This is a genomic window from Eoetvoesiella sp. (assembly GCF_035555955.1).
GTDB lineage: Bacteria > Pseudomonadota > Gammaproteobacteria > Burkholderiales > Burkholderiaceae_B > Eoetvoesia.
This window is the reverse complement of record NZ_DATMGA010000019.1, coordinates 1-56,181: the sequence shown is the minus strand read 5'-3', so window position 1 is coordinate 56,181 and position 56,181 is coordinate 1. Positions and strand designations below refer to the sequence as shown.

56 protein-coding genes (1 of these 56 only partly in view) are annotated in these 56,181 nt (G+C 61.7%); 19 read left to right on the top strand and 37 right to left on the bottom strand.

The window, feature by feature from the left end:
• Positions 1-82, bottom strand: the 5' end (the start) of a protein-coding gene (locus VNT00_RS06365) for a fumarylacetoacetate hydrolase family protein (RefSeq protein WP_325585628.1). 818 nt of this gene lie to the left of the window's left edge; only the first 82 of its 900 coding nucleotides appear in the window; it begins with the start codon at positions 80-82; its stop codon lies beyond the left edge, outside the window.
• A 133-nt stretch (positions 83-215) separates the two neighbouring features.
• Here VNT00_RS06365 and VNT00_RS06360 point away from each other — a divergent pair, with 133 nt between their 5' ends.
• A complete protein-coding gene (locus VNT00_RS06360; RefSeq protein ID WP_325585626.1) occupies positions 216-941 on the top strand; it encodes an FCD domain-containing protein in 726 nt (241 codons plus the stop codon).
• A gap of 148 nt (positions 942-1,089) precedes the next feature.
• Here VNT00_RS06360 and VNT00_RS06355 read toward each other — a convergent pair whose 3' ends face one another.
• A complete protein-coding gene (locus VNT00_RS06355) occupies positions 1,090-1,311 on the bottom strand; it encodes a YgdI/YgdR family lipoprotein (RefSeq protein ID WP_325585624.1) in 222 nt (73 codons plus the stop codon).
• A gap of 284 nt (positions 1,312-1,595) precedes the next feature.
• On the opposite strand from VNT00_RS06355, the gene VNT00_RS06350 reads away from it, so the two are divergent.
• Positions 1,596-2,147: a DUF2799 domain-containing protein gene (locus VNT00_RS06350; protein WP_325585622.1), complete on the top strand. Its 552-nt coding sequence runs from the start codon at positions 1,596-1,598 to the stop codon at positions 2,145-2,147.
• 107 nt (positions 2,148-2,254) lie between these two features.
• Here VNT00_RS06350 and VNT00_RS06345 read toward each other — a convergent pair whose 3' ends face one another.
• From VNT00_RS06345 to VNT00_RS06330, 4 genes are all read right to left on the bottom strand, one after another.
• Complete coding sequence (locus VNT00_RS06345) at positions 2,255-2,680, bottom strand: PaaI family thioesterase (RefSeq protein ID WP_325585620.1); 426 nt, start codon at positions 2,678-2,680, stop codon at positions 2,255-2,257.
• A gap of 82 nt (positions 2,681-2,762) precedes the next feature.
• A complete protein-coding gene (locus VNT00_RS06340) occupies positions 2,763-3,473 on the bottom strand; it encodes a glutathione S-transferase (protein ID WP_325585618.1) in 711 nt (236 codons plus the stop codon).
• A gap of 31 nt (positions 3,474-3,504) precedes the next feature.
• Positions 3,505-4,875, bottom strand: coding sequence for a glutathione-disulfide reductase (gene gor / locus VNT00_RS06335; RefSeq protein WP_325585616.1), 1,371 nt, complete (start codon positions 4,873-4,875; stop codon positions 3,505-3,507).
• Between the two features lie 161 nt (positions 4,876-5,036).
• Positions 5,037-6,245, bottom strand: coding sequence for an MFS transporter (locus VNT00_RS06330; protein ID WP_325585614.1), 1,209 nt, complete (start codon positions 6,243-6,245; stop codon positions 5,037-5,039).
• 176 nt (positions 6,246-6,421) lie between these two features.
• Here VNT00_RS06330 and VNT00_RS06325 point away from each other — a divergent pair, with 176 nt between their 5' ends.
• Both VNT00_RS06325 and VNT00_RS06320 read left to right on the top strand, forming a co-directional pair.
• Entirely contained in the window at positions 6,422-6,997 is a 576-nt protein-coding gene (locus VNT00_RS06325; protein ID WP_325585612.1) for a TetR/AcrR family transcriptional regulator, read from the top strand.
• A gap of 82 nt (positions 6,998-7,079) precedes the next feature.
• Positions 7,080-7,556, top strand: coding sequence for a nuclear transport factor 2 family protein (locus VNT00_RS06320; RefSeq protein ID WP_325585610.1), 477 nt, complete (start codon positions 7,080-7,082; stop codon positions 7,554-7,556).
• A 57-nt stretch (positions 7,557-7,613) separates the two neighbouring features.
• Here the strand turns inward: VNT00_RS06320 and VNT00_RS06315 are convergent, their stop codons facing one another.
• Positions 7,614-8,522, bottom strand: coding sequence for a LysR family transcriptional regulator (locus VNT00_RS06315; RefSeq protein ID WP_325585608.1), 909 nt, complete (start codon positions 8,520-8,522; stop codon positions 7,614-7,616).
• Between the two features lie 119 nt (positions 8,523-8,641).
• Here VNT00_RS06315 and VNT00_RS06310 point away from each other — a divergent pair, with 119 nt between their 5' ends.
• Positions 8,642-9,403 (top strand): SDR family NAD(P)-dependent oxidoreductase, encoded by a 762-nt coding sequence (locus tag VNT00_RS06310; protein ID WP_325585606.1) that lies wholly within the window; start codon positions 8,642-8,644, stop codon positions 9,401-9,403.
• Here the strand turns inward: VNT00_RS06310 and VNT00_RS06305 are convergent.
• Genes VNT00_RS06305 through VNT00_RS06290 form a run of 4 tightly spaced genes read right to left on the bottom strand, consistent with a single transcriptional unit; the run spans position 9,396 to position 12,696 of the window.
• A complete protein-coding gene (locus VNT00_RS06305; RefSeq protein WP_325585605.1) occupies positions 9,396-9,734 on the bottom strand; it encodes a cupin domain-containing protein in 339 nt (112 codons plus the stop codon). The two genes, VNT00_RS06310 and VNT00_RS06305, sit on opposite strands and share 8 nt — an antisense overlap.
• Positions 9,735-9,761: 27 nt before the next feature.
• Positions 9,762-11,054: a TRAP transporter large permease gene (locus tag VNT00_RS06300; protein WP_325585603.1), complete on the bottom strand. Its 1,293-nt coding sequence runs from the start codon at positions 11,052-11,054 to the stop codon at positions 9,762-9,764.
• Positions 11,055-11,092: 38 nt separating this feature from the next.
• Positions 11,093-11,659, bottom strand: coding sequence for a TRAP transporter small permease (locus tag VNT00_RS06295; RefSeq protein WP_325585601.1), 567 nt, complete (start codon positions 11,657-11,659; stop codon positions 11,093-11,095).
• A complete protein-coding gene (locus tag VNT00_RS06290; protein ID WP_325585600.1) occupies positions 11,656-12,696 on the bottom strand; it encodes a TRAP transporter substrate-binding protein in 1,041 nt (346 codons plus the stop codon). The genes VNT00_RS06295 and VNT00_RS06290 overlap by 4 nt, the downstream gene beginning before the upstream one ends.
• 384 nt (positions 12,697-13,080) lie before the next feature.
• Between VNT00_RS06290 and VNT00_RS06285 the strand changes: the two genes are divergently transcribed.
• Positions 13,081-13,983: a LysR family transcriptional regulator gene (locus tag VNT00_RS06285; protein WP_325585661.1), complete on the top strand. Its 903-nt coding sequence runs from the start codon at positions 13,081-13,083 to the stop codon at positions 13,981-13,983.
• A gap of 39 nt (positions 13,984-14,022) precedes the next feature.
• On the opposite strand, the gene VNT00_RS06280 is transcribed toward VNT00_RS06285, so the two are convergent.
• Genes VNT00_RS06280 through VNT00_RS06265 form a run of 4 tightly spaced genes read right to left on the bottom strand, consistent with a single transcriptional unit; the run spans position 14,023 to position 17,435 of the window.
• Positions 14,023-14,952, bottom strand: coding sequence for a 3-hydroxyacyl-CoA dehydrogenase family protein (locus VNT00_RS06280; protein ID WP_325585598.1), 930 nt, complete (start codon positions 14,950-14,952; stop codon positions 14,023-14,025).
• 10 nt (positions 14,953-14,962) lie between these two features.
• A complete protein-coding gene (locus VNT00_RS06275) occupies positions 14,963-15,766 on the bottom strand; it encodes an SDR family NAD(P)-dependent oxidoreductase (protein WP_325585596.1) in 804 nt (267 codons plus the stop codon).
• Positions 15,767-15,820: 54 nt separating this feature from the next.
• Positions 15,821-16,609, bottom strand: coding sequence for a cyclase family protein (locus VNT00_RS06270; RefSeq protein WP_325585595.1), 789 nt, complete (start codon positions 16,607-16,609; stop codon positions 15,821-15,823).
• A gap of 16 nt (positions 16,610-16,625) precedes the next feature.
• Positions 16,626-17,435 (bottom strand): cyclase family protein, encoded by an 810-nt coding sequence (locus VNT00_RS06265; protein ID WP_325585593.1) that lies wholly within the window; start codon positions 17,433-17,435, stop codon positions 16,626-16,628.
• Positions 17,436-17,727: 292 nt separating this feature from the next.
• Between VNT00_RS06265 and VNT00_RS06260 the strand changes: the two genes are divergently transcribed.
• Both VNT00_RS06260 and alkB read left to right on the top strand, forming a co-directional pair.
• Complete coding sequence (locus tag VNT00_RS06260; RefSeq protein ID WP_325585591.1) at positions 17,728-18,153, top strand: OsmC family protein; 426 nt, start codon at positions 17,728-17,730, stop codon at positions 18,151-18,153.
• 220 nt (positions 18,154-18,373) lie between these two features.
• Positions 18,374-19,024, top strand: a complete 651-nt coding sequence (gene alkB, locus VNT00_RS06255) for a DNA oxidative demethylase AlkB (RefSeq protein WP_325585589.1) — start codon at positions 18,374-18,376, stop codon at positions 19,022-19,024.
• A gap of 44 nt (positions 19,025-19,068) precedes the next feature.
• On the opposite strand, the gene VNT00_RS06250 is transcribed toward alkB, so the two are convergent.
• Positions 19,069-19,959: a LysR family transcriptional regulator gene (locus VNT00_RS06250; RefSeq protein WP_325585587.1), complete on the bottom strand. Its 891-nt coding sequence runs from the start codon at positions 19,957-19,959 to the stop codon at positions 19,069-19,071.
• A 211-nt stretch (positions 19,960-20,170) separates the two neighbouring features.
• On the opposite strand from VNT00_RS06250, the gene VNT00_RS06245 reads away from it, so the two are divergent.
• Genes VNT00_RS06245 through VNT00_RS06220 form a run of 6 tightly spaced genes read left to right on the top strand, consistent with a single transcriptional unit; the run spans position 20,171 to position 26,060 of the window.
• The gene (locus tag VNT00_RS06245; RefSeq protein ID WP_325585586.1) at positions 20,171-21,121 is read left to right on the top strand and encodes a dioxygenase family protein; all 951 of its coding nucleotides are present in this window, start codon (positions 20,171-20,173) and stop codon (positions 21,119-21,121) included.
• 44 nt (positions 21,122-21,165) lie between these two features.
• On the top strand, positions 21,166-21,975 hold the full coding sequence (gene mhpD / locus VNT00_RS06240; RefSeq protein ID WP_325585584.1) for a 2-keto-4-pentenoate hydratase: 810 nt from the start codon (positions 21,166-21,168) through the stop codon (positions 21,973-21,975).
• On the top strand, positions 21,972-22,739 hold the full coding sequence (locus VNT00_RS06235) for a 2-keto-4-pentenoate hydratase (RefSeq protein WP_325585582.1): 768 nt from the start codon (positions 21,972-21,974) through the stop codon (positions 22,737-22,739). Before mhpD ends, VNT00_RS06235 begins: the two co-directional genes overlap by 4 nt.
• Positions 22,740-22,786: 47 nt before the next feature.
• Positions 22,787-23,746: an acetaldehyde dehydrogenase (acetylating) gene (locus tag VNT00_RS06230; protein WP_325585580.1), complete on the top strand. Its 960-nt coding sequence runs from the start codon at positions 22,787-22,789 to the stop codon at positions 23,744-23,746.
• Positions 23,746-24,789 (top strand): 4-hydroxy-2-oxovalerate aldolase, encoded by a 1,044-nt coding sequence (dmpG, locus tag VNT00_RS06225; protein WP_325585578.1) that lies wholly within the window; start codon positions 23,746-23,748, stop codon positions 24,787-24,789. The genes VNT00_RS06230 and dmpG overlap by 1 nt, the downstream gene beginning before the upstream one ends.
• Positions 24,790-24,836: 47 nt before the next feature.
• Complete coding sequence (locus VNT00_RS06220) at positions 24,837-26,060, top strand: ABC transporter substrate-binding protein (protein WP_414650896.1); 1,224 nt, start codon at positions 24,837-24,839, stop codon at positions 26,058-26,060.
• 26 nt (positions 26,061-26,086) lie between these two features.
• On the opposite strand, the gene VNT00_RS06215 is transcribed toward VNT00_RS06220, so the two are convergent.
• Both VNT00_RS06215 and VNT00_RS06210 read right to left on the bottom strand, forming a co-directional pair.
• The gene (locus VNT00_RS06215; RefSeq protein WP_325585574.1) at positions 26,087-26,623 is read right to left on the bottom strand and encodes a MarR family winged helix-turn-helix transcriptional regulator; all 537 of its coding nucleotides are present in this window, start codon (positions 26,621-26,623) and stop codon (positions 26,087-26,089) included.
• 31 nt (positions 26,624-26,654) lie between these two features.
• Entirely contained in the window at positions 26,655-27,686 is a 1,032-nt protein-coding gene (locus tag VNT00_RS06210; protein ID WP_325585572.1) for an aromatic ring-hydroxylating dioxygenase subunit alpha, read from the bottom strand.
• A 292-nt stretch (positions 27,687-27,978) separates the two neighbouring features.
• Here VNT00_RS06210 and VNT00_RS06205 point away from each other — a divergent pair, with 292 nt between their 5' ends.
• Positions 27,979-28,212 carry a putative signal transducing protein gene (locus tag VNT00_RS06205; protein WP_325585570.1) on the top strand — a complete coding sequence of 78 codons (234 nt, stop codon included), beginning with the start codon at positions 27,979-27,981 and terminating at the stop codon, positions 28,210-28,212.
• A gap of 12 nt (positions 28,213-28,224) precedes the next feature.
• On the opposite strand, the gene VNT00_RS06200 is transcribed toward VNT00_RS06205, so the two are convergent.
• From VNT00_RS06200 to VNT00_RS06155, 10 genes are all read right to left on the bottom strand, one after another.
• Positions 28,225-28,551: a hypothetical protein gene (locus tag VNT00_RS06200; protein ID WP_325585568.1), complete on the bottom strand. Its 327-nt coding sequence runs from the start codon at positions 28,549-28,551 to the stop codon at positions 28,225-28,227.
• A gap of 159 nt (positions 28,552-28,710) precedes the next feature.
• Complete coding sequence (locus VNT00_RS06195) at positions 28,711-29,613, bottom strand: helix-turn-helix domain-containing protein (protein WP_325585566.1); 903 nt, start codon at positions 29,611-29,613, stop codon at positions 28,711-28,713.
• A 47-nt stretch (positions 29,614-29,660) separates the two neighbouring features.
• On the bottom strand, positions 29,661-30,344 hold the full coding sequence (locus tag VNT00_RS06190) for an orotate phosphoribosyltransferase (RefSeq protein ID WP_325585564.1): 684 nt from the start codon (positions 30,342-30,344) through the stop codon (positions 29,661-29,663).
• A gap of 2 nt (positions 30,345-30,346) precedes the next feature.
• The gene (gene aspA, locus VNT00_RS06185; RefSeq protein WP_325585562.1) at positions 30,347-31,795 is read right to left on the bottom strand and encodes an aspartate ammonia-lyase; all 1,449 of its coding nucleotides are present in this window, start codon (positions 31,793-31,795) and stop codon (positions 30,347-30,349) included.
• A 57-nt stretch (positions 31,796-31,852) separates the two neighbouring features.
• A complete protein-coding gene (locus VNT00_RS06180) occupies positions 31,853-33,148 on the bottom strand; it encodes a hydantoinase/carbamoylase family amidase (protein ID WP_325585560.1) in 1,296 nt (431 codons plus the stop codon).
• 38 nt (positions 33,149-33,186) lie between these two features.
• A complete protein-coding gene (locus VNT00_RS06175; protein WP_325585558.1) occupies positions 33,187-34,137 on the bottom strand; it encodes a dihydroorotate dehydrogenase in 951 nt (316 codons plus the stop codon).
• Complete coding sequence (locus tag VNT00_RS06170; RefSeq protein ID WP_325585556.1) at positions 34,130-34,900, bottom strand: dihydroorotate dehydrogenase electron transfer subunit; 771 nt, start codon at positions 34,898-34,900, stop codon at positions 34,130-34,132. Before VNT00_RS06170 ends, VNT00_RS06175 begins: the two co-directional genes overlap by 8 nt.
• 164 nt (positions 34,901-35,064) lie before the next feature.
• Entirely contained in the window at positions 35,065-36,306 is a 1,242-nt protein-coding gene (locus VNT00_RS06165; RefSeq protein WP_325585554.1) for an MFS transporter, read from the bottom strand.
• A gap of 273 nt (positions 36,307-36,579) precedes the next feature.
• Entirely contained in the window at positions 36,580-37,794 is a 1,215-nt protein-coding gene (locus VNT00_RS06160) for an MFS transporter (protein ID WP_325585552.1), read from the bottom strand.
• 61 nt (positions 37,795-37,855) lie between these two features.
• Positions 37,856-38,746, bottom strand: coding sequence for an aldo/keto reductase (locus VNT00_RS06155; protein ID WP_325585550.1), 891 nt, complete (start codon positions 38,744-38,746; stop codon positions 37,856-37,858).
• Between the two features lie 197 nt (positions 38,747-38,943).
• Here VNT00_RS06155 and VNT00_RS06150 point away from each other — a divergent pair, with 197 nt between their 5' ends.
• Positions 38,944-40,395, top strand: coding sequence for an aldehyde dehydrogenase (locus tag VNT00_RS06150; RefSeq protein ID WP_325585548.1), 1,452 nt, complete (start codon positions 38,944-38,946; stop codon positions 40,393-40,395).
• 90 nt (positions 40,396-40,485) lie between these two features.
• Entirely contained in the window at positions 40,486-41,760 is a 1,275-nt protein-coding gene (locus VNT00_RS06145; RefSeq protein WP_325585546.1) for an MFS transporter, read from the top strand.
• A 9-nt stretch (positions 41,761-41,769) separates the two neighbouring features.
• On the opposite strand, the gene ilvD (VNT00_RS06140) is transcribed toward VNT00_RS06145, so the two are convergent.
• The 5 genes from ilvD (VNT00_RS06140) to VNT00_RS06120 form a co-directional block, all read right to left on the bottom strand.
• Positions 41,770-43,455: a dihydroxy-acid dehydratase gene (gene ilvD / locus VNT00_RS06140; protein ID WP_325585544.1), complete on the bottom strand. Its 1,686-nt coding sequence runs from the start codon at positions 43,453-43,455 to the stop codon at positions 41,770-41,772.
• A 155-nt stretch (positions 43,456-43,610) separates the two neighbouring features.
• A complete protein-coding gene (gene ilvD / locus VNT00_RS06135; RefSeq protein ID WP_325585542.1) occupies positions 43,611-45,479 on the bottom strand; it encodes a dihydroxy-acid dehydratase in 1,869 nt (622 codons plus the stop codon).
• A gap of 205 nt (positions 45,480-45,684) precedes the next feature.
• Positions 45,685-46,020 carry a PsiF family protein gene (locus VNT00_RS06130; protein ID WP_414650895.1) on the bottom strand — a complete coding sequence of 112 codons (336 nt, stop codon included), beginning with the start codon at positions 46,018-46,020 and terminating at the stop codon, positions 45,685-45,687.
• Positions 46,021-46,234: 214 nt separating this feature from the next.
• The gene (locus tag VNT00_RS06125) at positions 46,235-46,366 is read right to left on the bottom strand and encodes a putative transporter small subunit (protein WP_325585540.1); all 132 of its coding nucleotides are present in this window, start codon (positions 46,364-46,366) and stop codon (positions 46,235-46,237) included.
• A 19-nt stretch (positions 46,367-46,385) separates the two neighbouring features.
• The gene (locus VNT00_RS06120) at positions 46,386-48,077 is read right to left on the bottom strand and encodes a sodium:solute symporter family transporter (RefSeq protein ID WP_325585538.1); all 1,692 of its coding nucleotides are present in this window, start codon (positions 48,075-48,077) and stop codon (positions 46,386-46,388) included.
• Between the two features lie 728 nt (positions 48,078-48,805).
• On the opposite strand from VNT00_RS06120, the gene VNT00_RS06115 reads away from it, so the two are divergent.
• Entirely contained in the window at positions 48,806-50,257 is a 1,452-nt protein-coding gene (locus VNT00_RS06115) for an aldehyde dehydrogenase (RefSeq protein WP_325585536.1), read from the top strand.
• Positions 50,258-50,323: 66 nt separating this feature from the next.
• Here the strand turns inward: VNT00_RS06115 and VNT00_RS06110 are convergent, their stop codons facing one another.
• The gene (locus tag VNT00_RS06110; RefSeq protein WP_325585534.1) at positions 50,324-51,547 is read right to left on the bottom strand and encodes a GAF domain-containing protein; all 1,224 of its coding nucleotides are present in this window, start codon (positions 51,545-51,547) and stop codon (positions 50,324-50,326) included.
• A 31-nt stretch (positions 51,548-51,578) separates the two neighbouring features.
• On the bottom strand, positions 51,579-52,787 hold the full coding sequence (locus VNT00_RS06105; protein ID WP_325585532.1) for a thiolase family protein: 1,209 nt from the start codon (positions 52,785-52,787) through the stop codon (positions 51,579-51,581).
• Between the two features lie 138 nt (positions 52,788-52,925).
• On the opposite strand from VNT00_RS06105, the gene VNT00_RS06100 reads away from it, so the two are divergent.
• Positions 52,926-54,509 carry an MFS transporter gene (locus VNT00_RS06100; RefSeq protein WP_325585530.1) on the top strand — a complete coding sequence of 528 codons (1,584 nt, stop codon included), beginning with the start codon at positions 52,926-52,928 and terminating at the stop codon, positions 54,507-54,509.
• Here VNT00_RS06100 and hmgA read toward each other — a convergent pair.
• Together hmgA and VNT00_RS06090 are read right to left on the bottom strand one after the other, a co-directional pair.
• Entirely contained in the window at positions 54,506-55,879 is a 1,374-nt protein-coding gene (gene hmgA, locus VNT00_RS06095; RefSeq protein WP_325585527.1) for a homogentisate 1,2-dioxygenase, read from the bottom strand. The two genes, VNT00_RS06100 and hmgA, sit on opposite strands and share 4 nt — an antisense overlap.
• On the bottom strand, positions 55,876-56,181 hold a 306-nt coding region (locus VNT00_RS06090), incomplete at its 5' end, for an SDR family oxidoreductase (protein ID WP_325585525.1). The genes VNT00_RS06090 and hmgA, both read right to left, overlap by 4 nt.

The following is a 56,181-nucleotide window of genomic DNA, read 5'->3' as shown; positions in this document are numbered from 1 at the left end:
CCAGCGGATGAAACCGGTCGTTGATTTCGATGCAGCCAAGCACCTTGCCGGCATGTTCTACGGTGGAAAGGGCAAAAGACATAGTGTTGCTTCCTTGGGAAATCGTCATTAGATGGCTAAATTTTATAAATTCAAATTAAATTTATAAATTATAGTTTTCCCTAAGAAATTCATTAAAATTTATAAGTCGATACCCGTAGAGCTATACTTTCCCCATGACTTCCATAAGCGCCGATTCCCTCGCCAATTCTGCCGCCGCGTCGGAAAAGACGCGGGCAGAACTCGCCTATAAATTGATCAGCAAAGACTTGCTGGCGGGCCGGTTCGAACCCTCGTCGCGCCTGCGGCTCAACGAACTGAAGCTGCGCTACGACCTGGGCCTCAGCCCTTTGCGCGAGGCGCTTTTGCGCCTGGCCTCAGAAGGGCTGGTGGTTGCCGAGGGCCAGAGAGGCTTCGCCGTGGCGCCGGTTTCAGCCGTGGAGCTGATCGACCTGACCCGCACGCGACAGCAAATCGAGGCCATCGCCTTGTCCGCGGCCATCGCGCAAGGCAATGAAGAATGGGAAGCGAATATTCTTTCGGCGTTTCACCGCCTGTCGCGCACGCCGTTGCCGGACAGCATGGACGACTTCGACGCCGTCATGAACTGGGAATCGCGGCACCGTGCTTTCCACGACGCGCTGGTGGCCGCCTGCGACTCGCCGTGGCTGCTGCGATTCCACTCACAGCTTTTGGATCATTCCGAGCGCTATCGCCGGCTACGCATGATCAGCCCGCCCCCAGCGGCCGCAAATTCCGCACGCGACCGCGACACCGAGCATCGCGAGATCATGGAGGCGGTGCTGGAGCGCAATGCGCCCAAAGCCTGTGAACTTATGAACAAGCATCTGCAGCGCACGGCGGACGCCGCATTTCCCAAGGCGGCAACGAAAGCCGCCTGAATCGGCCAGGCATGGCCGCAGGCTGCGTATTCAATACAACCTGCGGTCGAACAGTGTAGAAAAACCTGTCTTTGCAGCATTGCCGGCCCCTGGTCTGCCTGGCGTCAAGCGTGACACGGGCATAAGCCCGAAAAACGCTACCTACAGCTTACTTGACCTCTTCAATGCTCTTGACGTTGTTCGAGTTCACCTTGACTTCCTTACCGTCCTTCTCGTAGGTGACGAAACCGTCTTTGCTATCGATCTCGGGCTTATCCGCCGTCATGGTCTTCTGGCCATCCTGGGTGGTCACCTCGGTTGGCGTAGAGCACGCTGCAATGCTCCCGCAACCCGCAACCATCAACGCGAACAGGAATTTCTTCAAGGTCATGATAAGACTCCTTATTGACTCGTAGCTAGAACTTTCAGAGTAACAAGGGCCTCGCCACGGTATTGTGAAGTTTTGTCAGATCAAGCCACAAAACCCTACCCTACAGCGGCAAAGCATGCATACCGCGCAGCGCCGGCAAGAGTATCCGCCGCCCCGGATTAAAAGGCCGGCAATACCAGTATGGGCGGCCGGGAGAAATGCGTAACGTTCGTCAGCGGCTCGACACCGGAACTTACTTCGATTCCTTATAATGTTTCAAAATATTATGGAACGGGGAACTCATTGTGAGCGGCAAACAACAGCTTTCAACCTTGATGCGCGTAGTGGTGGTCTGTGGCCTGGCCAGCCTGTTCGCAGGATGCGCCAGCATGTCGGCCGAGGAATGCCGTACCGCCAACTGGCGCGAACAAGGCATGCGGGACGGGCAAAACGGCCAGCCGCGCTCTTACCTGGAAGCGCATCGTGAAGCCTGCGGGAAAGTAGGTGTTGTACCCAACGCCAGCCAATATGAAGCGGGCCGCGCCATTGGCATCAAGCACTACTGCACGCCCGCCAACGGGCTGAACGAAGGACGCCAAGGACACAGCTACCGCAATGCCTGCCCGCCCGAACTGGAACCCGCATTTCTGGATCGCTACAAGGCAGGCTACCGCGTCTACCAGGCCCAGAAGCGCGTCGACTCGCTGGTATCCGAACAACGGAACAAACAGTACCAACTGGACAAGGCCAAGGACGACAACGCACGCGACTCGCTACGGCGCCAGTTGCGAGACCTGGATTACAGCCTGCGCAGCGCGCGCGACGTGCTTTCGTACGAGGAAAGCCGGCTGCGTTAGCGCCGGTTGCGCATCTATTCCCGAAACTGCGTAGGCATGGACGGAAAACGGGACTCGCCTTCCTCCGCATCCACGCCAAAGGTAAAGGCACCGAGGGATCCGTCGGATCAGGCCGGGGCGACGCCAAAGCACCCTCGCCCGACCGCCGTCAGGCGCGCCTGCTCATCGAAGACGTCCACGTCTACGACGCCGATGTTCTTGCCGACGCGACGCACCAGCGCCTTGGCCAGCAAAAAACCGCCTGTGCTGGGCCGCAAGTAATCAACCCTGAAATTGATGGTGGGTACAGTCGCCTGGGTACCCATGACCACCGTAAAAGCGCCCGCTGTATCGATCAGCGCGGCCACCGCCCCGCCATGAAACTGTCCGGAGGACTCGATGCGTTCCAACTGACTTCCCTTGGGCATCTTCAGCTCCAGTGTGCCGGCCCCCACATCCATATGCGTGCAGCTCAACCCTAAAAAGCGGATAAGCGGCGAACTGTCCATCAATTGCTGTATCTGCTCCCGAGTCATCGTTGTTGATTCACTCATGCTTCATTCCTTTCTTCTATAACTTTGCGTGAACATCGCCGTGCCGGCTCAAGCCCGGCCCAGCACTGTTTAAACAAGACGGCTACCGTCCATCCAACTCTGGATAATGGCGGAACATGCCGTCGCCGAACGGCAGGCGTCGATCGCTGGCGAAGTAATCCTGCAATTCGGGCAGATCGGCCACTCTTTGATGCAGACCCGCCAAAAGCGGATAGCTGTGCATGATGGCCGCCATGCGCTTGGGGAAGGCAAACAGCAGGCCGTCCATCAATAGATACAGCGACAGATCGGCATACGACCAGCGCGCACTGCTGGTAAGCCAGCCGTCGTAATGCGAAAGGACCTTCTCGAAATACGCCAGGTACTTCGGCAGCCGCGCCTGGCGAAAGTCCTGCGCGCGGCGCAGGGCCTCCACTTTTTGCTCTTCGTAGTACATGCCGGATGCAATGGGGTGATGAACATCGTGCGCTTCGACCACCATATCGGCGATAGTAAGCTGCAACTGGTTCACCCAAAGCCGGCCCGCCGTGTCGGACGGCGCCAAGCCATGCTTTTCCCCCAGGAACAGCAGGATATTGGCGGTCTGGGAAATGGTCATGCCGTCGGCAATCAGATACGGCGGTGCAAACGGCGGGCAGGCGCGGTCGCTCAGCATATCGTCGATCAACCGCCGGCTGTCGCCATCGCCCTCGCGGGCGCAATCCCGATAGGCAATGCCCGCCGCCTCGAGCGCCAGCCGAACGAATTCGCCGCGCCCGGGAATGCCATTCCAATACCAGAGTTCATAGATCATGACGGTTCCTTGGGAAAAATTACGCCATCAGTCAATCACCCACCTTATCCCTCATGGTCACGAACTCTTCGGCGGCGGTGGGGTGTATGCCGACGGTGCGGTCGAATTGGCGTTTGGTAGCGCCGCATTGCAAGGCTATGGCCAGGCCCTGCATGATTTCGGCGGCGTCGGGGCCGACCATGTGGCAGCCGAGCACGCGATCGCTGTCGCGGTCGACCACCAGTTTCATCAGCGTTTTTTCCTGGCGACCGCTCAAGGTGTTGCGCATGGGGCGGAATTTGCTGCGGTAGATGTCCACCTGCTTGCCCGCTTCGCGCGCTTGCTGCTCGCTCAAACCCACCGTGGCGACGGGCGGCTGGCTGAATACGGCCGTGGGGATATTGCTTGGGTCGAACGATGTGGGATTGCCGTTGTATAGGGTTTCGACCAGGGCGCGTGCCTCGGCGATGGCGACGGGGGTCAGGTTGTGCTTGTTGGTGACGTCGCCCACGGCGTAGATATTGGGCACCGAGGTCACCGACCACTCGTCGACCAGCACAGCGCCGTTCTCGTCTGTTTTGACGCCCGCTTCCGCCAGCCCCAGGGTGCTTGTATTGGGCGCGCGGCCGGTGGCGTAAAGAATTTGGTCGCAAGGCAGAACCTGGCCGTTGTTCAACCTAACCTCCAGCCCGCCCGACACTTTTTCGATACGCTCGACCAGAGTTCCGCTAAGAATATGCATGCCGCGCCCGGTCAGCTCTTCCGCCAGGTGCGCGCGGACGTCCTGGTCGAAGCCGCGCAGGGGAATATCGCGGCGCACCACCAGGGTCACATCCGCCCCCAGGGCCTGGAAGATGCCGGCAAACTCCACGGCAATATAGCCCGCGCCGACGATCACGATACGCTTGGGCAACTCGGCCAGTTCAAGCGCTTCGTTCGACGTGATGGCATGCTTGATGCCCGGCGTGTCCGGCAGGGTCGGATAGCCGCCGGTGGCGATAAGAATGCGTTCGGCGGTAACCTTGCGTCCACCGATATCCACAGTATGCGCATCGACAAGGCGGCCTCGGCCTTCGATCAAGGTAACGCCGGCATCGGCCAGCATTTTCAGGTAAATGCCGTTGAGGCGGTCGATTTCGCGGTTCTTGGCCCGGATAAGGGTTGGCCAGTCGAACGTGGCCTGCGGAATGTCCCAGCCATAGCCTTTCGCGTCGGCGATGTCGTCGGCCACATGGGCGCCGTACACCAGCAGCTTCTTAGGAACACAGCCCCGGATGACGCAAGTCCCACCCACCCGGCTGTCTTCGCAGATGCCGACTTTCGCGCCGTAAGAGGCGGCGCGCCGCGAGCCCGCAACGCCACCCGAACCGGCGCCGATGGTGAAGAGGTCGAACTCGTAGTCGCTATTCCTTGCCTGAGCCATGCTGTTGTTCCGTCCTTGTATGAAAACCCCGCCTAGTGTGCAACAAGCCCGGCCCGCATGCAAACCAGGCGGATGAAGCCCAGCGAGGCGGCGGCCGTAAACGGCACAAGCACGCCTGGCGCCGCCCGCGCCCCATCGGGTACGGCCGGGCAAGCCGCGAACTACTTTCCAATGGGGAAAAGCCTGCCGCCTATCAACGCCATGAGCGCCAGCACGATAAGCGCCGCGCCGTAGTAATCGCTGGCGGCAGCCAAGCCGATGACATTGGTGAGGACACCGGCCAGCACTGCGGGCAGGCAGAACGCCAGATAGTTCATGATGTAGAAGGCGGCCATCAGGCCCGCGCGCTCGTGGGGCTGCGCCACGGGCAGCAAGGTGCGCAACGCACCAAGAAACCCAAGCCCGAAGCCCAGGCCCGACAAAGCGGTTCCTAAAAAGAACAACCACATGGCACTGCCGTGCACGCCGCCCAAGGTGGTGGCCACGCCCAGCGCCAGAGACGAAGCGCCAACCACCAGCATACGTTGCGGCGTCCAGGCACGCAGCACGACCACGACAGCCGCGGCAGTCAACGTCAGAATAGCCACCATGACGCCGCCAACGACGGGATCGTGCACACCTGTAACCTGGGCGATCAGGGTCGGGCCCAACGAGAAATAGAAACCGCCCAGCGCCCACCCCGCCACGTCCATGGGTGCGATAAGCAACAATACACGCCAGGCATGGCGCGGCACGGCCACGGTGGGCAGCATGGCTGCCAGCACCCCCGGCCGCCTGACGACCGTCTCGGGCATGAAGCACGCGGCCAGGGCCTGCAAGACCAGCACCACAAGCAATACGACATACACGAGCTGCATGGGCGCCGGCGCAAACTGAACCAGGATACTGGCCCCGAACGCCCCCACAGCCAGGCCTATCATGGGCGCTACGCTGTTGATCATGGGACTGCGCCTGCTGTCCAGATCCATAAGACCGGCCGTCAGCGCGCTGGTGGCCGCCCCGGTGGCCACCCCTTGCACGATGCGCGCGGCAATCAACATGGGAACGGCACTGGCCGTCATGAACACCACCATGGAAACGGCGTCCAGCGCCAGCGCGCTGGCAATCACGGGCCGGCGGCCGATGTGATCGGACACCGACCCCAGCACCAGCAAAGCCAGCAACAGGAAGATGGCGTACACCCCGAAGATGATGGTCAGTGTGCTGGCCGAGAACCCCCAATGCTCACGGTAAATACTGTACAAGGGCGTAGGCGCGCTGGAAGCCGCCATGAAAGTCAGCAAGGCCAGCGCCTGCAGCCACAGGGCGGCAGGCCGCCCCATCAGCCAAGGGGGTTGCGATGCCGTCAAGGTGGTTTGCCGTGTGCCCATGTCAGTTCGTTCCAGATTGGTTTATTTGAAGAATTCCGGCCCAAGGGCCAGAGCCTCTCCGCCACAATACGAAGGTGCACGCTTTGGCATGCAGCCAATTAACGCAAAAAATTTGCATTTACGCATTCTGCGCCGATATCGCTCTTAAAGCAAATAATTTGTGTTAACGTTGCAACATGAGCATTCGAGAAGGCATTCGCCCAGGCGGCCGCAGCGCCCGCGTCCAGGAATCCGTGCACAAGGCCGTGCGCGAACTGATCGCCGAGCTGGGACGCCACAACGTTACCGTACCCTTGATCGCGGCGCGGGCGGGCGTTACGCCGTCGACCATCTACCGGCGTTGGGGTGATCTTTCCGAACTGCTGGCCGACGTAGCGCTGGAGCGCCTGCGCCCCGATGCGGAACCGGCTGATACCGGAAGCGTCGGCACCGACCTTCTTGCCTGGGGCGATCAGTTCTTCGACGAAATGACCTCCGAACCTGGCAAAGCCATGGTGCGCGCCGTGCTGGCCTGCGCCGCCAATAACAACTGGCAAGCGCAATGCTCCGAATATACGCGCTCGCAAATCGAGATTATTCTTAACCGCGCGCACCAGCGCGGCGAAGCAGCGCCGGACGCCGATACGGTCATGGATCGTTTCGTGGCGCCCATCATGTACAGGAACGTGTTCTCCGGCAGCCAAATGAGCGCCGAGCAAGCCCGGGCGCTGATGCAATCCTGCCTGGACGACACCACGACAAACAGGCCCTAGATCGACATAGGCTGTGGCCCGTTCCGCCAGCCGATCCGTGAACGCCTGCACAGGTTTTTCCCGTAACCGAACGAGGTCACACATGTCGTCTACCGAAGCCCGCCCACCCTTCCCCCCTTTCACGCGGGAAACCGCCATTCAGAAAGTACGCCAAGGCGAAGACGGCTGGAACCATCGCAACCCCGATAAGGTCGCACTGGCCTACAGCCTGGACACACGCTGGCGCAACCGCTCGGAGTTCGTCCACAACCGGGGCGAAGCCCGGGAGTTCCTCGCCCGAAAATGGGCCAAGGAACTGGATTACCGGCTCATCAAGGAAATGTGGGCCTTTACGGACAATCGCATTGCCGTGCGCTATGCCTACGAGTGGCACGACGACTCGGGCAACTGGTTTCGTTCGTACGGCAACGAAAACTGGGAATTCGACACCGACGGCCTGATGAAAATCCGCCACTCAAGCATCAACGATTTGCCGATCAAAGAATCCGAGCGCAAATTCCACTGGCCTTTGGGGCGCCGGCCCGACGATCACCCCGGGCTTTCCGATCTGGGGCTTTAGGAAAATGCGCCGAACGCTTGCCATGGGCTCCGCCATGCTGCGGCTCCCAGGCAAGGCTCAAGAATCCATCCCTGTATACGGCGCGACCCGCTCCGCCAGCCAGTCCATGAACACTTGCACCCGCGCGGGAACCTGCCTGCGGTTCTGGTACAGGATGGAAACAGGCATGGGCTCGGGCGCATAGGCCGGCAGGACTTCGATGAGTTCACCCTGCTCCAGCAAATGGCGCATACCCATGACCGGCGCCTGGATAAGTCCCAGGCCGGCTACGCAGCCGGCCTCATAGGTTTCCGTGTTGTTGACGGTCAAGGCCGCGGGCATGGGCCAATAGCGCCTGCGCTTGCCATCGAACCATTCCCAGCCCAGCGGCTTGGCGCCAAGCATCGGATCGTACTCGATCAACCAGTGGTCGGCCAGGTCTTCCAATGTTTTGGGGCAGCCATAGCGCTCGACATACGCGGGGCTGGCGCAATTGACTACCCTTACCGAGCCCAGCGAACGGGCCACCAGCGACGACTCCTGCAGCCGGCCGATGCGCAGCACACAATCGAAGCCCTCTTTCACCAGATCCACATGCCTGTCCGCACTGCCCAGATCGATTTGCAGCAAAGGATGCTTTTGCAGGAATTCCGGCAACTGCGGCACCACCACATTCCGCGCCATTCCGGCCGGCATGTCGACGCGCAAGCGACCTTCCAGGCCCTCCGCCTTGTTGCGGAACATGGTTCGCAATTCGTCGACGTCCATCAGCACGTTCTTGCTGCGTTCATAAAACTGCTGGCCGTCCGGCGTAAGCTGCACACGGCGCGTGGTGCGATGCAAAAGGCGCGTGCCCAGCATGCTCTCCAGTTCCTGCACCGCCGTCGAAACGCTGCCATTGGGCAGACCCATATGGCGGGCGGCCTGTGTAAAGCTGGAAAGCTCCGCCACCCGCAAGAAGATTCCCATGGCCTGGATTTCATTCATCGCGCCCTTCCTGATTATGCTGGAATTCTGAAAAGTTTAATCCTATTATCAGTCTTTATCTCTATTTTTCCAGACAATACACTAGCGTCCATTCACTACTCTTTTACGAGGACAGACGCATGAACACAGGAAAAATAGCAATCATCACCGGCGGCACGCGGGGGCTGGGCCTGAATACTGCCCTGAAGCTGGCGGAAAGCGGCGCCGACATCATTCTTACCTATCGATCCAACGCGGCCGACGGCGCTGCCGCCGTGGCCAAGATACAAAAACTAGGACGGCAAGCAGTGGCCCTGCCGCTGGATGTGGCCGACAGCCGCAGCTTCGCGGCCTTCGCGCAGGAAGTGAAATCGGCGCTGGCCGCGAACTGGCAACGCGACTCCTTCGACTACCTCGTCAACAACGCCGGCATCGGCATCAATGCCAGCGTGGCGGAAACCACCGAAGAGCAATTCGATACCCTGGTGAACATCCACCTGAAGGGCCCCTTCTTCCTTACCCAGAATCTGCTTGGCCTTATCGCCGACGGCGGGCGCATCGTCAATATATCCAGCGGACTCGCCCGCTTCGCCCTGCCCGGATTCGCGGCTTACGCCGCGGCCAAGGGCGGCGTGGAAGTCCTGACCCGCTATATGGCGAAAGAACTCGGCCCGCGCGGCATCGCCGTCAACACCGTGGCGCCCGGCGCCATCGAAACGGATTTCGGCGGCGGCGTGGTGCGGGACAACGCCGACATGAACAAAGCCATCGCCAGCCAGACCGCCATGGGCCGCGTCGGCCTGCCGGACGACATCGGCGACGCCATCGCCGCGCTGCTCACGCCCGGAAACCGCTGGATCACCGCCCAGCGCATCGAGGTTTCGGGGGGGATGTTTATTTGAGGGCGGCAGGAATAACGGTAATCAAGATCACGGGAAGAATGCCTTTATTCAGCAGGGCACGCTCTTCTCCTGCGGGAATGAAACAACTGTCAAATTCGCGCAAGACATGCTCACGCCCATCGACAGCAACCGTGATCTCGCCCGAAACCACCACATAGACCCGGTCAACGGCAGAGGCGCTCAATTGAGCCCCTCCGTCAGGTTCAAAAACCGATAGGCCTACCTGATCAGGAAAAGGACTTATTTCACCACCCTGCATGCGATAGCCTCGCATATTGAAGTGCTTGGGTGCATCATAAGCCGGAGCATCGTTTCTAGTAGTGATCTGCATAAGAATAAAAGTAGCGGGGAAAGTTGATTAATGATGAGCAAGGCCGTTTACCAATACCAATGACAATGCGGGCACGAAGACCAACAGCAATATGCGCACAAGATCAGAAGCAAGGAATGGCATCACTCCCTTGGCCGTTTCCAGGTAAGGCACATCTTTTGCCAGTTTCTGGATGATGAAAAGATTCATGCCTAATGGGGGATGCACCAGACCAATCTCCACCACCATCAAAGCCAGGATGCCAAACCAGATCGATTTGTCGGCCACCGACAGCCCAAAGAAGTCCAACTGCATTACCACCGGGTAGAAGATGGGAATGGTCAGAAGGATCATGGCCAGTGAGTCCATGACGCAGCCAAGAAAAACATAGATCAGAAGTATCGTGAAAAGCACCAGCAACGGCGGTTGGCCGCTACTGATAACCCACTGCACCAGCTCCACAGGCATTTGAGTAAGCGCCAGCCCCGCATTCAACAGATCAGCCCCAAGCAGCACGAAGAAGATCATGGCTGTAGCCTGTGCTGTGCCCAGGATGCTCTTCTTGATACCGTCCCAGCGCAATCCCCCCTTGCTTACAGCAAGTAAGCCGCAGGCTGCGGCGCCAATGGACGCCGCTTCAGTCGGATTGGCCCATCCGTCGTAAATACCAACGATGACCACCACGAAAACCGCCAGCACTGGGGTTACCGCAAGCAGCGCAGCTAGTCGATCACGAAATCCCAACCGTTCGCCTGCTGGGCCAGCCTTCGGATTTAGGGTCACGACCAGGCGGATCACCAGCATATAGCCAAGAGTGGCGATAAGCCCGGGAATAACTGCCGCCATGAACAGCTTGCCAATCGACTCTTGAGTAAGAACGGCATATATAACCAGAGGGACGGAAGGAGGGATAAGAATACCTAGCGTACCGCCGGCGGCGATAGTTCCGGTGGAAAGTCTTCCGGAATAACCGTGACGGCGCAACTCGGGTAGCGCAACCTGCCCCATGGTGGCGGCAGTGGCCAGGGAGGATCCGCAAATCGCCCCGAAACCCGCGCAGGCAGCCGCCGCGGCCATGGCCAAGCCACCTTTCCAATGACCGATGAAAGCCGCTGCACAGCGGAACAATGCCTGGGACAATCCCCCATGCGTGGCAAATTGCCCCATCAAGATAAACAACGGAACAACCGCCAGATCATAATTGGACAGCCGTGCATATCCCAGGTTATTGATGGTATAGAGCAAGGCGTTGGCATCACCCCCATTCATTACCAAAAATGCAACGGCGCCTGCTGCAAACATGGCCGAACCAACATGCAGCCGCATCACCAGCGTGAACATGAGTCCTGCAAAAATCCATAACCCGACAGCTAGACCGCTCATACTGTGCCTCGCTTTTGCTTATTGAGGGAATACGCAGCCCGATAAGCTCCCCCTAGGGACAGCAACGCAAAGCTTGGCACCAGCAATGCAATGGGAATCCACATGGGGAACGAAAGCAATGTCGAAATTTCGCCCGAGGAAAAGGTATCGATGGCCTGCAACGCTGTACGCCAGGCAAGCAACCCTGCCACGGTCATGATTGCAAGATGCGCCACAGCGTCAAGAACAGAACGCGCCGAAGCTGACAACCAACCGCTGAAAGCATCCACTTTGATATGGTGGTCGTGAATTTCACAATAGGGTAGAAACGCGGCCGCCCCGATAGCTGTGCCCATCTGCATCAGCTCGACATCACCCTGTATTGGGGCCGCAAAAAGCTTACGCCCAACGATGGAGACAATAGACATCACGATCAGGGCAAGAAATATTACCCCTCCCGACACGGCCAGGCCGCTGGACGCCCGCTCGAGCAGGCATCCAAATGAGCTGCTACGCCGGCCTTGACCAGCACCGGCCGCTTCGGTGATGCCCGCAAGCTGATACGCCTCATTGAGTTCGCTCATGATGCGGCCTGCTTATCTTGATCCGCCCCAATCGAACGGGCTCCATTGCTAAGCGCTGCGCCGTCCAGACCTTTGGCGGCAGCCTCCTTGATCCACTCTTGCTCGACGACTGCCACCGCCTTGCGCATGGCAGCGTAATCTATTGGCTTGATTTCAATAATCTCATTCCCTCCTGCCTTGGCTTTCGCACGCGCAGCTTCAGTGGCTTGATCCCAGGCCTTGCCGGCAGCATCCACCAAAGCCTGCCCACTATTGCGATCGATTACTGCTTTGAGGTCGGCTGGCAAGCTTTCATACTTTTTCTTGTTCATGAGCAAGGTCATGGCCTGGGAACTAAACCCAGGCTCGCCAACAGGCGACTCGGTATGGAACTTGGTGACTTCATCAAGCTTGACCGAAGGAACCAGTTCCCACGCGGCCATGGCGCCGTCGACAACTCCCTTGGTCACCGCGTCGGTGATTTGTGGTGGAGGCATATTGACGGGCGTACCGCCCAGGGCAATGAGCATGCGTGACGCCATGCGCGAGCCGCTTCTGAGCTTCTCACCCGAGAAATCGCTCAAGGTCAACATGGGCTTGTTGGCCGTATCCATGACTATGCTGCCACCTGAATGAATTGCCAATACTTTGAAATCCGTGAAATCCTTCTGGGCGAACTTTTCGTAAAACTCCCACATGGCCTTGCTCGCAGCTGAACTGCCGGCCGGCATCACGAAAGGCAACTCCACGGCTTCGATTCTGGGAAATCGGCCCGTCGAAAATGCCGGAGATGTCCAGACGATGTCGGCAATCCCATGCTTTACTTGATCAACCAGTTGCGACGGCTTACCACCTAGTTGCATGGCGGGATATATCTGGCATTTGAGGTGGCCGTCAGACTCCTTATTGATCTTCTTGCACCAGGGCTCCAGAACATGCTGCTGGAAGTTGGAGCTTGGAGGCAGGAAATGCGAAACCTTCAGCGTCACGTCTTGGGCATAAGCCGCTGCCAGCGCACACGAAAAAAACAAACCAACAAGCCAATGGGAAATTTTCATTTTGTCTCCTTATCTAATCAATTCGTAATTCTGTTATGGTTGCCAGCCTCGTGCCAATTGCCTGGCCATCGTCAATGCATCGACATCTTCGATATCCAAGGCATGCGCTTCCGAATGCCTGGTGATACAAAAAACTCCGTACTGAACAAGAAGCCAGAGGCTCCTGGCCCGCCCCCCAATAATTATTTTTTGAGATTCCAACACACGGGCGAGACGCACGTCTAATGATAAATAGCGATCTCGGCATTCCTGCGAGTTATGCCGGAAAAATCAGGGCTGAATGCAGTATCATTTGCGGGGCATAAGGACACAAAAAACGTGCCAGAAAATCTGGCGCACAACCAATGATGTGCCAACCACTGGAAGGACGGGCTAGTGAAAGACATGCTGGACTCAAATCTGCTGAAGTGTTTTCTTGCCATTCTTGAAAATGGCAAGCTAACCGCAGCAGCCGGAGAATTGTGCCTCACGCAGCCCGCTCTTTCCAAAAGCCTGAAACGCCTTGAAGACGAGCTTGGTGTTCCGCTATTCGAACGCACACCATTGGGGATGGTCCCAACGGCATACGGAATTGCCCTAGGGCGCCGGGCGCGCCATATCCAGCTGGAATCGCGCAGCGCGCGCGAAGAACTGCAGATGCTGAGCGAAGGGGGCTTTGGTTCTCTTACGATCGGAATTGGCCCGTTATGGTCGGCATACGAACTTCCGGACATACTGGCCAGCATGATACGCAAGCGATCCGACATTCACATCCGAGTCGTTTCAGGCGTCCTGGATCAGCTTTTGCCGGACTTGCTGCAGGGCAAACTGGACGCCGTGTGCACGGTTCTGGATTTTCCCGAACATCCCGACCTGCAAAAGGTATTCCTATTCGACAGCGAGCACATTATCGTCGCGCACGAAAGCCATCCCCTTGCATCCATGGCCCTGGTGCAACCCGAAGACCTGCAGAAGCATCTTTTCGTCGGCCTGGACGGCGACTATGCTGGGCTGGCCCGTATGGAAAAGTTCTTTGCCCTGCATGGCCTGCAATCGCCAAACCTCGCCATGGAATGCAGTTCTCTTGAAACACTGCTATCGGCCTTGAAAACCGGTGGCTTTCTCGCCAGCCTTTCCATACAGTTGCTGGACAGAGGCCTGGCGATGGGCTTGAAGCGCATTAATGTCAAAGAATCGTTCTGGCGATTCCGCTCGGGCCTGGTATACCGACGATCCCCTCAACGCCCGCCCTTGGTTTGCGCCCTCGAACGCGAACTGCTGGAGCGATTCGCGCAATACAAGGAATAAGGCCTGTTGTCCCAGTCCTTGCCGCGCAATCCGTAGTTTTCAGGATTGATTCCTGGCTGCCAAACGGGCCCTGGCATTAACGGCCAGACAGGTATCCAGACGCTCTTTGGTTTGTGCCGCCTCCTCGGGAGACCACGAGCGAAACCCCATCCCCGCCTTCATACCCGTTTCGCCGTTCTTCACCTTGTTCTCGAGGTAGGGATGGGGGCCTGCCGTGCGATCCAGGTCGTGAATAAGCACATTGTGTATTGCCAACGTAAGATCCAGGCCAACCAGGTCGGATTGCTCCAGTGGGCCCAATACCGCCAGCCTGGCTCCAAAGCCCTCCTTCACTACGCGATCCAATGTCTCCGCACTGCAAACTCCGTCTGCAACCAGGGCGATGGCCTCGCGCTTTAACGCATGTTGAAGGCGATTTCCGATGAATCCGGGAATATCACGCAAAACATGTACAGGCGACATGCCTACGCCCTCAAGCAAGGCCATGACTTTCTCAATACACTCCGCATCGGTGCATTGAGCTTGCACGACCTCCACTAAAGGAACCAGGTGTGGAGGATTCCAGAAGTGAGTACCCAGCACCCGGCCCGGCGCCTTCAGGTCGCGCGCAATCGAGGCAATCGGGATCGCAGAGGTATTGGTGGCAAGTATGCAGCCGGGCGGCGACAGCGCTTCCAGTTGCGCAAAGACTTTGCGCTTGAGGTCGAGGTTTTCAGGCACAGCCTCGATAACCATACAAGCCTGGGAGACGGCCTGGGCCATATCTCCGGTGCATTGCAAGCCATCCAGGCGAACAGGCTGTTGCAGCAACTCGAATATTTCCCTGATGACGAAGGGAGCTTTTGCCAGGGACTGCTCGTCAAGATCGTAAAGCGCAACCTTATAGCCAGCCGCGCAGAAAATCTGGGCGATGCCGCAACCCATGCGGCCTGCCCCCAATACAGCAACAACGCAGTTGGAATCGTTCATGATAGCGATATCATGCTGCGGTATAGCCGCCATCAACATACATGATCTGGCCCGTGCAGAACGTCGACGCGGGGCTCAACAAGTAGATGGCCATCCCGATAAGATCCTCGACTTCACCGAGGCGTCCCGTGGGAATCCTGGATAACGAACGCGCTCGAGTCTGCTGACCGATCTCGTTGTCACCGTACATCCATTCAGTGAGTTTCGAGCGAAAGACTGTAGGTGCAATGGCGTTGACGGTAATACCATATTTGGCCCATTCCACCGCCAGGACTCGCGTCAGTCCATCGGTTGCGGATTTGGAAGCGCAATAGCCGCCATAGCCCGAATAGTTGCCATGCCTGCCGCGCACGGAGGACATCAACAACACCTTACCCTTGCGCTTTTCTGCGATCCAATACGAGCCCACAGCCTTGCACAAGAACCAGGGTCCCCGCACGTTTGCGTCCATGACCGACTGCCAATCTTCGTAGCTTTGATCCTGGATGAAGCCTGGCTTGTTGAAACCAGAAGCCACCACCATCATATCGACGCTGCCAAAGACATCAATCGCCCTGTCGAGCATCGCTTGGGCATCTTCAAGCGTATCCGGACGGCGAGCAATGCAGGTAACCTTGGCGCCCAAGCTTTCCGCCTCGGCCGCCACTGCATCCAGTTCGGTCTGCGAGCCGGACGCCAGAACCAGATTGGCCCCTAACGATGCCAGTGCCAGGGCCACGCCTCGGCCAAAAGAACCTGAGGCACCTGTAATCAATGCTGTTTTTCCGGCAACGTCGAACAATTGCGCGGGATTCCTGAGTACATCCGAAATCATTTTTTTGCTTCCAAAAGGTATTGAAGAGATTGTTGACCCTGAAGATCAATCGGATTACTGGCCTGTCTCGAACCGAAATTTCTGCTCGGGGTCGATTACCGCCACAACACGAATGCCGCATCCTTCGCCTTCGAACCAACGGAATGGGAAGCACATGAACGTGCATCGTTTCCCGGTGATTTTGTCCAGATCACCGCCCACGTTTTCAATGCCGGGAATACCGGCTGTCAGCATGACCTTGTGCGCCGGTTCCCATAACGGGAAATCGTCCAGCAGCGGATGCCCCTTTTCCTTGGCGTATTCTTTTTCGAGCCAGGGATGGGAAGGGCCGGTACCGTGCGAAACAAGTTTGGTTCCTAGAGGGTGGTCGAGCGCCTGCACATCGATGCCAACCAGCTTGACCTGCTTGTCGACAAGCCACTGGGCGGCATCTTTATATAGACCGGGGGAGTAGGCAAAGTAGTCATCGTTATCTCCCCAGTAGTGATGCGCGCCAGTGTTGATCATGACGATATCGTTGGGCCGGATCTTGGGCGTAGCGGCCTCCAGATCGTCGGCCGTAATGACGCCCCACTTTTCCTTGGGAATGGAAACCGCAACACCGGTGCCAAAGAATTTATACAGTTCGAAATCGGTTATGTAGGGCGTATTTTCCAGCACATGGATTGGAGCGTCCATATGGGTGCCACGGTGCATGCTGGCTTCGATTTCCTTGACCGATACGCCGTCTTTAGCGTGGAACTGAAGCGTGCGCACATTCAGAGAGGCGGACGACGGCCACTCAGGCATGCCATGCCCCCACTGCTGGCTAAGATTGAAATACTGCAAGGTTTCGGTACTCATTTGGATGCTCCCGGCATTATTTGTTGTTTCCAGATTCGATGCGGCACTTTCCGCTATCGTCCAGCATAGCGACAAAGCGCACGACACACGCATCGCCCTCGCCCCAGTTCCAGGGCATGGCGTGGAAAGTGCAGCGTTTACCCAATACGGAATCGACGTCGCCACCAACGTTTTCTATGGTCGGGATACCCGCGCCAAGCAGTGTTTTGTGCGCGATGTTCCAGTCCGGGAAATCATCCAGCACCTGACGTCCCGTTTCCGCAAGATACTCAGGGGCTAGATACTTGATTTGCGGCCCATTGCGATGCGGGGCAAGCGAAGTAGCCAAGGGGTGGTCGACAGCCGCGGTATCAACAGCAACCAGCTTGACTTTACGATCCACAAGCCATTGCGCAGCATCCGCGGACAAGCCCGGCGCGTAGCCAAAATACTCTTTGCTGTCGGCATAATGTCGATGCCACCCGGTCACAATGACCACGATATCGTGTTCGCGCACTTTCGGCTTCGCGTTCTCCAGATCCCGTTTCGTAACGAGTTCCCACTTGCCTTTGGGAATATCCAGTACGGCGCCATTGCCAAAAAAATTGTCCAGCGGCAACTTGCCGACACCCATGCCGCCCTGAACCAGATGCAGAGGGGCGTTGACATGAGTCGAGACATGCATCGTCGCCTTGTAGATCTGTGTCATGACGCCATGTTTGGCATGGTTTACAACCTTGTGAATCTTGATGTCGTCGAAGCCGGGCCAGGTCGGAGCGTTATACCCCCAGCGATGACTGAGTTCGACAAGTTTTAATCCGCTAATGGGATCAGTTACTGCGTTCATGAAAACGGTCTCCTTGATGCACAATTGCAGCGCGTAGAACAAATAAATCCGCGGTTATGCTGTGATGTGGAGACACTATGAAGGCGCGTCATTAGTGGGTCAATTGGCCATTTTTCATGCGGGGTTTCCGTTGAGTTATACCGCCTAGGCCAATCGGAAAAGAGCCAGGCCACTCCACCTTGCCACGCCAGCCACCCTTCCAATAACATGGCTATGTACCCTGCCTACCCAAAAACAATGCTATGAATAGTGCTTCATCCCAACAACGCAGTCTCACAGTCAAGGAGCAGCCATGAGCAAGAAAGCATCGGCGGTATGGAAAGGCGGGATCAAGGATGGCGGCGGCACCATCTCTACGGAAACCGGCGTGTTGAACAACGCGCCGTACGGGTTCAAGTCGCGGTTCGAGGATGGCAAGGGGACCAACCCCGAGGAGCTGATCGCGGCCGCGCATGCGGGCTGCTTTTCGATGGCGCTTTCGTTGATGCTGGGCAATGCGGGCTTCACCCCGGACAAGATCGACACGCAAGCGGCGGTCACCCTGGTTTCGAATGCCGGCGGCTTTGAAATCACGGAAAGCCATCTGACCGTGACGGCCAGGATCCCCGGCATCGACAACGCCAAGTTCCAGGAGATCGCCGGTCAGGCCAAGGCCGGCTGCCCGGTCTCCAAGGTGCTGAACGCCAAGATCACCATGGATGCCAAGCTGGAATCCTAGACGGCAGGCTTTCGATATGCCGCTGAACGGTGTGCCGCCTCTGGGCAAGAACACCGCCGCCAAGAGCTGAAACGCGGCCCTTCCTGGGCACATAGCCAAGGCAACCTGGGTATCGGACCAACACTCCCCCGGGCCAATCCCAAGCAAGCATCCAACTCGCGTGGGGTGCCGGTTTCATCTGCCTGCGCCATATGACGGCGGCGCAGGCTATAGTTGACCCATGAACCTGGATCTCTTTCCTTGCGAAAGCCCTACTGCCCACAGCGAAGCCATCGGGCCTTGCGCCTATGTGCTGCGCGGCTTCGCGCTGCCGAACGCGGAAGTGCTGGTCGCCGCCATCGGCGAACTGGAGCGCCGCGCTCCGTTTCGGCACATGACGACGCCGGGCGGCTTTGCCATGTCGGCGGCATTGACCAACTGCGGCCGGCTGGGCTGGACGACCGACAGGCGCGGCTATCGCTACACGACCAACGACCCCGAGACGGGACTGCCCTGGCCCGCGATGCCGGAAATGTTCACCCGCCTTGCCCACGATGCGGCGACGCAGGCGGGATTCGCGGATTTCACGCCCGATGCCTGCCTGATCAACCGTTATGAGTCCGGAGCGCGCATGTCCCTGCACCAGGACAAGAACGAGCGCGACTTCGCCGCGCCCATTGTCTCGGTGTCGCTGGGCATGCCGGCTATCTTCCTGTTCGGCGGTCATGCACGCAGCGACAAGGCAGCCCGCATCCCTTTGCTGCACGGCGACGTGGTGGTCTGGGGCGGTGAAGACCGCCTGCGCTATCATGGCGTGCTGCCGCTCAAGGACAAGCCGCATCCGCTGCTGGGCAGCCGGCGCATCAATTTCACGTTCCGTAAGGCCGGATGAGATGTGCCAAGGCCCACCCGGCCCGATAGAGCCGATGGAAGCTATCAATCCTTCGCCGAAAACTGCCTGACCTGGGTCAAAAACGCCTGGAGTATGGGCGAGGTGTCGTGGCGGCGGTACATGCAGCACAGCTCGATGTCGCGCAGGGCCCGGGATTTCAGCGGCTTGTACACGAGATTGGGCAGACGCAGCGTTTCGGCCGACTGGGTGGTAATACAGACGCCGAAGTTGCTGGCCACCAGGGCGAGGCAGGTGACGATGTCCTCGCTGTCCTGCTCGACGCGGAAGCGCACGCCCTCGGCGCGAAAGGCCGCGGCGATTTCCTGGCCCAGCCCGTACAGGGGCGCGTTGGGGTAGACCACCATGGGCTCGTCGTCCAGATCCTGCAGGGAAACCGAGTCCTGAGCACAAAGCCGATGGCCTTTGTACAGCGCCACCAGAAAGGGCTCGCGCAGCACGACCTCGACCGCCAGGTCTTCTTCGTCCGGCACCAGGCGATTGAAACCGATGGAAATGCGCCGTTCGCGCAGGGCCACGATCTGCTGGGCCTTGGTCATGTTGTACAGGCCGATCTTGACCTTGGGGCTGCGCTTGTGAAAGCCGCCCAGGATGCGGGGAATGGCATTGAGCACGCCCGAACTGAAAAAGCCTACGTCGAGCCGCCCGATGAAGCCTTCCTGGGCCAGTTGGGCCCTTTCCTCGGCCCGCTGGGTCAAGGCCAGGATATTGGGGACTTCCTCCAGCAGCGCCCGGCCCGACTCGGTCAGTTCGGCGCCCTTGGGCGTGCGCACGAAAAGCGCCACGCCCAGCTCGTCCTCGAGCGCCTTGATGTGCCGGGTCAGCGGCGGCTGGGTAATGTGCAGCTTTTCCGCGGCCCGCCCGAAATTCAATTCGTGCGCCAGCATCAGGAAATAGCGCATCTGCTTGATGTCCATGCGTCCCTCGATCCCCCAAAAAGGTACTGGCTAGATAATACCGATTCGGTATCGAGTTATCAAAATTCAGTATTGGACGGCATGGCTTTGCCGATGCCATGATAGACGACGCGGTGCACTTCCCTCCCTCCAGACAAAAGCATCCGCCGGGGACACGGAACGGCGAAAATCACCGGCCGCAAACCTACTATAGATACGCGAAGAGGCAGCCATGATCATTACCCGCCAACAAGACGTTACCGAAGCCGTGCTCGGCGAACTCGAACGCGCGCCCGACGAACGCTTTCGCGAAATCATGTCGGCGGCGGTGCGCCACCTGCACGACTTTGCCCGCGAAGTGAACCTTACCGAGGCGGAATTCCACAAGGCCTGCACCTATATAGCCAAGCTGGGTCAGATGACCACCGACTCTCACAACGAAGTCGTGCTGGCCGCGGGCTCGCTGGGCCTTTCCTCGCTGGTCTGTCTGCTGAACAACGGCGACAATGGGCAAACCGACACCACGGCCAACCTCATGGGGCCGTTCTGGCGCATGGAATCGCCCCGCGCCCAGAACGGCGAGTCCATCGTGCGCGGCCCGACTCCGGGGGAACCCATTTTCGTGCGGGCCTGGGTTCACGACCGCGAAGGCCGGCCCGTGGCCGGCGCGGAAGTGGACGTCTGGCATACCTCGGCCGAAGGGTTTTATGAAAACCAGGATCCTGGGCAGGCCAATATGAACCTGCGCGGCAAGTTCACCACCGACGAAAACGGCCATATCGCGTTCCGCAGCGTCAAGCCCGCGGGCTACCCCATTCCCATCGGCGGCCCCGTCGGCGAGCTGCTGCGCGCACAGGGACGGCACAATATGCGCCCGGCCCACATCCACTTCATGATCTACAAACCAGGCTACAAAACGCAGTTCTCGCAGGTGTATTCCAGCGACGACCCCAACCTGGACACCGATGTGCAGTTCGGCGTGACCCGCGCCCTGGTGGGTGAATACGTGCTGCACGAGAACCAGCCGGCGCCCTATGGCGATATACAAGGGCCGTGGTATTCGCTGGACTACCACTTCACCATCGAACCCGGCCAGGCCACCCTGCCCAAGCCGCCCATCACCGGCAAGGCCGAAGGCCCGCGCCCCCAGCTCCAGATTCTCAAACGCACGGAACCGGCCTGAAGGCCCCAAACTGCGCCTCGTCATGGCTTACAAGGAAACCCTGCATGAATCACGATGAAATCGAAGCGGCAGCCGCCGCGCTGCGCGAAGCTGCCCGCACGCGGCAAGGCATCGCGCCGCTGCGCACCACCTACCCGAACTTGACCATCGACTCGGCCTACGCCATCCAGGCTCTTAACACCCAGCAGCGCCTCAAGGAAGAAGGCCGGCGCGTCATCGGCCGCAAGATCGGCCTGACCTCGCTGGCCGTCCAGAAGCAATTGGGCGTGAACCAGCCCGATTTCGGCGTGCTGTTCGACGACATGGGCTACGGCGACCGCGAACCCATTCCCGCCTCGGCGCTGCTGCAGCCCAAGGTCGAAGCGGAAATCGCCTTCGTCATGGGCGCCGACCTGAATGTCGCCAATCCCGGCCAGCTCGACGTACTCAACGCCATCGACTACGCCCTGCCCGCCATTGAAATCGTAGGCAGCCGCATCGCCAACTGGGACATCCGCATTACCGACACCATTGCCGACAATGCCTCGTCGGGCGCCTTCGTGCTGGGCGGCACACCGCGCAAGCTGTCGGAGTTCGACCTGCGCCTGTGCGGCATGGTCATGGAACACAACGGCGAGCCCGTATCGGTGGGCGCCGGCGCGGCCTGCCTGGGCCATCCGCTGAATGCGGTCGTCTGGCTGGCCCGCACCCTGGCCAGGCTCAATACCCCCTTGCGCAAGGGCGACCTGGTGCTGTCGGGAGCCCTGGGCCCCATGGCGGCGGTCAAGCCGGGCGACGTCTTCGAAGCCCGCATCAACGGGCTGGGCTCGGTCGCAGCCGTTTTTGAACACGATACCAACGAGGCGCAACCATGAAGGCCCTGAACGACTACGCCGTCCTGCTCGACGATGCCGCGCACCATGCTCGCGAGGTCCCGCAGTTCGACACCGAAAGCCGGCTGTCGCTGGATGACGCCTACGCCATCCAGGCCGCCTCGATCCAGCGGCGCCTGGCGCGGGGCGAACGCCGCGTCGGCGTCAAGATGGGCTTCACCAGCCGCGCCAAGATGCTGCAGATGGGGCTTTCCGACGTCATCTGGGGCCGGCTGACCGACGCCATGCAGATCGAGGAAGGCAGCTCCATCGACCTGTCGCGCTATGTCCACCCGCGCGTCGAACCGGAACTGGCTTTCTTCCTGAAAAAGCCGCTGGCCGGCAAGGTGACCGGCCCCGAAGCGCTGGCCGCCGTCGAAGCCATCGCCCCCGCGCTGGAAATCATCGACTCGCGCTACAAGGATTTCAAGTTCACCCTGCCCGAAGTCATTGCCGACAACGCCTCGTCCAGCAGCTTCGTCATCGGCGCCTGGCGCGACCCGGCCATCGACTTCGGCAATCTGGGGCTTACCTTGAACATCGATGGGCGCGCCGTCCAGGTCGGCTCCACTGCCGCCCTGCTGGGCCACCCCCTGCGCTCGCTCATTGCCGCCGCGCGCGTGGCGGAACAGGCGGGCGAGCCGCTGCAAGCCGGCTGGATAGTCATGGCCGGCGGAGCCACCCCGGCCGAATGGATCAAGCCGGGGCAATACATATCCATCGACATGGAGCAACTGGGCCGGGCCGGTTTTCACACACAAGACTGAACTGCCTGCACACACGGAACCACCGCGACCCGATTCTGGAGCATTCAATGAACGACAAAGTAAAAGTGGCCATCGTCGGCCCCGGCAATATCGGCACCGACCTCATGATCAAGGTCATGCGCAACAGCAAGCACCTGGAAATGGGCGCCATGGTGGGCGTCGACCCAGCGTCGGACGGCCTGGCGCGCGCGCAGCGGCTGGGCGTCGCCACCACCGCCGAAGGCCTGGACGGCCTGCTCAAGCTCGACGTCTTTCCGGAAATCGACATTGTGTTCGATGCCACTTCGGCGGGCGCGCATGCCCGCCACAACCAGGTGCTGCAGGAGCACGGCGTCCAGGTCATCGACCTGACCCCCGCCGCCATCGGCCCCTACGTCATCCCGGCCATCAACCTCGAAGCCGAAAACGCCGGCAATATGAACATGGTCACCTGCGGCGGGCAGGCCACCATTCCCATGGTGGCGGCCGTATCGCGCGTGGCCAAGGTGCACTACGCCGAAATCGTCGCCTCCATCGCCAGCAAGTCGGCAGGCCCCGGCACGCGCGCCAACATCGACGAATTCACCGAAACCACGCGCAGCGCCATCGAGAAGCTGGGCGGCGCCGAACGCGGCAAGGCCGTCATCATCCTCAATCCGGCCGAGCCGCCGCTCATCATGCGCGACACGGTCTTCGTGCTGTCCGAGCTTGCGGACCAGGCCCAGGTGGAGGAAAGCATAGAAAAAATGGTGGCCGCCGTGCAGGCCTACGTGCCGGGCTACCGCCTGAAGCAGCAGGTGCAATTCGACGTCATCGATCCTGCCAGGCCTCTCAATGTGCCGGGCATAGGCTTGCGCCACGGGCTGAAAACCTCGATCTACCTGGAAGTCGAAGGCGCCGCCCACTACCTGCCCTCTTACGCAGGCAACTTGGACATCATGACTTCCGCCGCCCTGGCCTGCGGCGACCTGATGGCCCGCCGGCGCCAGGAGTCCGGCCTTTCACGCGCACGCAAGGAGGCCGTGTAATGGCCGCGAATAAAAAACTCTATATTTCCGACGTCACCCTGCGCGACGGCAGCCACGCCATCCGCCACCAATACAGCGTCGAAAACGTCAAGGCCATCGCCACCGCGCTCGACCAGGCCGGCGTCGACAGCCTGGAAGTCGCCCATGGCGACGGACTCGAAGGCTCGAGCTTCAATTACGGCTTCGGCGCGCACAGCGACGTGGAGTGGATCGAGGCCGCCGCCGAATGCGTCAAGCAGGCGAAAATCGCCACCCTGCTGCTGCCCGGCATCGGCACCACGCATGACCTGCGCCGCGCCTTCGACGCGGGCGCGCGCGTCGTGCGGGTCGCCACGCACTGCACCGAAGCGGACGTCTCGCGCCAGCATCTCGAATACGCCCGCGAACTGGGCATGGACCCCGTTGGCTTCCTCATGATGAGCCACATGACCACGCCCGCCAACCTGGCCAGGCAGGCCAAGCTCATGGAAGACTACGGCGCCACCTGCGTGTACGTGGTCGATTCGGGCGGCGCGCTGGGCATGAACGACGTGCGCGACCGCTTCCGCGCCTTCAAGGATGTGCTCAAGCCCGAGACCCAGACCGGCATGCATGCCCACCACAACCTGAGCCTGGGCGTGGCCAATTCCATCGTGGCCGTCGAGGAAAGCTGCGACCGCATCGACGCCAGCCTTGCCGGCATGGGCGCCGGCGCCGGCAATGCACCGCTGGAAGTCTTTATTGCCGCGGCCGAACGCCTGGGCTGGAACCATGGCTGCGATCTTTACAAACTCATGGACGCCGCCGACGATCTGGTGCGTCCGCTGCAGGACAGGCCGGTGCGGGTCGATCGCGAAACCCTGGCCCTGGGCTATGCCGGCGTGTACTCCAGCTTCCTGCGCCACGCCGAAGTCGCCGCCGCCAAATACGGCCTGAAGACCGTGGACATCCTGGTGGAACTGGGCCGGCGCAAGATGGTGGGCGGCCAGGAAGACATGATCGTCGACGTGGCGCTCGACCTGCTTGCCGCCCAATCCCCCGAAACCCAGCTGAAATCCGCATAAGGAGGACTGCCCGCCATTCAACTTTCTTTGCGACATGCTCACGGTCGATGTATCGACTACGGCAATCCAAAAACAAACATTCCCTGGAGAAGACATTGAAAAAAGCATTATTGACGGCATTGGCCACCGCGTGCCTGGCCACGACACCCCTGGCGAGCCATGCCGCCGAACCGTTCAAGATCGGCCTGATCATTCCCATGACGGGCCCCTTCGCCTCGACCGGCAAGCAGGTCGAAGCCGCCGCCCGGCTGTATATGCAGCAGAACGGCGACAAAGTGGACGGCCGCCAGATCCAGCTCATCGTCAAGGACGATGGCGGCATCCAGCCTGAAACCACCAAGCGCCTGGCGCAAGAGCTTGTCGTGCAGGAAAAGGTCAATGTCATTGCCGGTTTCGGCCTGACGCCGCTCGCCTTTGCCGCGGCGCCCATCGCCACGCAATCCAAGACGCCCATGGTCGTGATGGCGGCGGGCACGTCGTCCATCATGCAGAAGTCGCCATATATCGTGCGCACCTCCATGACATTGCCCCAGACCACCGCGCCCCTGGCCGACTGGGCGGCCAAAAACCCTAACTCCCACATCAAGTCGGTCGTGACGCTGGTATCCGATTTCGGACCGGGCCACGATGCCGAGAAGGTCTTCACCAAACGCTTCACGGAAGGCGGCGGCAAGATCCTGGGCAATCTGCGCATCCCGCAGCAGAACCCCGACTTCTCGCCGTTTTTGCAGCGTGTCAAAGACCTGAAGCCCGATGCGGTCTTCGTCTTCGTTCCCTCCGGCCAGGGCAGTACGCTGATGAAGCAGTTCGCACAGCGCGGGCTGGCCGCCGCGGGCATCAAGCTGATCGCCACCGGCGACGTGCTGGACGACGACCTGCTGCCCAGCATGGGCGACGAGGCGCTGGGCATCATCACTTCCCAGCACTACTCGACCGCCCACGACTCGCCCGAGAACAAGGCCTATGTCGCCGCGTTCAGAAAGCTTACCAATAACAGCATGCGGCCCAACTTCATGTCGGTGGGCGGCTATGACGGCATGCATCTTATTTATGCGGCGCTGAAAAAAGCCGGCCCCAACGCCACGGGCGACCAGCTCCTGGCGGCCATGAAGGGCGCCAGCTGGACGAGCCCGCGCGGCCCCATGAGCATCGACCCGCAAACCCGCGACGTCGTGCAGAACGTGTATATCCGCAAGGCCGAGAAGGTCGACGGCCAGATCTACAACGTGGAATTCGACAAGATCGAGCACTTCAAGGATCCAGGCGTCTAAACCTGCTTCCCGCCGCGTCCCGCTGGCTATTTGTTGCCTTTCCGGGACGCGCCGAGCGCCGCCTGCGGCAGGGCGCGCCGGCCGGTCACATGCGCGGCGTCATCGTCGGGCGACGCGCCTTCGGCGTTCACGAAGTCGCGCAAAAGGCGCAGGAACAGTTCCTGTTCGTCCGGCGCAAGCCGGGCAAGCAGCTGGTTCTTCATGTTCTGGATGCCGCCCTGCATACCTTCCAGCACCTCCTGGCCGGCGCGGGTCAGGGACAAACGCCGCTGGCGGCGCTTTTCGATGTAAAGCTCGCGCACGATAAGACCCTTGGCCTCGAGCCGAACCGCAGTCTCGGCGGTAGTCGAGTTGTCCAGGGCCACCAGCTTGGCCAGCGTAACCTGGTCGATGCCGGGGTTTTCATCCAGCGCCACCAGCAAGGCGTATTGCAGAGGCGTCAGGCTGTCGCGGCCGACATTGTCGTAGAACGACGCCACCACGATCTGCTGGGCGCGGCGCAGCAAATGCCCGGGGTGGTCATTCAATTCATGGGGGATACGCTGCGCTGCGGTCATGGGCATGGAACAGCTTGCTTGTGAAATGACAACGTGGCTATGGCAAGGCGGGAGCGCGCTCGCGCTGTTCGTCGGCCATCATGGCCTGCAGCACGCGCCGCCCGCGTATGGGGCCGCTATCCACGGCGATGGCGGTCTGGACGGGATTATCGCACTCATCGGGCGTCAGCGCCGACTGCTGCAGTTCGACCACCACCTTGTCCTCGTTGTGCGTTGCGTCCACGGCCTCCTGGATATAGCGCGTAAGGAACTCGTCGTCCTGGCGGAAATTGCGCACGAACGCCCAGAAATAATGCGTGGAGCTTGCGGTTTCGGGCGTGGCCAGGTGCATGACGCAGCCCGTGATCTCGCCCAGGCCGTCGCCTTCGTGCAGCGCCCGGCAGCCGACCTCGATCACGCAGATCGACGGCGCGTGGTAATTGACCGTATGCCAGCGGTGAATGGGCTTGGCGTACTTGCCCAGGTAGGTGTAGAACGGCGGCGCCATGGCGCCCACGACATCGCGGTGCACGCGCACGACGCTGCCCTGCTGGGACACCTCGATGGGGGACTCGGCCACGGCCGCATTGCCTATGGTCCGTCCATGCACGAAAGCCACGTGCGAAAGATCGAGCAGGTTGTCGTTGAGCAGGCGATAGTCGGCGTTCAAATGGCAATAGCCCTGGCTGGGGATCCAGTCGGGGTGGTTCAGCCGGCCCATGTCCGGAACAAGGCCCGGATCGGCCAGTGAGGGATCGCCCATCCATATCCATAACAGCCGATCGCGCTCGACGACGGGAAACGACCGGACACAGGCCGAGGCGGGGATTTTTTCCTGGCCCGGAATGCGCGTGCACTGCCCTTGCCCATTGAACGCCATGCCGTGGTACCCACAGACGACCTGATCGTTTTCCACATAACCGAAAGAAAGCGGCAGCCGCCGGTGGGCGCAGCGGTCTTCCAAAGCGGCGACGGTATCGTCGCCGCGGCGATACAGCACAACGGCTTTCCCCAGGAATTTGCGGGCCAGCAGCCCGCCTTGGACTTCGGAAGAAAAAGCCGCCACATACCAAGCATTTTCAGGCCACATCGTTCAGTCTCCAGAGTGCATGACAATGGTGAATTCCATTACGTATACGTAATGGAAAGTGTAGACAAGGGCGGCTTTTTGGGCAAGCACGATTTGCCCAGCGTTTACCCTTAAGAAACGCGCGGACCAGCCGCCGTGCCCGTTTGCCACGCGGTCTGGCCGGAAACGATTGGAAGAATTACATGGCGCCTACGGGCCAAATGGGGGATGATGTGCTTGCGCAAGGACACGCAATGCGGCACGCCGACGCAGAAGGATGCGCCCGGCGCGCCCCGGCTCAAGGAAACCCGCTATGGAAATGACACCCGTCTACACGCCGCAATCGCCAAGCGAAGCAACGGTGATCGCGGCGCTCATGGATGCGCACAATATCCGGTATGTCATGCAGGGGCAGGCTTTCGGGTCGATGTATCCGGGGCCTCTGTCGGTCAGCCTGAACGAAAGCATATTGCTGGTGGCCCATGAAGATGCCGAGCTTGCGCGCGAGCTGCTGGAGCCCTTCATCCGGGACGGCGTCAGGCCCTGACCGGCGGCCTTGCTAGAACGCGTCGACCTTCCATTCGTAGTCGACGGCCACTTCGCCCAGAATGCGCAGGCGTTCGTCGGCGCTCTTTTCCAGTGCCTCTTGCAGCCGCTTGTTGAAGCCTTCCAGCGTCGACTTGGCGCGATCCGCGAAATCGGGATCGACGGCCTGGTCTTCGTACTTGATGACGTAGGTCTGAGCCGCGACGCCCACCACGAAATACAGGCCCGCATTCTGCGGATCGGACTTCATGAGGTTGAACGCCTCTTTGTAGAAGATTTTGAATGAGTCGCTACCCGACTCTGAACGCTCAAAACGTTGCGCAATTTCTTTAAACGTCATTTCGTGACAGCTCCACATCAAAACGGGATCGGAATGCCGGCAGGATCCCCCATTGGAACCTGGCTGGCGCAAGCACCGGACGGCATCGAAAAACCAAAAAAATTACAGTAACACAAGCGGCCGGCGCCACCAAACACGCAGCCCCGCCGGCCGGCGGAATCAAAGCCTAGCCAGCAACTGGCGCAAATGGGCGGCGCCCGTCTTGCCTTTGTACGCTCCTTTCCAAAGCCTGGAAATCATTCCCTCGTAGACCTTCAGAGCCTCCGGCGCCGCGGTGATCGTGGCGATGCCATTGCGCACATTGGGCAGCGCGCCCATGTGGAAAGGGCTGACCGCCAATATCTTGTGCTTGGCCCCGACGAAGATCTGGTAGGTCGAGGAAGGCATGGAATCGTCGACCAGGCCGATCTGCACGTTCAAAGGCTCGCTTTCCATGAGGTCGGCCATGCGGCTTACCTCGTGGCGCGCGGCTTTGCGGCGCTCGGTCCGCACACTCGCCGGCAGGTTGGTACGTCCGACCAGGCCTATTTGCATGAAATGCTCGAGCTCCTGCAGGCCGATCAGGCTCAGCACGTGAGGATGGCGCTCTTCGAACGAATGCTTGCGCTCGATGATGAGCCGGATGACCTCATCGACTTCTTTGGACTTGAGCACCCCGCCGACCTGGGCCGGCGTGGCTTCGAGCAGCATGGTGCGCAGATGCTCCAGATAGCTGTCGGAAGTCAGCAGCAGTGAGATGGGTTCGAAATGCGCGAAGATACGCTCTGAAGCCCGCTCGATCTGGTGCATGCGTTCGAAAAAGCCCCAGGCGTTGGCGTAGTATTCGACTTCGACGCCCAGCAGCGAGGCGATGGAGGTGCCCAACAGATGGGCCAGCCGCTCGAGCATCTCGATCTTGACGATCTCGCCTTTTTCCATGCGGTAGACTGCCGCGCGCGAAACGCCAAGGCGCTCGGCGACGTCTTCGGCCTGAAGCGAAGCGCCGATGCGGTAGGCGCGCAGGCGGTCGCCCAAAGACACATAGTCCACCGACGACTTGAATCTTTTGATACTGGCGTCCATTTTCCCTTACCTTTCTTTCTTGTTCGACCGCATAGGCGCCAGTCCGCTTATTTATCGTAATGGTAGGCCGCGATTCCACCATGGGCCTGCGACCACCCCGCCGGATCGTCCAGGAATTCGGCCAGTTCTTTCAGTGCCGCGGCATCCAGGCGGCCCTGCTCGCGCGCCACGGCAAGCACGTCGCGCCAGGTGGCCAGCGCGTGCACGCGCAGCTTCAGGGCATCCAGGATATGACGGTTGGGAAACGCCGCGTAATCGAAGACGACGAACAAGTCCTCGACCACCGCGCCGGCGGCGGCAAGCGCCTTGCAGAACGCCACCTTGGACTGGCCCGCGGCCATCAGGTCGTCCACCATCAACACCTTGTCGCCCGGCTTGACCACGCCCACGATGCGGGTCTGCCCCGCCTGCTTCTTGCGCACGTATTCCAGCGGCAGGTCGAGCGCCTCGGCCATCCAGGCCGCCAGCGCGATGCCGCTGGCCTCGCCGCCGGCTACCGAGACGACATCCTGCAACGCGCCCTGGTCGCGCAGCAATTGCAAACCCCGGGCGACCAGGTCGCGGCGCACGGCGGGAAAGGAAATGAGGCGGCGGCAGTCCATGTACACGGGACTGGCCCATCCGGACGGCAGCCGGAAGGGCTCGTCCCGGCGCGCCATGACGCAACCCGTATCGAACAGCGCCGCGGCAACCGCGCGGCCGCACTCACTCGGCGAGAAAGCGTCTGTCATGATCAGGAGTTCTCCTTGGATGCGGCGCTCGCCGCAGCACCGGCATGTTTGTCGTAAGCCCAGGGCTGGGTCAGGACTTCGTGGCGCAAAGCCTCGTCAAGCTGGACCGGCGTCATCAGCTTGCGCTCCAGCACCACTTCGCGCACGCTCGTCCCCTTGGCATAGGCCTCGGCCGCCACCGAAGTTGCCGCTTCGTAGCCGATGTAGGGGTTCAAGGCCGTGACCAGGGAAATCGAGTTTTCCATATTGGAAAGCAGCTTCTCGCGATTGGCCGTGATTCCCTTGATACACAAGTCGGCCAGGGTATAGCAGCCGCTGGTCAAGTACTTGAAACTGCGGAACAGCGCGTGGGTGATGATGGGCTCGAAGGCGTTGAGCTGCAATTGCCCGCCCTCGGCGGCGAAGGTGACGGTCAGGTCGTTGCCGAACACTTCGAAGGCTATCTGGTTGACCACTTCGGGAATAACGGGGTTGACCTTGCCCGGCATGATCGACGAGCCGGCCTGCATGGGCGGCAGGTTGATTTCGCCGAAGCCGGCGCGCGGGCCGCTGGAAAGCAGGCGCAAGTCGTTGCAGATCTTGGACAGCTTGACGGCAATGCGCTTGAGCACCCCCGACAATTGCACAAAGGCGCCGCAGTCCTGCGTGGCCTCGATCAGGTTCGGCGCCGTGATCAGCTCGATGCCCGTAATGCGCTTCAGGGCTTCCAGCGCCTTGGCCGCGTAGGCGGGGTGGGCGGTGATGCCGGTGCCGATGGCCGTTGCGCCAAGATTGATTTCGTGGATGAGCAATTCGGCTTCGCGCAGGCGGGACATGTCTTCTTCCAGCATCAGCGCGTAGGTAGAGAATTCCTGCCCCAGTGTCATGGGCACGGCGTCCTGCAGCTGCGTGCGGCCTATCTTGAGCATGTCGGCGAACTCCAGCGCCTTGGCCGCGAATTCGCCACGCAAATGCTCCATGGCTTCCAGCAGGCGATGAATGCCCAGGCAGGTGGCAATGCGTATGGCCGTGGGATACACATCGTTGGTGCTTTGCGCCATGTTCACATCCTCGTTCGGATGCAGGAACTGGTATTCGCCGCGCTGATGGCCCATGATTTCCAGCGCGCGGTTGCAAATGACCTCGTTGGCGTTCATGTTGGTGGAGGTCCCCGCCCCGCCCTGGATGACGTCGACCACGAACTGGTCTTCCAGGGCGCCCTGGCGGATTTCCTCGCAGGCCGCCACAATGGCCTTGTATTTGTCGACCGGCAGCAGTCCCAACCCGTAGTTGGCCTCGGCCGCGGCCTCTTTCACGGCGGCCAGCGCGAACACCAGTTGCGGATACGCCGATACCGGAATGCCGGAAATCTGGAAGTTCTCTTTGGCTCTTAGTGTGTGCACCCCGTAATAAACATCGGCGGGAACCTCGCGGTTTCCGAGTAAATCGTGTTCGGTACGAAACAGCTTCATATATCCTCTTGTCCGATTAGGGCCTGTCAATACTGAAAAGAGCCGTACCCACCGGCCCTATCCGTCTTTCGCACTGGAGGAGGCCACCGCCTTGGCCTGCGGCAGTTCGTCGAGCGCGTCGCTCAAAACTTGAACGCCCAGCATGAAGTCATCGATCTCCATGGCTTCCTGGGGATTATGAGACCCGTTCTGGTTGCGCACAAACAGCATGCCGCTTGGAATGCCGGCATTGGCGAACAGCGACGCATCGTGGCCGGCCCCGCTGGGAATCACCTCGAAAGGAATATTCTCTTGGGAGCAGGCGTTCGACAGCACCTTGCAGATGCCGTCGTCCATGGTCGCCGGCTCGCTGAGCAGGCGGCGGTCGAACTCGAAGCGCACGCCGCGCTCTCGGCTGATTGCCGTGCACTCGGCGCGCATCAGCTGATAGAACGCCTCCAGCGTATCGGTGCTTTTGCTACGGGCCTCAATACTGAAGTTTACTCGCCCCGGAATGCGGGAAATGGAATGCTCGGCCGGATCGGTGTTGACCACGCCGGCGGTCACCACCAGGTCGGTGCCCCGCTCGAGCAGAACGCGCCAGTGCTCGTCCAGGCGCATGATGAGGTCGGCCACCGCGAACATGGCGTCGTGGCGCAGCCAGCGCGGCACCACGCCCGAATGCTGGGCGTCGCCCAGGCAAACCACATGATTGTGGCGGATATTGCCGCGTATGCCCGAAACCACGGCCAGGGGCAGCTCGCGCGCCACCATGACCGGGCCCTGCTCGATGTGCACTTCCAGATAGGCCTTGACGCGGGCGGTGTCGAACAGCACCTCGCCAGCGCGCACCGCGGCCACGTCGGCCCCGGCCTTTTCCATGTACTCGGCCAGCGTGGCGCCCGTGGCGCGCTGGGTCAGGGCCAGGTCGGCCTCGCTAAGCTTGCCCAGCAAGGCGCTGGAGCCCATGTAGGCCTTGCCGAACCAGGCGCTTTCTTCGCCCCGGAAAGCCACGGTTTCCAATGGCAAGGGGTCGCTGCGGCCTTCGCGCTGGCGCGCAATGAGGCACAGCAGCCCCGCCACGACCCCGGCCAGGCCATCGTAATTGCCGCCCTGCGGCACCGAGTCGATATGCGAGCCCACCCATGCCACGGCGCTGGCGGCCTTGGTGCCGGGACGGCGGAACACCAGGTTGGCGGCGCGGTCGGCCTCGACCTCCAGCCCTTCGGAAAGCGCCAGATCGCGCAGGTAGTCGCCGGCGGCGGACTCGCCCTTGCCAAAGCTTTCACGCGTGACGCCCACGCCGTCGAACGTCAATTCGCGTATATCTGCGAAGATTTTTTCCGCCAGAGACCGGAACTGGAGAAGATTCATGATGGCCGCCTCCCTGGGGCCTGTTGAAACCAAAAAACCTAACCCGACTGCTGGGCGAAACGCAGCCAGCGATCCGACAACTGGCGATCCAGCTTGACCTGGCCGGTCAAGGCGTGGATGTCCTCGACGCCCATTTCCCGGCATAAATCATGCAGGCCGTCGATGATCTTCTGCATGATGCCCGGGTCGATGAACGACGCCGTGCCGACCTGAACCGCGCTGGCGCCGGCCAGCATGAATTCCACCACGTCCTCGGCCGTGCGGATGCCGCCGCAGCCGATGATGGGAATGCGCACGCTGCGATAGCACTGATGCACCATCCGCACGGCGATCGGCTTGATGGCCGGACCCGACAGGCCGCCCATGACGTTGCCCAGCTTGGGCTTGCGTGTGCGCACGTCGATCGACATGCCCAGCACGGTGTTGCCCATGACGATGGCGTCGGCGCCCGCTTCCTCGGCGGCCTTGGCCACCGCCGCCACATTCGAGGCATTGGGTGTAAGCTTGGCCCAGAACGGGTGATGGGTGTTGCGGCGGATGGCGCTGACCACCTTGTAGGTGGAATCCACGTCCATGGCGAAGGCCATGCCGTCCGCTTCGAGGTTGGGGCAGGAAATATTGGCTTCGATCACCGCCACCTCGGGCAGCGACATGGTGGCGACGGCCTCGGCGAATTCGTCGACCGTATCGGCCGAAATGGACACGACCACCGGAGTGCCGAATTTGGTATAGGGCGGCAACACCTTGCTGCGGTAGTAATCCAGCCCCTTGCTGGGAATGCCGATGGAATTGAGCATGCCGCTAGGAGTTTCCGCCACGCGCGGCGTGGGGTTGCCGGCGCGGCTCTTGGGGGAAACGCTTTTGATGACCAGGGCGCCCAGATTGCCGAAATCCAGCGCCTCGCTGTATTCGATGGCAAAACATCCCGACGCGGGCATGACGGGGTTGCGCAGGCACAAATCGCCCACCCTGACTTTAAGATTAGCCAAACTCCACCTCCCCGACCACGTCGCGTATGGAAAACACCGGACCTTCGCGGCATACGCGCAGAAACTGCTTGTCGCCCTCGATATCGAACATGCGGACACAGGACAGGCACACGCCCATGCCGCAGGCCATGCGCTGTTCCATGGCCACCTCGCCCCGCGTTTGCGGGTAGTCCTGCAGCACGCGCTGCAGCAGCATGAGCAGCCGATGCGAACCGCAGGTATAGACAACGTCGTGGGGGTTTTCGTCGAGCAGGCGGCGCACCAGCGCTTCCACGGCCTCGACCGACGACGTGCCGTCGCTGTCGTAGACGCAATGCACCTGGGCAGGCACGCCCCGCAGGAATTCGTCGCGCATCAGGTCCTTGGGCTCGCGGGCCGACATGATGGCGGTGATCTCGATGCCCGCGCCGGCCGCGTATTGCAGCAGCGGGGCCATGGTGGCCAGCCCGACGCCGCGCGCCAGCACCAGGATGCGCTTGAACTGGGGTTCCAGGACGAAGGTGTTGCCCAGCGGGCCGACGATTTCCATGAAATCGCCCACCCCAAGGGAGGACATGGCCAGGGTGCCAACACCCGTGACGTTGTACAGGAATTCGATGGTGCCGGGTTCGGGCCCGACCCCATAGACGCTCATGGGGCGCAGCAGGAACGGCTGCTGCGTATCGGTAACCGGGCACTTAAGCTGATAAAACTGGCCTGGACGGGTTGCCCCCGCCAGGTCGGACTGCGCCGAAAGGCGCAAATACTTGTATCTATCATTCACCCAGCGATGCTCGACTACCTCACACCGATGGGATGCCACGTTCTCCGCGTTCCGATGAAAACAAGCCTTATCGGTCATGGAGTTTCCTCACTCAAAAATACAGCCGCCGGAAGGCGCCGGGCCTGTTGACAGGCCCCAGCCCTCCGAGATTGGACAAGACCGCTTTACTCCAGTTCCACGCCCTTGAGTTCGGGAATCAGGAATATGGTTGCAATCATGTCGATGACATAGATGGCGGCCAGCAGGGCGATGGCCGTGTGGAACGAGTACGCCGCAGCCAGGCCGCCCACGACTACCGGTCCGAAGCCGCCGACGGCCCGGCCGATATTGAACAGCGTATTCTGCGCCGTGCCGCGCGCTTCGGTGGGATAGGCTTCGGACATCAATGCGCCGTAGCCGCCCAGCATGCCGTTCACGAACACGCCCATCAAGGCGCCGCACCACAGCATGGTGATGGGGTCGGTAAGGCGCGAGTAGACCAGCACCATGATGACCGCACCGGCCTGGAACAGCAGGAAGCTGGGCTTGCGGCCGATGCGGTCGGCCAGTTGGCCGAATACCCAGATGCCGATGGCCATGCCGATGATGGTTACCGATGTCCAGACCGCCGACTTGGTCAGGTTGAAACCCATTTGCTTGGCCAGGTAGCTGGGCATCCAGATCATGATGCCGTAGTAGCCGAAGTTCTGCACCGAGCACAGAATGGCGATGCCGATACTGACCTTGGTGGTCTTGGCATCTTTGACCAGCAGCTTGAACGCCCGGCTATTGCCTTTTTTCTGGGCGCTGCGCACGAAGACTTCGGGCTCGTGCAGGCGGCTGCGGACAAACCAGGCAACCAGCGCGGGAATGACGCCCACGATGAACATGCCGCGCCAGCCGATATGCGGCAGCAGCAGCGGGGTGGCGATGGCGGCGGCCAGCACCCCGGCCTGCCAGCCCAGGGCCACATAGGACGACACGCGGCCGCGATGCTTGGCGGGCCAGGCTTCGGCGGCCAGCGCCATGCCGATACCGAACTCGCCGCCCAGGCCTATACCGGCGATGGTGCGGTACACCAGCAGATCCCAGTAGCCCTGCGCGAACGCGCACAAGCCCGTGAATACCGCGAACAGGACGATGGTCCAGGTCAGAACCCGCACCCGGCCGTAGTAGTCGCTAAGCGCGCCGAAGATGAGGCCGCCGGCAACGGCGCCGATGAGGGTCCAGGTAACCAGCGAGCCCGCCTGGCCCGGCCCCAGATGCAGTTCGGCCGAAATGGCCGACAGCATGAAGCCGAGGATCAGCAGATCGAAACCATCCATGGCATAGCCAAGGGTGGAGCCCGCCAGTGCTTTCCAGCCGTAGCTGGTGACCTTGTCCGGGTTGGCGGACACGCTCGCCGCCGAAGTTGTTCTAGCTTCCACTTTTTATCGCTCCTGTGATAGATGCTTGTTTACCCGCCGCACGCCCGGCAGACAGAGACTTCCGGAACAGCTTTGTATATATTTCGATCTTAATCTTATTTTTGAGATTTTCGCACAAAAAAATAATAAGTGGAAACCCTAGGTTACGGATTCACCCAGCCATGCCATCCATCAAAAATCCCTTAACTTTCATCAACGCGCAATTATTTTTCACCAACACACCCTTTCTTCCGGCAATCCCATCAAGAGCGGCCGAGCGTGCGCCGAGACAGCTCATGCCGGGTTTCGCCGCGCATGGCGGCGTCCGGCCAACGCTCCCAGCAACAGCAGCAGGCAGCCGATGAGCACGGCATATACGTAAATGGCCATTTGCAGGCCCACGCGGTCGGCCAGCAAGCCTACCGCCACGATGGGCGCGGTGGCTCCGATATAGGCACACAGGAAATACGTGGACATATTGGCGGTGCGCCGGTTTTCGTCGACACTGATGCCCGCGATCACGGCCGAACTCATGAACGAAAATCCCTGGCCCACGCCTCCGGCAATCATGCCGACCGCCAGCACGGCGACATCATGCGTTGCCACGCCCACGGAAAGCAGCGTGACCGCCGCCGCAAACCCCAGCATGCCCAGCACCATGCCCTTGAACGGCGCGATATTGCGCTGGGTCAACTGGATGACGGTGCACGCCAGAGCCATCAGGAAAAAAGCCGCCCCCACCACCAGCGGCCCCTTCCAGGGCAGGACCTCGCGCAACAAGGACGGCACCATCGAGGCGAACAGGCTGCCGACGGCAAAAGTGGCGAAGCCCGCGCCGCAGGCCAGGAAGAACGTGGGGCGCTTGGGACGATTGGGCAGCGCCAGCTGGGGCCGGATGGAAAGCGGCGCTCGCGTGCCGAAAGGCCCCAGCAAGTGGGCCCGGTAGCGCACGGCCAGGGCGATATTGCAGCCCGCGGCCACGAAGATCACGAGGTAGGGCAGAACCAGGGGCGCTACTCCTGTCTGGGCCAGCGCGCCGCCAACCACCGGGCCCAGCCCGAAAGCCACGCTTATGCCCATCGACGTGATCACCGATGCCACGTGCCTGTCGCGTTGCGGGTGGGCTTCGGCCAGGGCTACGGCGCTGGCCGTGGTCAGCAGGCCGTTGCCGAATCCAATGATGAAACGCGCAACGATCAGCACCCCGACGCCCGGGGCGATGGCGGAAAGGAACAGGCCCACCATGAGCAGCGACAGCGAGGTGAGGACGACGCGGAACCGGCCCAAGGCATCGGACAGGCGCCCGAAGCAGATCAGCGAAGGCAGCACGCCCACCATGTAGGCAGTGAAAATGTAGCTCAACGCGCTGGGAGGAATGTTCCAGGCGGTCTGGTACAGCGGATACAAGGGCGTGGGCAGTGAGCTGACCGAAAAACACAGGCTTAACGCCACCGCCACTGCAATAAAACCGCCCCAGCGATCAAGCCTGCCCGGCGTCGCAACTGTCATGTACACATCCCATTAAGCACAAGGCGTAATTATATGCCCCATGCAGGGAGCGCAACCGGCGCTAGGCAGCATGTGTACGCTCGAATTCCTTTTTGCCCTCGGCATCCAGCGCGGCGAACTCGCCGTCCGTCAGCGCCATGCCCGCGGCGGCAATGTTTTCCTGCAGATGGGCCAAGCTGGAGGTGCCCGGAATAGGCAGGACGACCGGACTGCGCTTGAGCACCCAGGCCAGCGCCGCCTGGCTGGCGGAAGCACCCCGCTTTTTGGCAATGCCGTCCAGCAGCGACCCCGGTTTGGCCAGGGCGCCCGCCGCCAGCGGGTGCCAGGGGATGAAGCCTATGCCCTGCTGCTCGCAATAGTCCAGCACGGCCTCGCTGCTGCGGTCGATGAGGTTGTAGCGGTTTTGCACCGTGGCGACCTTGAAATGCGCGGATGCCGCCTGGATGTCGTCAACGCCCACCTCGCTCAGGCCCGCATGGCGGATAAGGCCTTCCTTTTGCATCTGCGCAATGCAGTCGAACTGCTCGTCGCGCGGCACCTTGGCATCGACCCGGTGCAGTTGCCAGAGGTCGATCCGCTCGAGCCCAAGACGGCGCAAGCTCATCAACACGCACTGGCGCAAGTACTCAGGCCTGCCCAGCGGCGCCCAGATATCGGGGCCATGGCGAGTCAGCCCGCCCTTGGTCGCCACGACAAGGCCGGTATACGGACGCAAGGCCTCGCGGATCAGGTCTTCGCTGACATACGGGCCATAGCTGTCGGCGGTATCGATGAAATTCACGCCCAGCCCCGGCAGGGCCTTCAGCGTGCGCAACGCCTCGGGACGGTCGGCGGGCTCGCCCCATATGCCTTTGCCGGTAATGCGCATGGCTCCAAAGCCAAGGCGGTGGACGGGCAAATCGCCGCCCAGTTCAAACAGACCGCTGGAAGTTGCTGAAATAGCGCTATTCATGGGGTATGCTCCACATAGAGATCGGCAGCGACGGGAACGCCATGCCATCGGCGATGGCGCGTCAATGCACGCCACACCAGCCGCTGCCGGAAAAATTTGAAATTGCACGGGAAATGCCTGACTCCAAAGAAGTACAGCCGGGAAACGCCCGTGTCAACATCAACCCGCCATCCTCATAACAACACCAGGAGATCGCCATGACCACCATTTCAATGCTTATCAACGGCCAAAAAAAGCAGGCCGGCAACGGCGCCACGTTCGAACGGAAGAACCCGCTTGACGGCAGCGTCGCCACTGTCGCCCCCGCCGCCACCATCGAAGACGCCATTGCCGCGGTGGAAGCCGCGGGCAAGGCCTTCCCCGCCTGGTCGGCCATAGGCCCCAACGAGCGCCGGGCGCTGCTTTCCAAGGCCGCCCTCGCCCTGGAAGCCAAGACCGATGCGTTCATCGCCGCCATGGCGGGCGAAACCGGCTCATCCGCCATGTGGGCGGGCTTCAACGCCCATCTGGCCGCCGGCATGCTGCACGAAGCCGCCGCGCTGACCACCCAGATCAGCGGCGAAGTCATACCCTCCGATGTGCCCGGCAACCTGGCAATGGGGCTGCGCCAGCCGGCGGGCGTAGTGCTGGGCATGGCGCCCTGGAACGCCCCCGTCATTCTCGGCGTGCGGGCCATTGCCACGCCGCTGGCCTGCGGCAACACCGTCGTGCTGAAAGGCTCTGAAATCTGCCCCGCCACGCACGGTCTCATCATCGAGGCCATGCAGGAAGCCGGCCTGCCCGACGGCGTGGTCAACTTCATCACCAACGCCCCAGCCGACGCCGGCCCGCTGGTCGAAGCCATGGTCGCCCACCCCGCCGTGCGCCGCGTGAACTTCACCGGCTCCACCCGCGTGGGCAAGGTCATTGCCGCCGTCTGCGCCAAATACCTCAAGCCGGTGGTGCTGGAACTGGGCGGCAAGGCGCCCTTGGTCATCCTGGACGACGCCGACATCGGCCAGGCCGTCGATGCCGCCGCTTTCGGCGCCTTCGCCAACTCGGGGCAAATCTGCATGTCCACCGAACGCATCATCGTCGACGAGAAAATCGCCGATGCCTTCATCGAGCAGCTCACCAGGAAAGCCGTCGGCCTGCCCCTGGGCGATCCACGCAAAGGCCCGGTGGTCCTGGGGTCGGTGGTCGACATGAGCACGGTGACCCGCTGCAACGAGATCATCGACGACGCCCTGGCCAAAGGCGCCAAGCTGCTGTGCGGCGGCAAGGCCGAAAACACGCTCATGCCGGCCACGCTCATCGATCATGTCACGCCGGCCATGCGAATCTACAGCGAAGAAACCTTCGCGCCCGTCAAGGGCATCGTGCGGGCCAAAGGCGTGGAAGAAGCCATTGCCATCGCCAACGACAACCCCTATGGCCTGTCGTCGGCGGTCTTCGGCAAAGACGTGGGCCGGGCCCTGCAGGTGGCCAAGCGCATCGAGGCGGGTATTTGCCACGTCAACGGCCCGACCGTCCACGACGAAGCGCAGATGCCGTTCGGCGGCGTCAAGGACAGCGGCATCGGCCGCTTCGGCGGCAAGGCCGGCGTCGAGGCCTTCACCGACCTGCGCTGGGTATCGGTGCAAACCACGCCGCGCCAGTACCCGTTCTAAACCCACGCCCGGCGCAAGCCTCCCCCGCCGCTGCGGAAGGCCTGCGCCGGGTTCGACCAGCCCCGCAGCATCCGCACCATAAAGCCTCCCATGACAGCCGCCGCGTCCGCTCCGCTTCCCGATTCGCCCTATGCCGTCTTCCGGCTCGTCGTCACGCTGGCCCTCATTACCCTGGGCAGCAGCGCCATGTACGTCATTGCCGTGGTGCTGCCCTCGGTGCAGGCCGATTTCGGCGTGGACCGGGCTGCCGCGTCCTTGCCCTACACCCTGCTGATGATAGGTTTCGGCCTGGGCGGCATGGTCATGGGCTGGCTGGCCGACCGCTACGGCGTCATGGTGCCGCTGCTGATCGGCGCCGTCGGCGTGGGGCTGGGCTACGCCTTGGCCGCCGCGGCCGGCAATATCTGGGTCTTCGCCCTGGTGCACGGCGCACTCATGGGCTTTGCGGGCTGCTCGGCGTCGTTCGCGCCCCTCATCGCCGACACATCGCTGTGGTTCGCGCGCCGGCGCGGCATCGCGGTGGCGGTATGCGCCAGCGGCAACTACTTGAGCGGCGCCATCTGGCCTCCCATCGTCCAGCACTTCATCTACGACCTGGGATGGCGCCAGACCTATATCTACATGGGCCTGTTCAGCTTCGTCGCCATGGCCGGCCTGGCCCTGCTCATGCATCGCAGGCCGCCTTCCGTTTCGGTGGCCCTCGCCTCGCCCGGCTCTGGGCGGGCTGCTGCCGCCGGAGCCCATGCCGCGCCGTCCCAGCGCCCGTTCGGGCTCAGCCCGGCCACGGCGCAATTCCTGTTGTGCGTAGCCGGAGTGGGCTGCTGCGTGGCCATGGCCATGCCGCAAGTCCATATCGTTGCGTACTGTTCCGACCTGGGCTATGGCGCGGCACGCGGCGCCGAAATGCTGTCGCTCATGCTGGTCTGCGGCATCGTCAGCCGCCTGGTCTCGGGCGCCATCTGCGACCGCATCGGCGGCCTGCGCACCCTGCTGCTGGGTTCGGCCCTGCAAACCGTGGCCCTGGTGCTGTTCCTGCCGTTCGACGGGCTGGTTTCGCTATACGTTATTGCCGCGCTGTTCGGCCTGTTCCAGGGCGGCATCGTCCCGGCCTACGCCATTATCGTGCGCGAACACTTCCGGCCCGAAGAGGCCGGCGCCCGCACCGGCACCGTCATTTCGGCCACCTTGCTGGGCATGGCCCTGGGCGGATGGATGTCGGGCAAGGTCTTCGACCTGACGGGGTCGTATCAGGCCGCCTTTCTGAATGGCATAGGCTGGAACCTGCTGAACCTGATCATCGTCGGAACCTTGCTGTGGCGAACCCTGCGGCCGAGGCCGCGCGGCCCGCTGGCCGCCACGGCATAGCCTCGCACGCTAAAAATTGTCCAGCACCGCCCCGGTGCTGGCCGTCGAGCAGTTATTCGCGAACTTGGCCTGCACGCCCCGCGTATAGCGCGGCGCCGGCGCTTTCCAGGCCGCTCTTCGCCTGGCGATTTCCTCGTCGGGCACATTGAGCTGAAGCAGGTGCTTATGCGCGTCGATGGTAATGGAATCGCCTTCGTGCACCAACGCAATGCAGCCGCCCACGGCGGCCTCCGGCGCCACATGCCCCACCACCATGCCCCAGGTCCCCCCCGAGAAGCGGCCATCGGTAATGAGGCCGACCGAATCGCCCAGGCCGTTGCCGACGAGCGCGCTGGTGGGCGCCAGCATTTCGGGCATGCCCGGCCCGCCCTTGGGGCCCAGGTAGCGCAGCACCATGACGTCGCCGGCCTTGATGCGGCCTTCGAGGATGGCGGCCAGCGCGCTTTGCTCGTCGTCGAAGACCCGCGCCGGCCCGGTCATGGCGGGGTTCTTGAGCCCGGTGATCTTGGCCACGCAGCCTTCGGTGGAAAGATTGCCCTTCAGGATGGCCAGGTGGCCCTGGGGATACAACGGTTTGTCGAGAGGGCGGATGACGGTCTGGCCGGCGGGCGGTGTATCGGGAACGTCGGCCAGCAGTTCGGCCATGGTCTTGCCGGTGATGGTCATGCAGTCGCCGTGGATGAGCCCCGCATTGAGCAGCATCTTCATGACCTGCGGCACGCCGCCTGCCTTGTGGAAATCGACCGCCAGGTAATGGCCGCTGGGCTTGAGGTCGCAGATGACCGGCACGCGCAGGCGCACGCGCTCGAAATCGTCGATGGTCCACTCCACCCCGGCCGCGTGCGCAATGGCCAGGATGTGCAGCACCGCATTGGTCGAACCGCCGATGGCCATGACCACGGCCACGGCGTTTTCAATGGATTTACGGGTGACGATGTCGCGCGGCTTGAGGTCGAGCTCGATGGCCTTGAGCAGCACCCGCGCCGACTCGGCCGCCGATTCCACTTTTTCGTCGTACACATTGGCCATGGTGGACGAGTACGGCAGGCTCATGCCCAGCGCCTCGAACGACGAGCTCATGGTGTTGGCGGTATACATGCCGCCGCAGGAGCCCGGCCCCGGAATGGCGTGCAGCTCGATCTGCTTGAGGCCCTCGTCGCTAAGGCGGCCCGCAGCGTTTTCGCCCACGGCCTCGAACACGCTGACGATGTTCAGATCCTGGCCGTTGAGCCGGCCCGGCAATATGGTGCCGCCATACACGTAAATGGAAGGCACATTGGCGCGCAGCATGCCCATCATGCCGCCCGGCATGTTCTTGTCGCAGCCGCCGATGACCACCACGCCGTCCATCCATTGACCCTGGACACAGGTTTCCACGCAGTCGGCGATGACCTCGCGCGACACCAGGGAATACTTCATGCCCTCGGTGCCCATGGCCATGCCATCGGAGATGGTGGGCGTGCCGAACATCTGGGCATTGCCGCCGTTTTGCTCGATGGCCTGAACCGCGGCATCGGCCAGGCGCTGCAGGCCGCTGTTGCAGGGGGTGATGGTGCTGTGGCCGTTGGCCACGCCCACCATGGGCTTGATGAAGTCTTCTTCCTTGTAGCCCAGCGCGTAGTACATGGAGCGGTTGGGCGCTCGCGCCGCGCCCTGTGTGATGTTGGCGGATCGCAAACGCTTCTTCGTGGTCATGCTGGGCTCCCGGAAAAGAATCCAGTGTCGCACCACGCCCCGCTTTTTTCAACCGGATCGCGAATAAGGGAATAGCGGAACACGCCAGGGGCAGCCCCCTGAACCAAAGACGGAGCCGCTGGGGCTCCGTCTTTGGTTCGTGGCAAGGCCGATTGCTACTTGCGCCGGCTTAATTGGCTGACATCGCGCACCGCGCCCCGATCGGCCGAGGTGGCAAGAGCGGCGTATGCCTGCAAAGCCTGCGACACCACCCGTTCGCGGTTGACCGGCTGCCAGGCCTTGTCGCCGCGCGCTTCCATGGCGGCGCGGCGCTGCGCCAGCTCGTCGTCGCTGATCGCCAGGTTGATGCTGCGGTTGGGAATGTCGATTTCAATGGTGTCGCCGTCGTTGACCAGGCCGATATTGCCGCCCTCCGCCGCTTCGGGCGAGGCATGGCCAATGACCAGTCCGGACGAGCCGCCCGAGAAGCGGCCGTCGGTCAGCAAGGCCGAACTGGCGCCCAGCCCCTTGGACTTGAGGTAGGAGGTGGGGTACAGCATTTCCTGCATGCCCGGCCCGCCCTTGGGGCCCTCGTAGCGAATGATGACCACGTCGCCGGCCTTGACCTTGCCGGTCAGGATGCCGGCCACGGAGTCTTCCTGGCTTTCGTACACGCGGGCCTTGCCGGTGAACTTGAGGATGCGTTCGTCCACCCCGGCCGTCTTGACGATGCAGCCGTTGGGCGCCAGGTTGCCGTACAGCACAGCCAGGCCGCCGTCTTGCGAATAGGCATGCGCCTTGTCGCGGATGCAGCCCGCTTCGCGGTCGATATCCAGCGTGGCGTATTGCCGATCCTGGCTGAAGGCCACCTGGGTGGGAATGCCGCCCGGCGAAGCCATGTAGAAATCGTGGATTTCGTCGGTGGCCTGCTCGCTTTTTACGTCCCAGGTCGAGATGGCCCGGCCCAGCGTGCCGCTGTGCACATTGCCGACATCCAGGTTGAGCAGATCGGCGCGGGCCAGTTCGCCCAGAATGGCCAGGATGCCGCCTGCGCGATGCACGTCTTCGATATGGTATTTTTCGGTGGCCGGCGCCACCTTGCACAGGCACGGAACCCGGCGCGAAATGCGGTCGATGTCCGACATGGTGAAATCGACGCCCGCCTCTTGCGCCGCCGCCAGCAGGTGCAGCACGGTGTTGGTGGAACCGCCCATCGACACATCGAGCGCCATGGCGTTTTCAAAGGCCTGGAACGTGGCGATGCTGCGCGGCAAGACCGAATCGTCGTCGTGTTCGTAATAGCGCCTGCACAAATCCACCACCAGCCGGCCGGCCTCTTCGAACAGGCCTTTGCGGCGCGCATGCGTGGCCACCACCGTGCCGTTGCCGGGCAGCGACAAGCCCAGAGCCTCGGTAAGGCAGTTCATGGAATTGGCGGTGAACATGCCCGAGCACGATCCGCAAGTCGGACAGGCGCTGCGTTCGATCTGGGCGACTTCGGCGTCGCTGACGGCGCTGTCCGCCGCCTTGACCATGGCATCGACGAGGTCAAGCTTTTGAACCACTTTCTTGCTGGACGGATCGATGATCTTGCCGGCTTCCATCGGGCCGCCCGACACGAACACCACGGGAATATTGAGCCGCAGGGCCGCCATGAGCATGCCCGGGGTGATCTTGTCGCAATTGGAAATGCAAACCATGGCGTCGGCGCAATGCGCATTGACCATGTATTCGACCGAGTCGGCGATGAGTTCGCGCGAAGGCAGCGAATACAGCATGCCGCCATGGCCCATGGCAATGCCGTCGTCCACGGCAATGGTGTTGAATTCTTTGGCGACGCCGCCCGCCTGCTCGATCTGGCGCGCAACCAACTGCCCCATGTCCTTGAGATGCACGTGTCCCGGCACGAACTGGGTGAACGAGTTGACGACGGCAATGATGGGCTTGTTGAAGTCGTCGTCTTTCATGCCGGTGGCGCGCCAAAGAGCACGCGCACCAGCCATATTGCGGCCGTGAGTGGAAGTGCGGGAACGGTATTGCGGCATCTGTTTCTCGAGAAAAGGACAATGAGGTAACCCCGAATCATAACAAGGATCACCGTTTTCCCTCGAACATATCCACACGCGCACGGGATGAATACGGGCGAGGCCGCCTGCCGGGGCAGCAAAAAATCCTGAAAAAACAGGGCATTGAAAATAAAATGCGCCGTGACCGGCGCATCAGGGAGGGAACGACCGCCCCGCGTACGAGTTATTTTGCCTTGAGGCAACTGCTCATGAATGCCTTGCGGTCATCGCCTGTTTTGCCCTTGGCTTTGGCGTTGCAGTCTTTCATGCGCTGCTGGGACGAACTGAGCTGCTTCGTGCCGGCTGCGCTCTCGCCCTTCAGGCAGGAGCTCATGAACGCCTTGCGTTCGTCGCCCTTCTTGCCCTTGGCTTCGGCATTGCAGGTTGTCATGCGCTGTTGCTGGGCCGTCTTGCCGTTGGCGGGAGCCGCCGTGGCGGAGGCCGCCTGGGCCATGACGGGAACGGTCAGCACACCCCCCAATACAGCGGCGAAAGCCGCGGCGCGAATCGAAAAACGCATGGAACACCTCCTGTTCGTAGGAAAACGGGTGTGTGTATATTGACGCGAAGCTTTCATGCGCACAAGCATTAGTGCGTTTCAGCACTGCCTTTTTTGCAACAATTCTTAGGGGCAGCTGAAGGACCGGACAAGACGCAAATATCGGTGCAAGACCCCGAAAACCGGGCTCTGCCGCAAAGCTTCGCGCCATGCCGGCGCCCGCCACTCATTGTTCTTAAAACATTTCGTCGCCGCTTTTATGCGCCGCCCACATGTCCCGCGCCAGGGCCACCAGCAGCACGACGAGAACAGCGGCCGAGATCAGCGGCCACACCAGGATATACGCAGTCAAACCAAAAATACTCATTGAAATCTCCTTGTCTGGATCAAGCCCGGGCAGCGGCGGGCACGGCGCCCGAGGGCGAGCCGGTCAACGGGGCGGCATGTTCCGCCTGGAACGACACGACCCGCTCATCCAGCAGCGCAAAATCGAAATGCTCCCGCCCGCAAAGCGTGACCGCCACGCAAACAATGGCGCTAACCCCGTATGCGGTAAGCGAGCTGAGCAGCACGGCATAATCACGCAGGAAGCCGATGCTGTACGGCAAGATGGCCAGGACAGCCAATATGCCCAGGAACAGCCCGACCCTTTTGCCGAAAAAGCCGAAGGCCATCAGCCCCGCGACCACGCCAACGCCGACGGCGGCAAGAATTTCGAAGAACACCGCCACCGCCCCGGTCATGGGCAGCAGGCCGAATCGCGCCACCACGAACAGCGCCACCGCGCAGACGACGGCCGACGTGAATGCCTTGTTCGTTACCCGGCTCCAGTAGAAACTTATGATGACGGGAAAGACGATGGCTCCCCACAAGGCGCCGACAAACACCAGCATCATCAGGATATCCAGCTTGAAGCTGGCGAAGACGACGCCAAGCATCGTCGCCACGACCATGCTGAACCGGCCCCACCACAACATGCGCCGGGGATCCGGCTTGCCGCGTGCCAGGTTCTTGCCGTAGATGTCGGTCATGATGATGGACGACAGCGCGCAAAGATCGGCGTCGGCGGTAGAGGACAAAGAGCCGATGACCAGGATGAAGAACAGGCCGATGGCGAACGGCGGCAAGTACGTGGACGCCATTTGCGGGATGATGTTGTTCAGGTTTCCATCCATGGGCTCCAGGCCGATGAACAGCGCCAGCAGCCCCAGCATGCCCAGCCCGATGACAATCGCGCCATAACCTATGGTGGCGGTAATGAAGGTGGGCTTGATCAGGTCTTCGCGCACCGCGAACAGCCGTTGCGCAATGGTCTGGTTGCCCACCGCGTAGGCCAGTACCGCGACCAGGTAAGGCGCCCCCTGTTCCAGGAAGGCCTTGGTGGAAAAGAAATCGGCCTGCTGCAGGCTGAGATGATCGATATTGGCCGCCAGCATGGCCGGCCCGCCCAGATTGAAGAAGATCAGCGGAATGATGACGACGGCGGCCACGATCATGGCCGCCAGTTGCGCGAAGTCGGTCATGATCGACGCCCGGAACCCCGACCAGATGGTGTAGGCCAGCGTGCCGATACCGGCGATCAGCACGCCCTGGACGAAGCTCAGGGGGCTAAGCACCGAGACCAGGGCTCCGGCCGCCGTAAAGTTGACCATCAGGCTGATGCAACTGCCGACAATGTTGGAGACGGCCAATATCATCTGGCTGGATTTGCCATGCCGTGCATGCATGATCTCGGCCAGGGTATGCGCCCTGGGCGCCAATTTGCGAAATCGCATGCCGAACGGGTAGATGAAAAGTATCATCAGCGCGCCCCACAGCCCGTAATGCACCGGCCCCGATATGCCGAACTTATATCCGGCGCTGGCGCTGGCGTAGAACGACGCGGCCCATATCCACGTTGCAATCATGCTGGCCGCGGAAAGGCTGAAACCGACTGCGCTATTGGAAACCATATAGCCGTCGACGTTCTCGTTCTTCCGGCTTATAAGCAGCGACATCAGAAATGTCAGCACATAAAAGCCAATCAGCAGCAACAGGGTGGTGGAAGTAGGAAGCTGAAATAATGCCGTCCCTTGCATACGTCGAAAATCCTTGAATAGCAGTGTTGTCTTTCTGGTTCGTAGTGAAGTAAGCGATAAACAACTATTGATGCCGGTTTCGTCCGAGAACGCTGGGCGGCATGAACCCCAGACCATGGCCGCCGTCAAGGCGGCCATGGCTGCGCCCGCCCGGAAGCGGCTCATGACTGAGGCCGCCGGGCGTTGGCGCGAAGAACACAAACAGGGTGCCCTTGTATGCACGATGCAAAACCTGAAAGGGCGCCAAAGCGCCATGCTCGATTGCATCGGGTGCAAGTGCCGGCAGCTAAAGAGCCGGCGGATGTATCGCAGCCCGGAGGGCTGGTTGGTAAGGTTCGGCTGAAAAAGCCGGGCCGCTGTGCAGCGGCCTGAAGATGCGCTCCGACAGGCGCCAGCCTTTGGCGGCGGGCCGTTGGTACGCGAAGGCGTGAATCTTGCGGAATTTATTACATGAATCCCGCGAGGCTCGATTGCCATTGTAACAACCGAGCTGTCTCGGGTCCATGACTGTTACATCTCACCGACGCACATCGAGCGTCGACTCTCCATCACCCCCCAAGGCTCGGGCGTTTTTCCGCAGCCGCGGCGAGCCTCGCCAAAGCTTCCGGGATTGTTCCACTTTGGAACAAAAAATGCTGCGGGTAAACCCGAGATTCTTGCCTCGCATCCGGGTTCCCTAGAATGGGTTCATCGCCGTCAAGCGGCATGAAACCAGGAGGAACGACATTATGAAAACCACACTGATCATCGACAACCAGGAAGTACTCTCCACGAGCGGAGCGACCTTTGAACGGCGCCATCCGGTCACCGACGAGACCGTGACCAGCAGCGCGGCAGGCAACGCCAAGGATGTGTTGACCGCGGTAGACTCCGCACAAACGGCATTCCAATCGTGGCGGCATTCAAGTCCCTCGGAACGGCGCCGCATACTCCTCAAGGCCGCCGACATACTCGAAAGCAAAACCGAGGAGTTCGTCGGCGCCATGGCCGCCGAAGTGGGAGCCTCCGCGCTCTGGGCCGGGTTCAACGTATTTGCTGCCGCCAGCCTCTTCCGGGAAGCGGCAGCTCTAGCCACACAGATCCAGGGGGAAACAATACCCACGGACAAACCCGGCACCCTATCCATGACGGTCAGGCAGCCCGTCGGGGTGATCCTCAGCATCGTCCCGTGGAATGGCCCGGTGGTGCTCGCCGCCCGGGCTATCGCCTATCCCATAGTATGTGGCAACAGCGTTGTATTTCGCGCCTCGGAAGCCAGCCCGCGCACCCACCAGCTCGTCGCGCAGGCCCTGGTCGAGGCGGGGCTGCCTCCGGGCGTCCTGAACTTCGTCACCAACGCCCCCGAAGACGCACCGGAAGTCATCGACGCGCTCATCGCGCACAAGGCCGTGCGGCGCATCAACTTCACCGGCTCCACCCGGGTCGGCCGCATCATCGCTCAGAAAGCGGCGGGCCAGCTCAAGCGCTGCCTCCTGGAACTGGGCGGCAAATCCCCATTGGTCATCCTGGACGACGCCAACATCGACGAGGCGGTCAAGGCGGCGGTTTTCGGTTCGTTTCTTTACCAAGGGCAAATCTGCATGTCGACGGAGCGCATCGTCGTCGATGAAAAAGTCGCCGATGAATTCGTGGAAAAATTCGCCGCCCAGGCAAAGAAGCTGGTATCGGGCGACCCGCGCGTCAACCCCAACTGCGTCATCGGTCCGCTGGTAGCCAGCGGCTCGGGAACCCGCCTGAACGCCATGATCGACGATGCCGTGGCCAAGGGCGCGCACATCGCGGCAGGCGGAAAAGCGGACGGTGCCGTGATGCCCGCCACCATCGTCGACCATGTCAAACCGGGAATGAGCATCTACGACGACGAAACTTTCGGCCCGATTACGACCGTGGTTCGAGTAAAAGGTGTGGATGAGGCCATCGCCACCGCCAACGATACCTCTTACGGCCTGTCCTCGGGGGTCTTCGGCCGCGATGTAACGCGGGCGCTAAGCGTGGCCATGCAGATAGACGCCGGATCCTGCCACATCAATGGCGCAACGGTGCAGAACGAAGCCCAGGCTCCATTTGGAGGAACCAAAGACAGCGGATACGGCCGGTTCGACGGCCGGGCCGTGATCGACGAGTTCACCGAACTCAAATGGATAACCCTGGAGCCTTCCGTGCAGCAGTATCCGGTTTGACGCCGCCGCCGGGGCCAGCCGTCCTGGCGGTTCCCGGCGCAGCCCCGCCTGACGTTCCGTGTCGCGTCAGTCGAGCCGCCCGGCTTTTTCGGCGCGCAGGCGCCGATAGACGAGACCTCTCGAAACCTTCAATTTCCTGGCGGCTGCCGCGATGTTGCCGTTGCTCTCTTTCACGGCTTTCAGTATGAGATCCGCATCGGCTTCCCGCAGACTGGCGGGCTGCGCTCGGGAATCGGATACGGCGCCGGCCATGCCCGCCGCAACCTGGCCGTCCTGGGCCGCATCGGGCTTTGACACGGGAGCCGCAATCTCTTCCGGCTCGGCCGGCATGCCGCAAGGATCCGGCGCGAAAAAACGTCGACGGCCGTCTTGGACCGGCATTTCCACATGAACGTAAATCATCAACCCTGTCGGCAGCCTGAGCGCGGCAGGCCCGTGCAGTAAGACAAGCTCGCGAAGCCCGCAGCCCAGAAGGCTTTCGGCGTCGCCGTGGATGTCGTCGGTGATGCTGTCGGCCAATCCCAGAAAGCGGGAAGCCACCGCATTTCTCCAGACCACCTTGCCGGCAAAATCGATGCCTATGAGGCCTGCCATGGGCGTGTCCAGCAAGGACGGCGAAATCTGCATGCGCACCACGACGTGCTCGCTGGACTGGGCGATCAGCAGTCTGTTTTCTATCGTTGCCGCAAAGACGCCCACCACCGAAGCCGCGTCGAAGGTAAAGGCCTTTTCCTCGCTGGAGATATCCAGGATGCCGGCCAATTTTCCGTGAATGTCGCGTATTGGCGCAGCGGCGCAATGCATGGTGTTGCTTGTATCGAAAAAATGCTCCGGCCCCAGAACACTGATTTTCCGCCCCGTACGCGCCACGATGCCGGGAGCGGTCGTTCCCACGGCTTCCTCCGAAAGATTGACGCCCAGGCGAGTCGACAAGGGAATGATCTTTTCGTGGCTCCGCCCCACACAGGCGGATCCGATGATTACCCCGGAAGCATCCATCAGCATGGCCGCGCAGTTTGTCGCCCCCAATGCCGCTTCGACCGATGGCGCTTCGCTGTTCCATGACTCCAGAAGCAGATGGTTCTTGTGCATGGCCAACTGCACCCGGCTTTGCGAAACCTGCAGAAACTCCATGGCGCTGCGGGGATTCTGGCGGGCCCGCAGACAACGGGTCCATGATTGGAATATCGCCTCGTTCACGACGCCCGAGGGAAGCTGACCGTCTTCAAAATATCTTTGGCGCGCAAGCGTGACGCGGTCGGAGTGCGTGGAGAAAAAAGGCGAATGCATGGGCTTGTCTCCCGGTTGGCGAAGCGGCAACTCAGGCCTTCCGGCTGTCGACCTTGACGATGACGGCCATGGCGGAATCGCCGGCGGCGCAGCCCACGAACAAGCCGTAGCCGCCTCCTTCGAGCACCAGTTGCTCGATGAGCTCGATGATGGCGCGCAGGCCGGTCGGCCCCTGCGGGTGGCCCCATACCAGCGAGCATCCGTACTGGTTCATGCGCCGGGCGTCGATGCCGAAGCTCTTGGCCAGGACGATGTCGTTGACGATGAAGGGGTTGTGCGTTTTGATCGCCGCGATCTGGCTGATGTCCAGGCCGGCGGCCTCGAGCGCGCGGCGGGCCGCCGGAACCGGCGCGGCAGGCATGAACGCTTTCTTGACGCGCGCCTGGCCGAAAGCCACCAAGCGCACGTCGATGGATTTGTCGCGAGAAAAATCCGCCGCCCTGTCGGGGGTGGTCAGCACCATGCCGGCGTTGCCGTCGGCCGGATGCGTCTGGCCGCCATAGGTGACCGTGCCGCCGGGCAGCACGGGCTTCAGGGCGGCCAGCTTTTCGGCCGTGGTCGGGAAAATGCCCTCGTCGCCTTCGAGCACGCCCTGCGCGCGCTTGAACCGCGCGTCGGGCACCTCGAACGGCAGCTCCATGAAGGTGCGCAGGAAGGCCGAATCGTTCTTGCAAGCGTCCTTGTACTGATCGTAGCGGCACAGCGTAAGCTCGTTCTGCATGGCGGTGTCGATGCCGTGCTCGGCCGCCACGTTCTCGGCGGTCTGGATCATGGCGACCCCGGCGAACGGATCGCGCTCGAAGCTTTCAAGCACCATGTTCTCGTGCTCGCCGCTGCCGCCGGGACCGTGCGGCGCCGGATAATAGATTTGCGGCCCGTTCGAAATCCGGTCGGCGGTCACGGCCAGCGACACCGTGGCGGCGCCTTCGCGGATTTCGGACGCCGCCGTCTGCAGCACACGCGCACTGGTTGCGCAGGCCTGGCTGATGATCGGCCCGGCCACGGAAGTCGCGCCGATCTCGCCCATCAGCCAGGGCAGGCCATAGAACGAATTGCGCTGAGGTATGGACATACCCAGCACCCCGGCATCGAATGCATCCGGCTCGATGTTCCTGTGCCGCAATGCGGCCTTCGCCACGTGCGCGGCAAACCTCAGGCTGTGCAAGTGCGCCAAGCTTCCCTGCCAGCGCGCAAAAGGGGTCGACCAATAGGCTCCATAGGGAATGGCGATTTCCGTCATGCATCTCTCCGATATATGTATGAAGGGCGAGTCCGCCCGCACTGCCGCAATCATAGGTCGGCCGCGCCGTTTTTGAAACCCGGCCCCGATAAACTGCCCGTGCGCCCGCTATAATTCCGCCAAGGATTCCGTGCCCACATGAACACCGCCAACCTGCTGTCCGGCGACCGGAAGCTGCATGCCGCCGCCGCGCGCTATCTTACCCGCGCCCAGCGCCGCTCGTGGGCCATGATCCTGCTGGCGCTGATCGTCTCCGTCGAGTTCTTCGAAAACATCGTCTTCGTGTTCTCGGCCAGCCACATCATGGGGGGCATAGACGCCGACCAGCGCTCTTTCGCCCTGGTGCAGTCGGCCTACGCCATCGGCAGCATGTTGATGATCGTCAAGCAGCAATGGCTGGCCAGGCAATTCGGCTACCGGCACTACCTTACGGCGGCGCTTTCCGTGTTCATCGCCGGCACGCTCATGGCCGCGTCCAGCACGGGCCTGACCGAGCTGACCACCGCCCGGTTCATCCAGGGCGTGGGCGGCGGCGCCCTGTTCACCAGCAGCCGCGTGCTGATCCTGCTGATGTTCACCCCCGAGCATCGGCCGCGCGCGCAGCGCATCTTCATCATCGGCATCTTCGCCGCCTCGGCGATGGCCCCGGCCATTGCCGCGGAAATCATCGAGCACGGCGTCTGGCAGGACGTGTTCTATGCGGTCCTGCCGTTTGCCGTGGCCGCCGTGCTGGGCGCGTGGCTGCTGCTGCCCAACGCCCGCCCCGGCACCGTCCACGGCAAGCCGCTGCTCGGTCCGTTGCTGTGGTTCGGCGCCGCCGCGGCACTTCTGCAAATAGCCATGAGCGAAGCCCGCTTCGATCTGCTTTCCCACCCTGCCCGCCCGGCGCTGATCGCCCTGGCCGGCGCCTTGCTCCTGGCCGGCTTCCTGCGCCACCAATGGAATCAGCAAGCGCCCCTGCTCCAGCTCAGGGCGCTGCGCAACCCCGTCTACCTGACGGGGCTGGCCCTGTATTTCATGTACTACCTGCTCAACTACCTGAACGGCTACCTGTTCCCGATCTATGCCGAACGAGGCATGGGCCTTCCCATCCAGACCGTGGGATGGCTGAACACCTTCGCCGGCGCCGTCAGCTTCGTGGGCATACTGGTCTACCTGCGCAACGCGCGCCGCCTGAAACGCAAGAAGATATTGGTGACGGCGGGCATGCTGATCCTGGCCGTTGCCGCATGGCGGTTTTCCGTCATGCCTCCCGACGCCCCCGCCGGAGCCCTGATTCCCGCCCTGGCCATGAAGGGGCTGTTCGGCGTGATGGTCGTCATCCCCATCGCCGGACTCACATTCCGTAGCCTGGGCGAGGATTCCTTCGCCCACGGCTACCAAAGCAAGAACCTGATGCGCCAGATCGCGGGCTCGCTCGCCTCGGCCATTGGCTCGGTGCTGATGCAGAATCGCTGGCTGAGCGTGCACTCGGCGCTCGTGGATGAAACCGGCCGGAACGCCGCCACGACCCGCCAATGGCTGGAACACATCGAAGCCGCGTTGACCGCGCACGGCGCCAGCGCCGGCGAGGCAAGCCGTCAGGCCCTGGCGGCGCTGGACAACCTGATAAGCCGCCAAGCCATGTTGATCGCCAGCGAAGACATGTACCGCCTGATCGCCGTGCTGGCCATCTGCGGCGCCATCGTCATACTCGCCCAGCGCCGCATCTTCGCCAGCTAGGAGCCTTGGGAGCCGGCTGGGCTCGCGCCGGGAAAGCCCTTCCAGGCATCGTCGTAATCATCCTGCAGGTTGTCCGCGGTCAGCGCCGCCGGAGTCAGCTCGAAAGCGTGGCGGCTTTCGAACATGAAGGCCAGGGTGTCTTCCACAAGCTGGGGCTTGAGCTCGGCGGTGCTGGCTTTCTGAAAAGTCGCGGCATCCGGGCCATGGGGCAGCATGCAGTTGTGCAGGCTGATGCCGCCCGGCACAAAGCCTTCCGCCTTGCCGTCGTAGGCGCCGCGCACCAGGCCCATGAGTTCGCTCATGACGTTGCGATGGAACCAGGGCGGACGGAAGGTGTCTTGCGCCACCAGCCAGCGCGGCGGAAAGATCACGAAATCGCAGTTCGCCACACCGGGGGTGTCGGTGCCCGAGGTCAGAACGGTGTAGATCGACGGGTCGGGATGGTCGAAGCTGATCGTGCCGATGACCATGAAGCGCGCCAGATCGTATTTGTAGGGGGTCAGGTTGCCGTGCCAGGCCACGACGTCCAGCGGCGAATGCGATTGCTCGCCCTCCCATAACCGGCCAAGAAACTTATTGACGATGCTCACCCGGCCGGCCCCGGACTCGAAGGCCGCCACCGGGGCCAGGAAGTCGCGCGGATTGGCCAGGCCGTTGGAGCCTATGGGTCCGAGCTCCGGCAAGCGGAACGGCGCACCGTAGTTTTCGCAGACATAGCCCCGCGCGCTTCCATCGCAAAGTTCCACGCGAAAGCGCACGCCGCGCGGCAAGACGAGGATCTCGCCGGGGTCGGCGCGCAGGCGCCCCATTTCGGTATGCACCAACAGCGCGCCCAGTTGCGGCACGATCAGCAGCTCGCCGTCCGAGTTCACGAAATAGCGGTTTTCCATGGATTGGTTGGCGGCATACACATGGGCGGCCACCCCGCTGTGCGCGCGCACATCGCCGTTGCCGGCTATGGTGGTCATGCCGTCGATGAAATCGGTTGGTTCCGCCGGCATGGGCCAGGGGCTCCAGCGCAGGCGGTTGGCCGGTGTTTCCGCCTCGTGGAAAGGCGCGGAACGCCAATTGCGGTCATCGATTCGTTTGAAGGGACCATGCATGGCGCTTGGGCGCATGCGGTACAGCCAGGTGCGCAGATTCCTGTCGCGCGGCGCGGTAAAGGCGGTGCCGGACAAGAGCTCGGCATACAGGCCGTAAGCCGCTCTTTGCGGCGAATTCCGTCCTTGCGGCAAGGCGCCGGGCAAGGCCTCGGTGGCGAACTGGTTGCCGAAGCCGCTTTGGTATTCCAGGACATGCCCATCGGCAGGCTTGGAGGCGGCTCCGGATCCGCCGGCGCTGTCGGCGCCGTTTCTGTGGTCGATGCTCATAAGGAATTCCCTCCATCGATGACAATGCGCGCCCCCACGGCCGTGCGCAAATGCGTGATGCATGCCAGCACGGCCAAGGCCACGTCCTCGGGCGTAACAATACGGCCCAGCGGCGTGCCCTGCGCCCTTTTTTCCAGCTCGGCATGATCCCTGCCCTGCACGAAGCCGGTGTCGACCGCCGCGGGCGAAACGCACAGGAACCGCACTTTGGGCGCAAAGGCCCGCGCCAGGGAGATCGTCATCGTGTCCAGGGCCCCCTTGGCCGCGCAATAGGCGATATTGCTGCCCGAGCCCGTGAACGC

Excerpts from the sequence above, each read along its gene's own strand:
- VNT00_RS06360 (WP_325585626.1), top strand. The coding sequence starts at position 216 with ATGACTTCCATAAGCGCCGATTCCCTCGCCAATTCTGCCGCCGCGTCG.
- VNT00_RS06355 (WP_325585624.1), bottom strand. The coding sequence starts at position 1,311 with ATGACCTTGAAGAAATTCCTGTTCGCGTTGATGGTTGCGGGTTGCGGG.
- VNT00_RS06345 (WP_325585620.1), bottom strand. The coding sequence starts at position 2,680 with ATGAGTGAATCAACAACGATGACTCGGGAGCAGATACAGCAATTGATG.
- VNT00_RS06340 (WP_325585618.1), bottom strand. The coding sequence starts at position 3,473 with ATGATCTATGAACTCTGGTATTGGAATGGCATTCCCGGGCGCGGCGAA.
- gor (WP_325585616.1), bottom strand. The coding sequence starts at position 4,875 with ATGGCTCAGGCAAGGAATAGCGACTACGAGTTCGACCTCTTCACCATC.
- VNT00_RS06330 (WP_325585614.1), bottom strand. The coding sequence starts at position 6,245 with ATGGGCACACGGCAAACCACCTTGACGGCATCGCAACCCCCTTGGCTG.
- VNT00_RS06325 (WP_325585612.1), top strand. The coding sequence starts at position 6,422 with ATGAGCATTCGAGAAGGCATTCGCCCAGGCGGCCGCAGCGCCCGCGTC.
- VNT00_RS06320 (WP_325585610.1), top strand. The coding sequence starts at position 7,080 with ATGTCGTCTACCGAAGCCCGCCCACCCTTCCCCCCTTTCACGCGGGAA.
- VNT00_RS06315 (WP_325585608.1), bottom strand. The coding sequence starts at position 8,522 with ATGAATGAAATCCAGGCCATGGGAATCTTCTTGCGGGTGGCGGAGCTT.
- VNT00_RS06310 (WP_325585606.1), top strand. The coding sequence starts at position 8,642 with ATGAACACAGGAAAAATAGCAATCATCACCGGCGGCACGCGGGGGCTG.
- VNT00_RS06305 (WP_325585605.1), bottom strand. The coding sequence starts at position 9,734 with ATGCAGATCACTACTAGAAACGATGCTCCGGCTTATGATGCACCCAAG.
- VNT00_RS06300 (WP_325585603.1), bottom strand. The coding sequence starts at position 11,054 with ATGTTCACGCTGGTGATGCGGCTGCATGTTGGTTCGGCCATGTTTGCA.
- VNT00_RS06295 (WP_325585601.1), bottom strand. The coding sequence starts at position 11,659 with ATGAGCGAACTCAATGAGGCGTATCAGCTTGCGGGCATCACCGAAGCG.
- VNT00_RS06290 (WP_325585600.1), bottom strand. The coding sequence starts at position 12,696 with ATGAAAATTTCCCATTGGCTTGTTGGTTTGTTTTTTTCGTGTGCGCTG.
- VNT00_RS06285 (WP_325585661.1), top strand. The coding sequence starts at position 13,081 with ATGCTGGACTCAAATCTGCTGAAGTGTTTTCTTGCCATTCTTGAAAAT.
- VNT00_RS06280 (WP_325585598.1), bottom strand. The coding sequence starts at position 14,952 with ATGAACGATTCCAACTGCGTTGTTGCTGTATTGGGGGCAGGCCGCATG.
- VNT00_RS06275 (WP_325585596.1), bottom strand. The coding sequence starts at position 15,766 with ATGATTTCGGATGTACTCAGGAATCCCGCGCAATTGTTCGACGTTGCC.
- VNT00_RS06270 (WP_325585595.1), bottom strand. The coding sequence starts at position 16,609 with ATGAGTACCGAAACCTTGCAGTATTTCAATCTTAGCCAGCAGTGGGGG.
- VNT00_RS06265 (WP_325585593.1), bottom strand. The coding sequence starts at position 17,435 with ATGAACGCAGTAACTGATCCCATTAGCGGATTAAAACTTGTCGAACTC.
- VNT00_RS06260 (WP_325585591.1), top strand. The coding sequence starts at position 17,728 with ATGAGCAAGAAAGCATCGGCGGTATGGAAAGGCGGGATCAAGGATGGC.
- alkB (WP_325585589.1), top strand. The coding sequence starts at position 18,374 with ATGAACCTGGATCTCTTTCCTTGCGAAAGCCCTACTGCCCACAGCGAA.
- VNT00_RS06250 (WP_325585587.1), bottom strand. The coding sequence starts at position 19,959 with ATGGACATCAAGCAGATGCGCTATTTCCTGATGCTGGCGCACGAATTG.
- VNT00_RS06245 (WP_325585586.1), top strand. The coding sequence starts at position 20,171 with ATGATCATTACCCGCCAACAAGACGTTACCGAAGCCGTGCTCGGCGAA.
- mhpD (WP_325585584.1), top strand. The coding sequence starts at position 21,166 with ATGAATCACGATGAAATCGAAGCGGCAGCCGCCGCGCTGCGCGAAGCT.
- VNT00_RS06235 (WP_325585582.1), top strand. The coding sequence starts at position 21,972 with ATGAAGGCCCTGAACGACTACGCCGTCCTGCTCGACGATGCCGCGCAC.
- VNT00_RS06230 (WP_325585580.1), top strand. The coding sequence starts at position 22,787 with ATGAACGACAAAGTAAAAGTGGCCATCGTCGGCCCCGGCAATATCGGC.
- dmpG (WP_325585578.1), top strand. The coding sequence starts at position 23,746 with ATGGCCGCGAATAAAAAACTCTATATTTCCGACGTCACCCTGCGCGAC.
- VNT00_RS06220 (WP_414650896.1), top strand. The coding sequence starts at position 24,837 with ATGTATCGACTACGGCAATCCAAAAACAAACATTCCCTGGAGAAGACA.
- VNT00_RS06215 (WP_325585574.1), bottom strand. The coding sequence starts at position 26,623 with ATGCCCATGACCGCAGCGCAGCGTATCCCCCATGAATTGAATGACCAC.
- VNT00_RS06210 (WP_325585572.1), bottom strand. The coding sequence starts at position 27,686 with ATGTGGCCTGAAAATGCTTGGTATGTGGCGGCTTTTTCTTCCGAAGTC.
- VNT00_RS06205 (WP_325585570.1), top strand. The coding sequence starts at position 27,979 with ATGGAAATGACACCCGTCTACACGCCGCAATCGCCAAGCGAAGCAACG.
- VNT00_RS06200 (WP_325585568.1), bottom strand. The coding sequence starts at position 28,551 with ATGACGTTTAAAGAAATTGCGCAACGTTTTGAGCGTTCAGAGTCGGGT.
- VNT00_RS06195 (WP_325585566.1), bottom strand. The coding sequence starts at position 29,613 with ATGGACGCCAGTATCAAAAGATTCAAGTCGTCGGTGGACTATGTGTCT.
- VNT00_RS06190 (WP_325585564.1), bottom strand. The coding sequence starts at position 30,344 with ATGACAGACGCTTTCTCGCCGAGTGAGTGCGGCCGCGCGGTTGCCGCG.
- aspA (WP_325585562.1), bottom strand. The coding sequence starts at position 31,795 with ATGAAGCTGTTTCGTACCGAACACGATTTACTCGGAAACCGCGAGGTT.
- VNT00_RS06180 (WP_325585560.1), bottom strand. The coding sequence starts at position 33,148 with ATGAATCTTCTCCAGTTCCGGTCTCTGGCGGAAAAAATCTTCGCAGAT.
- VNT00_RS06160 (WP_325585552.1), bottom strand. The coding sequence starts at position 37,794 with ATGACAGTTGCGACGCCGGGCAGGCTTGATCGCTGGGGCGGTTTTATT.
- VNT00_RS06155 (WP_325585550.1), bottom strand. The coding sequence starts at position 38,746 with ATGAATAGCGCTATTTCAGCAACTTCCAGCGGTCTGTTTGAACTGGGC.
- VNT00_RS06150 (WP_325585548.1), top strand. The coding sequence starts at position 38,944 with ATGACCACCATTTCAATGCTTATCAACGGCCAAAAAAAGCAGGCCGGC.
- VNT00_RS06145 (WP_325585546.1), top strand. The coding sequence starts at position 40,486 with ATGACAGCCGCCGCGTCCGCTCCGCTTCCCGATTCGCCCTATGCCGTC.
- ilvD (WP_325585544.1), bottom strand. The coding sequence starts at position 43,455 with ATGACCACGAAGAAGCGTTTGCGATCCGCCAACATCACACAGGGCGCG.
- ilvD (WP_325585542.1), bottom strand. The coding sequence starts at position 45,479 with ATGCCGCAATACCGTTCCCGCACTTCCACTCACGGCCGCAATATGGCT.
- VNT00_RS06130 (WP_414650895.1), bottom strand. The coding sequence starts at position 46,020 with ATGCGTTTTTCGATTCGCGCCGCGGCTTTCGCCGCTGTATTGGGGGGT.
- VNT00_RS06125 (WP_325585540.1), bottom strand. The coding sequence starts at position 46,366 with ATGAGTATTTTTGGTTTGACTGCGTATATCCTGGTGTGGCCGCTGATC.
- VNT00_RS06120 (WP_325585538.1), bottom strand. The coding sequence starts at position 48,077 with ATGCAAGGGACGGCATTATTTCAGCTTCCTACTTCCACCACCCTGTTG.
- VNT00_RS06115 (WP_325585536.1), top strand. The coding sequence starts at position 48,806 with ATGAAAACCACACTGATCATCGACAACCAGGAAGTACTCTCCACGAGC.
- VNT00_RS06110 (WP_325585534.1), bottom strand. The coding sequence starts at position 51,547 with ATGCATTCGCCTTTTTTCTCCACGCACTCCGACCGCGTCACGCTTGCG.
- VNT00_RS06105 (WP_325585532.1), bottom strand. The coding sequence starts at position 52,787 with ATGACGGAAATCGCCATTCCCTATGGAGCCTATTGGTCGACCCCTTTT.
- VNT00_RS06100 (WP_325585530.1), top strand. The coding sequence starts at position 52,926 with ATGAACACCGCCAACCTGCTGTCCGGCGACCGGAAGCTGCATGCCGCC.
- hmgA (WP_325585527.1), bottom strand. The coding sequence starts at position 55,879 with ATGAGCATCGACCACAGAAACGGCGCCGACAGCGCCGGCGGATCCGGA.